Below are 57,671 nucleotides of genomic sequence, written 5' to 3' on the forward strand. Positions count from 1 at the left end.
TTTTGGGCTAGAGGTTATATGGCAGTTAGTGCGGGTAATATTACTGATGAAATGATACAGCAGTATATTGATGAGCAAGAAGGTGAGCCTATTAATGATGATCGATTTCTAATCGATTCCACTTTATCACCTCTCAGCTTATAGCTGAGAGGTGTTTAGTTTTTGGTTCTATTTTCGGTATAGTGGTACACAATAGCCTATTTAATTCATTTCTATAAATCATGATAATAATTTGTCTCTTTTTTACTTTGCTTTTAGCATTAAGTAATCGTTTATCATTGCTTGCTTCCTCCTTTTGCTTTGCTTCTTCAGGATAATTATCAACTAGCCAAGTTGCCATTTCCATAGCAGTAAACTCTTTACTTGGATGGGCTTTAAGGAGTTTAATAATTGCAGTTTTGCGGTCAAAAAAAAGACATATTAGGTAATTATATTATTTTTTAGACATTGCTAAATTAAAGATAGATATTATCATGAGTTAAACAATTCAAAGTATTGTTGCATGGACATTATATCATTCCCGCCTACGCGGGCAGGTGTTGTTGTGTGGAGGGCAAAGCGTCATTGCGAGGAGCAAAGCGATGTGGCAATCCAGAAAATAATTAAAAAATTCGATACATCAGAATTTTTTGCTTCCTTGCTTTGTCAATTACTTCATAATTTTCCTCACAATGACTTTATGCAATAAGATTCAAACGTACTTCTTCGTTTAGTGCTGTTGTAGAAGATAATGCTATATCAAGTTCGACAAATATATGCACTAAGGCTATAGATAAATCATTGATCATTTTATCGGTATGGGCAGGGGTTGGGATGATTCGGAGGCGTTCCGTACCTCTCGGTACGGTTGGAAAATTGATATGTTGAACGTAAATACCATATTCATTAAGGAGCATATTTGAGGCTCTCGCCGCTTTAATCGGATCACCAATAATTATTGGCACTATATGACTTTCATTTTTCAAATAAGGTATATTAAAATTTTCAAAAGATTTTTTAAGTTTTGTAACTACTTCTTGATGTGTTATTCGTTCTTCATTTGATTCTTTAAGATGTCTAATACTATGCGTTGCAGCGGTAGAAATTACCGGCGGTAATGAAGTAGTGAAAATAAATCCTGGAGCGGTTAGTCTTATAGCATCGACTAAATTATGGTTGCTAGTGATATAACCGCCGATAGTGCCGTATGCTTTGGCAAGCGTTCCTTGAATAATATCGATTTGATCGCTACAATTAAGAAGCTCGGCCATACCGCCACCTTGTTTACCGTACAAACCGACCGTATGGACTTCGTCGATAAAGGTTAAAGCATTATATTTTTTGGCTAAGTTGATTATATCTTTGATAGGTGAGAAGAAACCGTCCATAGAGTACGCCGATTCAAAAACAATAATTTTCGGCCTATTAATATCGATTGATTGTAAAAGCTCTTCTAGATGTTTAACGTCTAAATGTCTATATATATATTTCTTGGCTCTTGAATTTGTAATTCCTGCAATTATTGATGCATGATTTAGCTCATCGGAGAAAAATACTATATCCGGCATGATTTTAGCAAGACTTGCAAGCGTTGTATCATTTGCAACAAAACCGGATGTAAAAACTAAAGCTGCTTGCTTTTTGTGTAAATCTGCAAGTTCTTTTTCAAGCTCAAGAATGGCAATATTATTGCCGCCGATATTGCGAGTTCCGCCTGATCCAACACCGTATTTGAGCAAGGTCTCTATGGAAGCTTGTATTACTTGTGCATGTTTACTCATACCTAAATAGTCATTAATGCACCACATCACTATTTGTTTATTAGCATGTTCTGCAAAAGGAAAATTATCGGCTTGTCTTTTTAAGGCTTTAAATTCTCGATACCTTCCTTCACTCTTAATTTTGTCTATATGTTTGCTAAATATAGTATCGTAATAAGACATTAGAACTATTATGTGTTTGAAGTTTTTTATGTGAATTGTAAAACATACTGTGTCATCCCGTGGCTTGACCATGGGATCCATAAAAACAATAAAAAATACTAGTATTTCTACTGGATCCCGCGATCAAGTCGCGGGATGACAACGGATTGCAACCATTCTACATTAAAATTAAAAAAGTTAAAGTTATAATATAGCTTTTTGTACAATATCGTTTAATCTCTTTGAAAATGCACCTGTATCGGCAACCGGTTCACCCTCTAAAATACAGGCTTGATCAAATATTAGATTAACCAATTCTTCATTATTTTTATTATTTGCTTTTAAGTCGTTAAAGATTTTCTCTATGATTTTATTTTTAGGATTGAGCTCTAAATTTTTAGCGGATGCAGCCGCTATTTGTTTCTGCTCAATCAAAAATCTCTCCATACGAATATCCATAGCAGAGTCGCTAACGGCAAGACAAGCAGGGCTTGAAGTAAGTTTTTTAGAGATCTTAACTTCTTTTACTAACTCCCCAAGTGTTTCTTTAAAATAATCTGTTAACAATTTATATTCATCATCGGATTTTTTACTATGTGTATTTTTATCTTCAGATTGTGAAGTAGTTTGCTCTACATCGATATCGCTTCTTGTCGCTGACTTAATAGCATGTCCTTTATACTCGCTATTAACATTTACCCAAAAATCATCCACTGCATCGGTAAAAAGTAATACATCGATATTTTTACTTAATAACCCTTCAATTTGTGGACTTGAAAGTAATTTATCAGGGTTATCACCGCTTAAATAATATATAATATTCTGTTCCTCTTTAAATCCTGCTATATATTCGTCAAGGCTAATCATTTTATTATGTAAGGCACTTCTGAATATGCATACCTCTAATAATTTTTCATGGTCGGTAGTAGCTTCACATAAACCCTCTTTTAAAGCACCACCGAAATTAGCCCAAAACTTATTATATTCTTCAGATGATTTCTCTTTCTTTTTTCTAAGCTCACCAAGCACTCTTTTTGTAATAGCATTTTTGATTTTCTCAAGTACACTATTATGCTGCAATGACTCACGGCTAATATTTAACGGTAAATCTTCTGAATCAACCACGCCTCGTAAAAATCTTAAATATGATGGAATTAAATCAATATTCTCATCAGAAATAAACACTCTTTTGATATATAATTTGACTCGCCTTTTACGATCAGGGTGGAATAAGTCAAATGTTTTACTTGAAGGAATGAAAAGCAGGTTAGTAAATTCTATAGCTCCTTCGTTTTTATTATGCATAGTTATCCAAGGGTCATCAACGGCATAAGATAGGCTTTTGTAGAATTCTTTATATTGTTCTTCCGTAATTTCTGATTTCGGTCTTGTCCATAATGCAGAAGCTGAATTAAGCTGGATTTCATTATTACCGGCTTCATCAAAGAAATATATCGGTACTGCTATGTGATCGGAATAGCTTTTAACGATGTGTTTTAACCTGAAATGATCAAGGAATGTATCTTCTTCTTGTTTGATATGTAAAACAATTTCCGTGCCTCTTATGAATTCTTTATCTGAATCTGAAACAATATACTCGCCAAGCCCGTCTGACTCCCAAACATGTACTTTATCTTCGCATGCTTTTCTTGAGGTTACAGTCACTTTATCGGCTACCATAAAGCTTGAATAAAATCCAACACCAAATTGACCGATTAGCATATTATCCTTTTTAGAATCACCAGAGAGGCTTTTAAGAAAATTTGCCGTACCCGATCTTGCAATAGTACCTAAATTCTCAATTAAATCCTCTTTATTCATGCCGATACCGTTATCACGGATAATAATCTGCCTGTTATCTTTATCGATTTTAACCGTAATTTTAAAATTACTATCGCTAGCTACTAATTCGCTATTACTTTGAGATAAATAACGTAATTTATCGCAAGCATCCGAAGCATTAGAAATTAACTCCCTCATAAAAATCTCTTTATTACTATAAAGAGAGTGAATCATTAAATTTAAAATCCTGCCGACCTCGGCATCAAACTTTTTCTTTTCTTGTGTCATAATTATTCCAGTTAATGAATGATTTTTTAGTCATATGACTGCCGATGTTATTCCCGCGTAGGCGGCCCATTTTATTAATTATAAAATTCTATAATAAGATATTTTTAATGTTCTTTTTGGATTCCCGCCTACGCGGGAATAACATCGGCAGTCTAGCAACAACTGCACCTTATTTAATATAGGAATTAATAATCAAATTTAAATAGTCTTCATTAATATTTTTTATCAATATCGTTTTTACGCTATGAGTATGACCTTTAATAATTGCGATATTACTACGTGATAATTTCCAGTCTTTTGCTAAATAATTTAGGATTTCTTCATTAGCTTTACCTTGTTCCGGTGTTGCTTTTATAGATAATTTTAGATATGGAATATTATTGATAATTACAAAATTACTAATTAGATTTTGTTTAGCATTAGGCTTTACTTTAAGATTAAGTAAAACCTGATGTAAAGAAGAGTTATAATTATAGAATTTATCCATGAATATTTTTTATCATATTTGCTTATTATTTTTAATAAAAAAAGAATACTTGAAAAACTTTGCTTAAACTGATATAAAGTTTACCGTAAATGTTAGCACCCTTAGCTCAGCTGGATAGAGCAACAGATTTCTAATCTGTGGGTCAGAGGTTCGAATCCTTTAGGGTGCGCCATTCTTCATTTTTCGGTATTTCTACAAAAATCTCAAACCGCAGATGCAGCATAAAATCAAACTTTTTACCGTTTAATGAAAGGTTCGATAAAACTAATTTTTATTAATTGTCTTTCACCAAATCTCTAAACTGAGCAGTTTTTCTCTTTCTTCTAAATAGTAAATTTACTACCCCACAAAAAGAAATATTAATAATTTGATTAAGCAACCAGCCGCTTTAATCTCATTCATTTCTAACTGCGGGGCTGGTTCGTTCCAAGCATCAACATTGCGACAAAAGTTAAACCGAGGCAAATACTTGAACGCCGCCACTGAACTACCAAGATGGGTGCATGCTAAAGGCAGCGTTAAGCTGCAAGGCTTAGTGAAACGCCGTAACTTAGAGCGGTCATTGTTCTTAAGTGAAGCAGGTACAGCCTCAATTGCTAATGAGATTGTTGTTACTTAAATGTAGAAACTAATTATTTAAAATAATTAACTAATATATTAAATTATTAATTGTAATTATTACCATTTATTAAAATTTTCTATTATTTCCTCTAATCCTCTATATTCATATATCTCTTCAATCAATTCCAATTTATTTATTTATACTTCTAGTTAAATTTCTATTGCTTTTTTAAAGCTCTTGATTATGATTTTGACTTTAGTTGCAGTAATTTAGGCGATCAAAAAATATCTATTTTAGCTGAAATTTTATAAATTACTACTCTTACTCATATTTACTTTGGTGAAAATGATATAGGGATTATAGGAATTAAAGCAATTATAGAAGCTTCAAAGTTCAACAATAAAGATTTACACAATCACAATATAGATAATGAGGGAGTAAAGTTAATAACTGAATTCTTAACAAATAATAGTACTTTAAAGCATCTTGATATTTTAGGTAATAAAATAACACCTGAAGGAGTAAAAGTAATTATTGAAGCTTGAAGAAAAAATACTACTATTACGCATATAGATTTAGAGCAAGATAATATAGATAATAAAAGCAAAGTTATAATTGAGAAATATCTACAGCGAAATAAAAATTTAATGAATTTTCAAAAGTTAGCTGATGGAATAAACGATAAAGTAGACACTAATATTGCAATAAATGCTAAAGATAAAGCTATAATAAAAGATACTATAGAAGAGATCATACACAACGCTAAAGAACTTAATAATACAACCGATATAGACAAAATAACTGCTAGTATGCAAGAGCTGATAGTTGATAAATCTACAAAATTTAAAATTATGACTATAGCAAACCAGCTTAACGAAATAATTGACAACTAAAATATAAATGATGATATTAGCTTGTTAGGTGGTGATAATACTTTTGTACCTGCTGTCAGTTAATAATAAAATGCAAAAAATATTTATCAATTAAGCAGACATAACTGGAGAAGTGGCAAAAGATTTTGTTGGATAATTTCCACTTTCTTTCTCCAGTTTTTCAAAATGAAATATACCAAATCCAATACTTGTTGGAATCATAATAATTAATACTCCCCAGTTTCCAAAGATTTTTATTAAATGAGGAAAACCAAAAGATCTAATAACATACATACAAGCAGCTGATAAAGCATATGTAAATGTTACGGAAGTAAAGCGTTTAAAGGTTGGAAAATGTCTAAAACAATTTGGTACAGTCGGCATAACATTAAGGGCAAAAGTCATGATAAGTAATTGAATAATGAAATTTGATTTGGATTAGAAGCTTTATTTAATAAATATGGACATAGTAATATTGTAATAGTAAAAATACCTAATAATGCTTTTAGAATTTGTAAATGATATATCTTATAACTTAATGCTGCTACTATTATTATACTTATAAGTTCTATTATAGATAATTTAAAATTTTGTTTTATAACTTGTTCAGGAGTACAGTTAAATTTGGTTACAAGAATATCACCACAATAAATATATGCAAAATAAAAACATACAGGCCATGCACAATCCATTATAAATAGAGCTATTGCTGTCTTTTTATTAATTTTTTCTTTCCAAATAGGATTATTTTCTAATACTTTTATATCCCTATTAGCTTACTATTTTCAAAAGTTTTAAGTAATTTAAGCTTTGCATTAGCAAATTCAGGAGTTCCTCGTAATGCGGTTCTTGCTAATGTTCCTACAACGGCAATAATTGCACCGATACCAAATGCATAACGCCAATTAAAACCATAAGAAGTAACAATAGTAGCAACCCCTAAAGCTGCGAAAGTTCCTACAGTAGCGAAAACCGTAGCTAAGGCTACAATAGGATATTGTATTGGAGGTTTAGTAAACTCAGTTAAATAAACTTCTGTTCCTATTACCTCTCCCATTGAGGACATACCTTGAACAATTCTACATAATATTATTATAATAGAAGCTGTTATACCAATTTCATTGTAAGTAGGAAGTAATGCCATGACTATGCATGAAGTAGCCATCATCATAGTTGTTATAACTACTGTAGTTTTTCGTCCATATGTATCGCCTAAATATCCGAAAATGAGAGCTCCGAGCGGTCTCAAAATAGAAGTAGCACATAAAGCTGCTATAGGCGAAATAGCATAAGCATCGGCTTTTGGAAAAAAAGCTCATTAAGAAGTACCGACATATGGACATAAAGCATAATCAAAATATTCCAATAAGGTTCCTACAGATCACAACCCTACAGCTTGTTTCTGTTCTTTTGTCAAACTTCTTTGTTCTTTTTCGTAGCCTAGCATAATTCTTGTATAAAAAATTAAATTGTAAAAAGAATGATACTGTTTTGTATAAAAGTCAATACAGGTTTTTGTCTTATATGTTTAAAGAGATTAATAATATTTCTTAATGCTTAATTACAAATCAGAGGAATATCTAATATATTAGACCAAACTTTATCCCAACCTTTTGCATGAGCAATATTAGGCACAGTTTGTTTTTTTACACATGGTGAGTTACTTGTTTTTACGTAAAGCTCTGCTATGAAAGGTGGGACTCTTTTGTCATCCATGCCGGATAGATGTAATTGAGGAATATTATTAACCTGTTTTGCATAATTTATCGGGTTTAACGATTTAACTAAGTAACCGTGATAATTATGATATTTATCAAACTTTTTAGTATCTAAATTACCGGCAATCGTTATAATATCTTTAACATTACTATTTTGCGCGGCAATTAATATTGTAAGCCCGCCGCCACCGGAGAAGCCGACTAAACTAAATTTTTGTCCGTTATTGATAATATTTATTACATTGTTAATTGAATCTACGACTTCCTGCCCCATTCTTTTATCTAACCAATAATCGCTAATGCATTTTGGATTCATCTCTAAAGGAGTATATTGACAAGGTCGTGCTATATAAACAACATTCGGTCTTTTGTCGATTGTAGCAAGCTTCAAGAGCATCGGATTAACAGGAGTAGGGTTGTCAGAGTTAACGCCGCCATCCGCAAGATGCCCATCTCCTTCAATATAGAATACAAAAGGCAGGTAACTAGCAGTAATACGCTGATAAGTCGTAAGAGTAAAATCACCGCCGCTTACTAGCCTCATCTGAAAGTTATTTTGAGTTGCTATATCTTGCGAATGCTTTACCCTACTAGCTACAGCATGAATGGTAGAACACCCTGAGAGAAATATTGATGTAAGAAATATTATACAAAGAAGTTTTTTCATAATATTTATAGGTAATATTTGGTAGAAGTTACTTATATGTCTTTAATAATATTCCTGCGTGGACACCAAATCGTCATTGCAAGCGACCGTAGGGAGCGCGGCAATCTAGAAAAAATAATACAAAAATTCTGATTTACAGATTTTTTACTGGATTGCTTAGTCGAATTACTACGTAATTTTTCTCGCAATGACGGTAGAAAATAATTAAAACGGTATTTCATCGTCTAAGTCGCTATGATCAAAGGAATGATTTTTAGTTTCAGTATGCTTATATTCGCTATGCCCTGAATCTTGAGTATGATTATTAGAGTTTTTACTATCTAATAATATTAATTGTGAATTAAAGTTTTGTAACACAACTTCCGTGGTATATTTTTCTTGACCTGAATTATCATTCCACTTACGGGTTTGTAATGAACCTTCAATATATAATTTACTACCTTTTGTGACATAGCGTTCTACAACAGATACTAATCCTTCACTAAATATCACTACTCTATGCCATTCAGTTCGTTCTTTTCGTTCACTGGTAATACGATCTTTCCAAGTTTCGGTTGTTGCTAAGGAAAGATTAATGATTTTTTTCCCTTCGCCCGTAGTTCTAATTTCCGGAGCACGCCCTACATTACCTATTAATATTACTTTATTTAAACTACCTGCCATTACTACCTATTTTAAAATATTATTATTGCAATAATAAAATAAAAGAGCCTATAATACTACAGGTTTTTTAAAAAATATCTCAAAAATTTTATAGTGAAGTGATTATGAACCAAGAATATATTAAGGTGCGTGGTGCTAAAGAGCATAATCTAAAAAATATAAATGTTGATATTCCAAGGAATAAATTTGTTGTTATCACCGGTCTTAGTGGTTCAGGTAAGTCATCTTTAGCTTTTGATACTATTTATGCAGAAGGTCAAAGGCGATATGTTGAAAGTTTATCTTCATATGCAAGGCAATTCTTACATTTACAAAATAAACCTAATGTAGAATCTATTTCCGGATTATCACCGGCAATTGCAATTGACCAGAAAACTACTTCTAAAAATCCACGTTCTACGGTTGGAACTATAACGGAAATTTACGATTATCTTAGGTTATTATATGCAAGGGTAGGTATTCCTTACTCTCCGGCAACCGGTCTTCCGATACATAGCCAAACGGTTTCTGAGATGGTAGATATAATTAACGAACTACCTAAAGGTACGAAAGTATATTTACTCGCTCCTATTGTTAGAGGACATAAAGGGGAATTTAAGCGTGAAATTATGAATCTGAAAAAGCAAGGCTTTCAGAAATTAATAGTTAACGGGGAAGTTTGCGAAATTGATGATTTGCCGAAACTTGATAAAAATAAGAAACATAATATAGAAGTAATCGTTGATAGAATAGTTCTAGACGAAAGTTTAGGTAATAGGCTTGCAGATAGCTTAGAGAGTTCGTTAAATCTTGCAGAAGGTATTACTTATTTGGAAATTGTAGAATTGCCGTCGGCAGTTAAGAGCGAGTTTGAAAAAAATCAGCGTATTACTTTTTCTGAGAAATATTCTTGTCCGGTATCGGGTTTTCAGCTTACGGAAATAGAGCCTCGAATCTTTTCTTTTAATAGCCCTTTTGGAGCATGTTCTAAATGTGAAGGGATAGGTAAAGAGTTTTTCTTTGATAGAGAATTAATTGTTCCGGATCAAAGAATTTCTATTAAAGACGGTGCAATAGTGCCTTGGGGTAGTACATCTTCTAAATTTATCCTAGAGACATTAAAGGCTCTTGCCGATCATTATAAATTTTCTATTGAAGTACCTTTTGTAAGTTTATCACAAAATGTTAAGGATATTTTATTTGAAGGTTCAGGAGAAGAGGCAATAAAGTTTGAATTTCATGACGGTTCTAAAACGCAAATAATAAAACAACCTTTTGCCGGTATAATACCAAGTTTGCAAGAAAAGGACCGTACTATAGAATCGGTTTTAATTAAAGAGGAACTAGCTAAATTTAAGTCAGAACATAAATGTACTGCCTGCTCAGGATTTAGATTAAAAGACGAAGCATTATGCGTTAAAATAGCGAATCTTCATATAGGCGAAGTAGTAGGTATGAGTATTGCAGCCTTGCACAAATGGTTTAGTAACTTAGAAGAAAAATTAAATAAAAAGCAATTATTTATTGCTGAGCGTATACTCAAAGAAATTACTGAGAGATTAAAATTTCTTATGAATGTCGGGCTTGATTATCTAACGTTATCACGAGAAGCAGGTACTTTATCGGGCGGGGAAGGCCAGCGTATTCGTCTTGCATCTCAAATAGGTTCAAGGCTTAGCGGTGTTTTATATGTACTTGATGAGCCGTCTATCGGTCTGCATCAACGAGATAATACAAGATTAATTGAGACGCTAAAAAGGCTTAGAGATCTAGGTAATACCGTTTTGGTAGTCGAGCATGACGCAGAAACAATGTATGAAGCAGATCATATTATTGATATAGGACCGGGAGCCGGTATTCACGGCGGTCGTGTTATTGCGGAAGGAAATGCTGAAGAAATAAAGAATTTTGAAGAAAGTATTACAGGTAGATATCTAAGCGGTCGTCAAACAATTAAAGTACCGTCTGAAATAAGAGTAGGGCATGATAATAGGGCAATTGAATTACTCGGGGCAGTTTCCAACAATTTAGATAATGTTGATATCAAAATTCCGCTTGGTACGTTTACTGCTATAACGGGAGTATCAGGAAGCGGTAAATCAAGCTTGATGATTCATACTCTATATAAGGCAGCTTTAAAGCATTTAGAGCCGACTAGCAAAGTATTGCCAGGCAAATATAGAAAATTAAAAGGACTTGAATATATTGATAAAATTATCGATATTAATCAATCTCCGATAGGTAGAACTCCTCGTTCAAACCCTGCGACTTATACAGGAGCATTTACTCATATTAGGGATTGGTTTGTGGAATTACCTGAATCAAAAGCTAGAGGGTATAAAGTAGGCAGATTTTCGTTTAACGTTAAAGGCGGGAGATGTGAAGCATGCCAAGGTGACGGGCTGATTAAAATAGAAATGCATTTCCTACCTGACGTATATATAAAATGTGATATTTGTAATGGTCATAGATATAATAGAGAAACTCTTGAAATACAATATAAAGGTAAATCTATTGCTGATATTTTGATGATGACAGTAGAAGATGCGATGCAATTTTTTGAGAAAATCCCGTTAATCTATGAAAAACTAATTACCTTAAATGAAGTGGGACTAGGCTATATTAAAATCGGTCAGTCTGCTACTACTCTTTCAGGTGGTGAAGCACAACGCGTTAAGCTTGCTAAAGAATTATCAAGACGTTCAACCGGTAAAACGCTTTATATACTTGATGAACCGACTACGGGACTGCATATCGACGATATTAATAAATTGCTGAAAGTTTTACATAAACTTGTTGATATGGGTAATACCGTTTTAGTTATTGAGCATAATCTAGATGTTATAAAAACAGCAGACTATATTATTGATGTTGGTCCTGAAGGCGGCGACAAAGGCGGTAAGATAGTTGTATGCGGTACTCCTGCAGACATTGCTGCTTGCACGGAAAGCCATACAGGCAGATATTTAAAGCAATATTTGGAATAAGTCTAATGCTTATGGTCGTGGTGGTGGGTATAGAAGCCTAGAGAAGAAAGTGCACTTGAGAATTCAGAGTTAGGAGTTATTTCGTTTGGTATTCCGCTGCAACATATGTGACCATTTAAGCATATCACTTGATCGGAGTTTTTTATTACAGTAAATAAATCATGAGAAATCATAAAAACCGTAATATTTAGCTTTTTACGAATCAGATTAATAAGCTGATGAAATTCCTGCTGGCTTGTTACGTCTAAAGATTGCAGCGGTTCATCTAAAATAATTAAGTCAGGATTATTAACTATTGAACATGCAAGAATTACCTTTTGAAACTGTCCTCCTGAGAGCTTAGAAATTTCTTGCTCTTTTATATGTTCCAAATCAATAAATGAGTTAATCTCTTTAATATTGCTATTAAAATTACTAGGTGCTAACAAATCTAAAAATTTTTTTACTGTAATAGGTAGATCAGGGGTTAATCCGAATTTCTGTGGTACATATCCGATTTTTAATTTGGAATCAATTATAATCTCACCGCTTGTCGGTTTTTCAAGTCCAAGCATTAATCGTACTATGGTGGTTTTACCTGCACCGTTAGGTCCAATTAAAGTAGTAATATTATTTTTTTTGACGGTAAAGCTAACGTTATTTATCGGCAATTTATTACCGAATTTTTTAGATACGTTACAAAACTCGATGATAGGTTTTTCCAAGATAATATTTTGTGTTTAAAGTTTTATATCATTCTTACGTGGATCGGTTGTTTCGTCATTGCGATAAGAAACTGCAAATTTCGACGAAGCAATCCAGTAAAAAATTCTGTAAATCAGAATTTTTTTATTATTTTTCTGGATTGCCACGTCGCTTCGCTCCTCGCAATGACGGTTTAATGCAGCATTCCGCAGGAATGACATTACGTAGAATAAATACCGATTATTTCAGTTTTAGCTAATAAATGTTTTTGCAGTGCTAATACTAAATCTTGCTTGCTAGCATTCTCGTCAAGTTCAAGATAATCATTTAGAGCATATAGTTTAAAAAAATAACGATGAGGTTTGCCTGCAGGTGGACAAGGACCGCCGTATTTTTTTTCTTTCCAGCTATTATTTAAAATTTTAATACTACTATCTATTTGTCCTTCTGAAAGCTCAGTAATAGAAGCAGGAATATTATATATTATCCAATGATCCCATATACCGTGCGGTGGTGCTATTTCTACCGGTGCATCCGGGTCATCCATGATAAGTGCAAAAGATTTAGTATTTGAAGGAGCATTATTCCATTCTAGATGCGGTGAAACATTTGGTCCTTTACAAGTAAATTTATCAGGAATGCGGTCATTATGTTTAAACGCTGTACTTGTTATTATGAAAGTCATAAATGCTCTCCCGTGTTGTTTATGTTATTCCTGCGAAAGCAGGAATCTAGACACTAAAAAGTATAACACACTAAATGTTTAAATTAAAAGCTCAAGATAATTTCGCTTTTTTCTGGATTCCCGCTTTTGTGGAATGACATATGGTACTTTTCGGTATGACACTTTAGTTCACAACTTGCCATTGTCCGTCAGGTTGGCGGCATGCATTACCGTATGTTTTTTGTTGTTTTCCGCCTATTACAACTGTTTGAGTGTACTCACGGCAATACTGACCATTGCTATTTCTATAAGTTTTATTAGGTGTTACGTAACCGTAATTGCCGTTATCCGGATTACGCCATTCTACGTTACTACCGCTAGGGGCTGCTTCTAAAGCTCTTTGTGAGGTGAGCTCTGCAAGTCTTCTATCCTGCTCATCCATACCTGCACCTATTTGTCCACCAAGCACTGCTCCAAGTAATGCACCTACACCTACTCCGACAAGCTGTCCTTTGCCCTTACCGAATTGAGAACCAAGTAATGCACCGCCGGCACCGCCAAGAAGTGTTCCTGTACCTTGTTTATTCATACCGCCCGGACCGTTACAGGCTTGTAACATAGAAGCTGCAAGAGCTATAATCATAATTTTAGATAATAGTTCCATATAATTCTCTCTAAATTAATATATATTTAATAAGTATATGGTTTTTAGAAGTTTGTAAAGTATAAAACTCATTGAATTTTATATTTTCTTTGTTAAACTAACAAAATATAAATTGCAAAGAGTTGTCATGGATACTAATAACCGTAATCGGTTAATAAAATCAGCATCTTATTTATCGGTTGTTACGGCATTAATGATTTTAAGTATAAAATTATACGCTTGGGTTGTTACCGATTCGCAATCAATTCTTGCTTCTTTAATTGATTCAATGCTTGATATAACTTCTTCCTTTATTAACTTAATAGCTTTAAGATTTGTCCTGCAACCGCCCGATCATCATCATCGATTTGGGCATGAAAAAATGCAGGATTTAACAATTTTTTCTCAATCGATATTTTTCTTTGCTTCGGCTTTTTTTGTAGGCTTTGCTTCGGTTAAATCTTTATTTGAAAAAACAAAACCGGAGAATATTAGCGACGGTACTACTGTAATGTATGTATGTATATTTTTGACGGTTATTTTAGTACTTTACCAAACCTATGTAATTAAAAAAACAGGATCAGAGATAGTAAAAGCAGATAAGCTCCATTATTTTACGGACTTGCTTACTAATGTTATAGTAATTATCTCTATAAATTTAAGTGATGACTTTTGGTTTATTGATCCATTATTTGGAGTAATTATTTCGTTATATATATTTCACTCTTCTTATTCTTTATTTAAAAAGGCATTTAAAAATTTAGTTGATCACGAATTACCTGAACAAGATAGACAAAAAATTATCTCGATAGTTAATAACCATTTAGTGGTAAAAGGTATACACGAAATGAAAACTAGATATGCCGGTCAAAAAGCTTTTATTCAGTGCCATTTGGAAATGGATGGCAATATGTCATTGTATAATGCTCATAAAATTAGCGATGAGATTGCTTTTGAAATATTGCAGGAATTTCCGGAAGCTGAAATAATGATCCACCAAGATCCTTTTGGAGTCGAAGAACACGTAAATTATCGTGAATATATTGTTAGATAAAGAAATGAGTTTCAATAACTTCTTCATGGAGCAAGCTTTAAAACAAGCACGGCTCGCTTTTGATAAAAATGAAGTTCCGGTCGGAGCGGTGATTGTAGATAGGTTAAATCAAAAAATCATTGTTAATAGTCATAATAATACCGAAGAAAAAAATAACACTCTTTATCATGCTGAAATTATTGCTATTAATGAAGCGTGTAATCTTATATCTTCTAAAAATTTAAATGATTATGATATTTACATTACTTTAGAGCCTTGTGCCATGTGTGCAGCGGCTATAGCTCATAGCAGGTTAAAACGTTTGTTTTACGGTGCTTCTGATTCCAAGCACGGAGCAGTTGAAAGTAATTTACGATATTTTAACAGTAGTGCTTGTTTTCATAGACCGGAAATATATAGCGGAATTCTTGCCGAAGATTCTGGGCTATTAATGAAAGAGTTTTTTAGGAGGATACGATAATCATGGTAGAGCATTGCTTGCGTGGATTATAAAGTATGCTCGATGTCATACCGTAGCTTGACCATGGTATCCATAAAAATAACTTAAAAATACTAATAAATCTTAGTATTTTTAGTTGGATCCCGCGATCAAGTCGCGGGATGACAAATGAAAAATCTATCCACACACGCAAGCCTTCTGCAAGAATGACATAAAAAAGTAAGAAAATATGCTAAAACTATTAACCCCCTATTATTTTAATAAATTATCAAAGGTTATAATACCTATATTAGCTATATCTACTCTTGTAATGATGATTATAGGTCTTTATTTAGCCCTCATAGTTTCGCCGATAGATTATCAACAAGGTGAGTTTATACGCATTATGTATGTTCACGTACCTGCTTCTTGGATGGCACTTGGTATTTATGTTTTCATGGCAGCATGCAGCTTTAGTTATCTAGTATGGAAAACTACTATCAGCTATTTGTTAGCTGTAGCATCTAGTTATGTTGGGGCTATTTTTACTTTGATTAGCTTAATAACAGGCTCTTTATGGGGAAAGCCTATATGGGGAACATGGTGGGCTTGGGATGCAAGGCTTACTTCTATGCTCATATTATTTTTATTATATCTAAGCTATATTATCATGGTGAATAGTGCGGATAATATAAGAAAAGCACAAAATCCTGCTGCTATTATTGCTCTTATCGGACTGATTAATATACCGATAGTAAAATTCTCGGTAAATATTTGGTATAGCCTACATCAGCCTGCTAGTGTTTTAAGGCTAGGGGGGAGTCCAACTATTCACTCTTCAATGCTAAAGCCTTTAATTATCATGTTTATCAGTTTTATATTATATTTTCTATTAGTATTACTTTTAAGAACTTCTATATTAATCGACAAAATCAAAAACAGATAACAAAATGACTTATGTTGTAACCGATGAATGCGTAAAATGTAAATATACCGATTGTGTTGAAGTATGTCCTGTAGATTGTTTCTACGAGGGTGAATTTATGCTAGTTATCAATCCTGATAAATGTATAGATTGCGGTGTATGTGTTCCTGATTGTCCTATAGATGCTATCAAACCCGAATCACCGGAGTTAATAGAATGGGTAGAACGTGCAAAAGATTTTATAGAAAATAAAGGATGGAAAAATATTACCAAGAACAAGCCTGCCTTGCCTGATGCCGATAAATTTAAAGATGAGAAAAATAAGTTTAATAAATATATAAATAATATGAATTAAATACATGTGTTTATTTTATGTGTTTATTTTGTCACAACACTTTATAAAAGCTTTATTATATGAATCTAATTACCGATTAAATATAGAACTAAAAAATATAACATGTTATATATTATGCATTATGCCATTAATAGGTAATGTTTAATTAGTTAATTTGAGGTGCTAACCATGAAAAAGTTACTTTTAATAGCTGCTACAAGTGCAACAATTTTATCTTCTAGTATATCATTTGCCGATGACATGGGTAATGATTGGTATTTAAGAATAGATGCCGGTGCAGCAATGTTTAATAAAGAAAAAGATAAGGCCACCGGTGTTAAATTAAAATCTAATACGACTGTTCCGGTTGCTTTAGGTATAGGTTATTATATTTCCGAAAATTTTAGAGCTGATTTAACATTAGGTACTATCATAGGTGGAAAGTTAAAGAAATCCGGAGCTGCAACTAATGCACCTTTTACCGGTACTAACGTTTCAGCGAGCCATAAACCTACTATTACACGTTTACTTATTAACGGTTATGTAGATTTAACTAATTTTGATATGTTTGATGTTTTTGCCGGTGCCGGTGTTGGTCCTGCATTAGTTAAAGAGAAAATTACATATAATGGTATAACAGGTCTTTCATCTAACACTAAAAACAGAACTAATATCTCTTACAAGCTAACTTTAGGTACTTCTGCACAAATTGCCGACGGTGTTAAAGCAGAACTAGCTTATAGCTGGATAGATGACGGTAGAACAAAAAGTAAGAATGTAATTTACCAAGGAACAAGTGTACCGACCGGTGGCATGCGTTATCAAAGTCACAACTTAACGGCTGGTATAAGATTTGATATATAATTACAAGAATATATTAATAGTTTTTTAGGTAATAGACCAATGTCATATCGTGGCTTGACCGCGGTATCTAGAAATACAAAAAAAGACTGGACTCCGTGGTCAAGCCAGGGAGGAGGATTAAGCGACAGCTTAGAAATGTTACTCAAAATTATTTTTTATCGAATTTAGATAAAAATTGTAAAGATTATTATCTAATATCGTTTTTACTAACAACTAATAAAATTTCAAGGAAAAATTTAACAATATGAAAAAATTACTTTTAATAGCAGCTGCAAGCACAGCACTTTTAACTTCTGGTCTTTCATTCGCGGATTGTGATATGAATTCTTCTGTAGATTCATCTACTAGTTCATCGATGTCATCATCTATGGAAAATCAATGGTATTTAAAACTTAATGCTGGCAGCGTGGTTTTTGATAAAGTAAAACCTTCAAATAGCAGTGTTAAGTTAAAATCCAATACAGGTTTTACCGGTAATATTGGAGCAGGTTATTATATCATGGATAATTTAAGAACTGATTTTACAATTGGAATGGTAACAAATAACCACATAAAAAAGTCTACAAATGTTTCAACTTCTAACTCTACTGTTACTACTGTACCATCAGTTATTTCAGCAGATGAACAACTTATTATTAACGGTATTGTAATTCCAGGAGGTGTACTTACAAGTGGTCCTGGTGGCACTACCACCCCTGCTACTACAGTATCAGTAAAACATAAACCTACTATTGTAAGTGCATTACTTAACGGTTATGTAGACTTTATTGATGTAAGTATGTTTAAAGTGTTTGCAGGAGCAGGTGTCGGTGCTGCATTAGTAAAGGAAAAAGTAAATATTTCAACTAAGACTGTTGCTAATAATAATGTTATTAGTAGTACTAATTTTTCAGGAACAACTAAAAACAAAACTAACTTTGCTTATCAATTATCTTTAGGCACTTCATTTGAGGTAGCACAAGGTGTGAAGGCAGAACTCATTTATAGTTGGACAGATTACGGTAAATCAAAAACTAATACTAAAAATGTTGCCGGAAATAAGGTTAAATTTGGTGGAACCCGTTATAAAGGTAATAACTTAATGGCAGGATTAAGATTTGATATGTAATTAGATCTCAAATCTTTTTACAAGCTATTAACACAAAAAAGGAGCCTTTAATATTAAAGGCTCCTTTTTTTTTATTTGTGTGCTTTTTGCTTGTATGGATACCAAATCGTCATTGTGAGGAGCGAAGCGACGTAGCAATCCAGCAAAAATAATAAAAAAATTCTGTAAATCAGAATTTTTTACTAGATTGCTTCATCGAATTACTACGTAATTCTTCTCGCAATGACGGCAAAGCAGGTCCACGCAACAATGCCTACGCGGGAATTACATAGAACAAAAACTGTCTGGTACTATAGGTTTGACCATGGGGTCCAGAAATATAACTTAAAATGCTAGTAATTTTAGTATTTTTAAGCTGGATACCGCGATCAAGTCGCAGGTATGACAACTAAAAATCGATCTCATTCAAACAACACCATGCCTTGTAAGAATAGTATAAAGCGTCATCCTATCTTAGATTTTTCTTTGTAAAACGTTACATTCATTTTGTGTATTGCTGCAAAGCCTAAATAAATTTTAATACGTTCCAAAATAATATCTTGATAATAAGGTAGTTCTGCTGCAATGGTATTATCTTCCGCTTGTATAAACAGTGTATTAATCTTTTGTTTTTTATAAGTATAGGTGGTGATTTTTAAAGGTAACGCTTTATTGCTGAAGTTAAACCCGACTATTTTATTCCAGTTAATTATGATTGCAGGAAGTAATGGATGTTGTTTGGAGAATATACGTCTAACTATTTTATCAATATCCTCTTTAATTAGCTTCATTTTAATAAACTCTGTACTGTTAAAGTGATAACGGCTAAAGCAAGCATTATAGATATTACAGGAAAATGTAAAGATGTAACTGATATGATCATTAAAAATATATTACAAACTGCTATAATCGATACTACTTGTTTATGAGACTTACCTTTTTGTACTGCTTTTTGAAAAAAATGCTTTAGATGAGGCTGCCAAATTTTTTCTTTATTGAGTAGTCGAATTAATATGGTGAGTACGGCATCGGTAATGTAATATAAACTAGCAATAACACAAGCTATAAATAAATTAGTATTTGTAAGAGCAAGCAGGATCAAACAAAGACCCATTAAGAATCCAAGGCTAATACTTCCTACGTCGCCTAAAAATATTTTTGCCGGATGCCAATTAAATATTAAAAAACCACAAGAACAACCAAGAATAATAACATTTACACTAGCTATAAAATATGGGTTATCAATAATCGAAAATTGTACAAAACATAATATAAGCATAGTGCTAGATAGATGGATAGATTCCACACAACTCATACCGTCTATACCATCCATAAAATTATATATATTAATAAAACCGCTTAAAGCTATAACTAAAATAGAATATATTAGTATATGTACAGAGTTTAGCTGCGAAAAAAGAAAAATAGCAAAAGCTGCACAAATTAAGTGGACTATTAAACGCATTAGAATAGGTACGGCTTTTAAGTCATCTAAAAAGGAAATCGAGGCAATTATCAATAATAACGGTAATATTTTTATTGAATTAGTAAGGTTATTGCTCATTATATATTCAAACCCGCTCAAAGCAATCATTACGACAATTACAATAGCGAGACCGCCGCCGCGTGGTGTTATCTTATCATGAGAGCGACGACTACTAGGTACATCAACTAAACCGATTGCAGTAAGATATTTAGTTAATATATATGTTAATATAGCGGTGGCTATAAAAGAAAAAATAAATAATGTGCTATAGCTATTTATATTCATAGTAACATATTAGATTTAAAACTATAATATTTGTTATTACTTATAATGACGTGATCATATACCATAATATTTACGGTTGAGCATGTCTCTACTAGCTTATTTGTCATGTGAATGTCGGATTTTGAAGGTTCAGGTCTACCGCTTGGATGATTATGCACAAGTATAAGGCTGCTTGCTTCGTTAAATAAAGCTCGTTTAATTATCGCACGTGGATATACCGCAGCTTGGTCTATAGTTTCTTGACTTAAAACCTCATCGGCAATTAAGATATTTTTCTTATTCAAAAATAATATACGAAATTGCTCGAGTCGCATATTACCCATATTAACTTTTAAATAATCACTCAAAGAACTCCAAGAAGCAATAATATTTTTATTTATTATTTTTTGTTTCAATACTCTATTTATCAGCTCACGTATTAGACAAAATTAATATATAAATTTTCATTGGTGCCTTTAATACTAAGTAGCCTTTCCTTATCAAGGTTAATTAAATCTGTAATATCAAAATGATCAAGTAATTTTTTAGCAAGAGGTTTTACGTCTTTCCGAGGGATAGCCGAAAATAACATTACTGCAAGTAATGCGTAATCGGAAAAATGTTCTGCTCCAGCGGCAACGAAGCGTTCTTTTACTCTTTTACGGTGACCTATATAATGAGGCGTATCTATTACATCATTATACATCTTCCCAAACTTCGATTCTAGAGGTAATTTAGACGTCGAACCGGTACTCGCATCCTCACGTACTAGCGTATACGCTGCGGTGCCGTGTGCTGTGTCTCCTTTAAATTTCTCTCTATAAGCTGGTTTGGAAAGATGTCTATTACCGAATTCTATCAAATTATTTTCTAACATTCTTTATGTTTATTCAAATTATAAATAAGTAAAATGTTGCTGATGTCATCCCCGTGGAGGCAGGAAGTTGTTGCATGGATACCCGAACCGTCATTGCGAGGAGCGAAGCGACATGGCAATCTAGAAAATAATTAAAAAATTCTGTAAATCAGAATTTTTTACTGGATTGCTTCGTCAAATTACTTCGTAATTTTTCTTGCAATGACGAAACGACTAAACCATATAATCAACTTTTACCTTACAATTTAGTATGGAGGATAATCAAGTTTTTTAGGTGATAACGTAAATATTTCAAAGCCATCTTTAGTCACACCTATAGTATGCTCAAATTGAGCCGATAATGATTTATCACGCGTAGTAACCGTCCATCCATCTAGTTTACTTAATATAGTGTCATAATTACCAGCATTTATCATAGGTTCAATGGTGAAAAACATCCCTTCTTCTAACGTTAGACCTGTACCGCTGCGACCGTAATTTAATATTGACGGCTCGTCATGAAAAACTCTTCCGATACCGTGACCCGTATAATCTCTAACCACAGAATAATTATGTTTCTCAGCATATCTTTGAATCGCATGTCCGATATCACCGAGTTTAGCACCGGGTCTAACTACTTCAATCCCTTTTATCATTGCATCATAAGTTACTTGAATAAGACGCTTTGGCTTAATTGCTACGTCACCGACATAATACATACGGCTAGTATCACCGTACCAACCGTCTAAAATTACTGTAACATCAATATTTACTATATCACCGTTTTTTAATGGTTTATCGTTTGGAATGCCGTGACAAACCACATGATTTATAGAAGTACAAATCGATTTCGGAAAGCCTTTATAATTTAACGGTGCAGGAATCGCATTATGAGCAGTAATAAAATTATGACAAAGGTCATTTAAACTATTAGTAGTGACGTTCGGTTTTACGTAACCAGTAATAAAATCAAGCGTCTCTGCAGCTAATTTTCCAGCTAGCCGCATCTTTATGAAATCTTTTTCCGTGTGGATTTTTATGGTCATGTTATATTATAAGTTTTTAAAAGCGTTTTTATAGTATAACATTTTTTTCTAAGGTGTAAATTTTAAAAGTTGACATTATAGATCATATTAAATTAGCTTGTCTAATTTACTTTAAAAATGTATTTTATATTAAAATTTTTCAAAAATCACTTAATGCTATATTACATAAATAAAATTCTTTCAAACAATAAGGTGCAAGCTGTGATCTTAGGGATAATCGGGCTTGGTATTGTGACTGTTCTTACGTCATATAATATAGACGATCCATCTTTTAACTCAGTTACAACAGAATATCCTAGTAATTTAATCGGAATTGCCGGCTCTTATTTATCGGATTTTTTATATCAATTTTTTGGGTTGGCTGCTTTTATTATACCGCTTGCTTGCTTTGTTTGGGGAAGAAATTGTTGGTATGGAAGATATCGCGGCTCATTTATCCGTATGTTTGTCATGTTGCTTGCTCTCGTTAGCAGTAGCACAGTATTATCTAAGATTAAGCTAGAATTCATACCGGCAAATGCAGGCGGAGCTATCGGAATAATAGCTTTTAATTTTTTTGAGCGATTTACAAATCAGCTATACTTATTATTAATATTTTTTACCTTTATTATATTAGTTGTTTTACTTGAAATTAAATTTACTTCTTTAAGTACTTTTATTATTAAGCTAAGTAAATTTTTAACCTATCGGATACAATATTTTTTACATAATGTATTTTCAAGCTTGTCGTTGATAAGATTATTCCCTACTAAAAACAATGATAAGATAAATATAACTTCTTCTTACCAAAAGCCTGTAAGTGAAAAAGTAAAATTCACTGAAGAAGCAAGACCCATACCTGCAAATCCTATAAAATTCTTTAATAAATCCCCTACCGCCCCTAAAATATCTCAAAACGAAATAGCAGAATTGCTGCCTATTTCGTTATTACATGATCCTGAAAACCATCATGTAAAAGGGGTTTCTTCCTCAGAGCTTAAGCAAAAAGCCGAGGAACTATTAACCGTGCTGAATGATTTTGGAGTTAAAGGGCATATAATTAATATCAATCAAGGACCGGTGGTAACTCAATATGAGTTTGAGCCGGCAGCTGGTACTAAAACATCAAGAGTAGTAGGATTATCTGACGATATAGCACGCTCACTATCTGCTTTATCAACAAGGATAGCGGTAATACCCGGCAAAAACGTACTTGGTATTGAGATCCCTAATAAGCAGCGTGAATTCTTTTGTTTGAAAGAGTTGATAGAGACGCCTGAATACCAAGACAAATCAACTTTATTACCGTTAGTCTTAGGTAAAGATTTAGCCGGTAAGCCACTGATTGCCGATCTTGCGAAGATGCCTCACTTGCTTGTTGCAGGAACAACCGGTTCTGGTAAATCAGTTGGGATTAACGCGATGATAGTCTCGCTCTTATACCGCTATATTCCTGAAGAATGCCGCTTTATCATGATTGACCCGAAAATGCTTGAATTATCGGCTTATGACGGAATACCGCATTTGCTAACTCCCGTAGTAACCGAACCTTCTAAGGCGGTAGTTGCTCTTAAATGGGCAGTTAAGGAAATGGAAAACCGCTATAGAATGATGAGCAATATCGGTGTTAAGAATATTGCAGGTTACAATGCAAAAATCTTAGAAGCGGTTAAAGAGAATAAAGTAATTGAGCGTTCGATTCAAACAGGTTTTGACCCTGAAACAGGTAAGCCTATTTATGAAACCGTTACGATGAATATGGAGAAACTACCTTACATTGTGGTTATTGTTGATGAGATGGCTGATTTAATGCTAGTTGCCGGTAAGGATATTGAAATGCTGATTCAAAGGCTTGCTCAAATGGCAAGAGCGGCAGGTATCCATATTATCATGGCAACACAAAGACCTTCTGTAGACGTTATTACCGGTGTCATTAAAGCCAATTTCCCAAGTCGTATTAGCTTTAAAGTTACCTCTAAAATCGATAGCCGAACGATTTTAGGCGAGCAAGGCTCCGAGCAGTTACTAGGTATGGGTGATATGCTATTTATGGGGAATACTTCAAAGATAAGTAGGGTACACGGACCGTTTGTTAATGAAGCCGAAATCGAGAAAATTACGGAATATTTGAAAGAGACCGGTACGCCTGAATACATCTATGCCGTTACCGAGCAGCCTGAAGAAGACGATAGTAGCATTGATATTGGTGACGGCACGTTTGATGCAGTGCTTTACAAAAAAGCCGTTCAGATAGTGCGTGACGAACGTAAATCTTCCATTAGCTATATCCAAAGGTCGCTTAGAATCGGCTATAACAAAGCTGCCAACTTAGTTGAGAAGATGGAGAAAGATGGAATAGTCTCACCACCGAATCATACAGGTAAGAGGGAGATATTACTGCCTGAGAGGTAAATGTTATTCTCGTATTCTTAATGTTATCCCCGTTATCCCCGCGAAAGCGGCGATCTAGTACTTTTAGCTGTTACCCCGTGGCTTGACCACGGGGTCCATAAAACAATAAAAAATACTAATAATTTTAGTATTTTTACTGGATATCGTGGTCAAGCCACGGTATGGTACTCAGTAGATTTCTCGCACCATGCAACAAGGTTCTGCCTCCGCGGGAATGATATTGAGTAGGTTTTACCGATCTATGCAACAAAGCTACCGCCCCTGCAGAATACAAATATCACATATTCATACTAAATTTGTAAAATATTGTATATAATTATTAATTATAATAGACATATTTAAAAAATTGTAATGTAATGACCCCTGGGTTCTTTAATTTTAATTAAGGTTTATATTATGATGCATATTTCTCTAAAATTATTGCGAAAATCAATTCAAAAAAATCTTGCAACATCTTTATTAACCACCTCAACCACAGCGATAATGTTGAGTAGTAGCGGGGCATTGGGTGTCGCTGCTGTGGCGGGTGTTATTTCTGTTGATAATGCAGCATTTAGTGATCTTCCCGCTGCCAATAATTGGGATGAGATAACGGCTGGAGGAATCTCTAATGGTAACCCTGCTCCCGGTCCTCAAGACAATGAGGCATTTACTTACGGTGGTAATCATGCTATCACTGCAGATAAAGCCGATCGTATTATTACGGCTATAAATGTTGCAGGTACTACTCCTGTAGCTCTAAATAGTACTCAAAATACCAGCATCGGTTCTATTGTTACAGGTGGTAACTTGTTACCTGTTACTATCGCTGACGGCAAAAGCTTAACTTTAACCGGTACTGAGGCAGTTGCTGCAAATCATGGTTTTAATGCTGCTGCTGATGATTATACAGGTTTAGGAGCTATTACCCTAGGCGGTGCCACTGCAAGCTTAACTATACAATCTGCAACTCCAACATTAATAACGCTTGCAGGAGCTATAGACGGTGATGATAATGATCATGGTGAAATAACTGTTAATACTCGAACAAGTTTTACCGGAGCGATCGGTGGGACCAAAACTTTGCATGCCATAACGTTTAATCACGGTCATGCAGGCGGAGTAAGTACAGCAGGAGCAATAAGTGCAAAAACAGTAACGATAGGAAAGGATGTAGGTAATGTTGCGTCAATGGTACAAACCGGACTAATAACTGGAGACGTGAATTTTGCAGCTGATGGTGAGTTAATGGCAAATAACGGTATAACCGGAGCAGTAACGACCGGAACTAATAATACTGGTAATCTGATAATCGGAGCAGGGGATGTAACCGGAGCGATAGGAATAAATGGCGGTAATATATTAAAGCAAGTGCTATTTAACGGTGTAAGTAACGTAGCAACCATTGATGCAACGAACGTGACCATTGATAATGGAGCAGCGGATGTAACGGCAACAGGAACAATTACAGCAGCAGTAAATTTTGCAGCTGATGGTGCGTTGATAGCAAAGCACGGTATAACCGGAGCAGTAACTGCAGCAGGAGGTAACGGTACATTAACAACAGCTGGAGTAGGGGTTACCGGAGCGGTAGGTACAAATGCAGCATCTCTAAAAGTTCTGAATGCTAAAGTTGATAATGGTGCTGCGGACCTTGTTTTTACAAGTGATATTTATGCACAAACCGTAAATTTTGATGATATTGCCGGCGGTGGAGCAGTCGGTACGATACAAGTCGGTGGTCATTTGATAGCTACAAATGTAAATTTCGGTGGTAATGCTCAGGGTGGTACTTTAGAATTCAACGGTCCTGTCGTTAAGCGTTATATATTAAACGGAACTATAGCAAACGGTAATAATGCTACAATTAATATTAATACTCGCGGTTTGGTTACTGCATATAATGCTAGTATCGGTACGGTTGCACAAATTAACATTCAAGATAATAAGATGTTTGCAATAAATGTTGCGAACACTGATGTTGAGATATTAAACGCTCAAGCTATTAATTTTAAAGGTGCAAACTCAAAGCTTGTTTTAATTAACAGTAGTGCTACAGATGATAGAGTTGTAACTATTAAAAATGATTTACCGGCGTTTGCAACCGGTGGCGGTGTGTTAATTCTTCTTAGCACAGCAAACTTTATAACCTTACAAGGTGATGGTGCAGCTAAAGCAATAGGTACGGCAGGAAATCAACTAGCATCATTACATGTTGTAGGGAAGGTAGCCTTGAATAATATAGATACTACAAATGTTCTTGCATTGAATATCATAAATACTACGCAGTTTGTTGATGTAGGCGGTATTACTAACCAAATTAATGTAATAAATATAGGTGCAGCAGATGCGATTCTTAGACGTCCTGCCGCTGCCGGTTCTTATACGATAGATGCAAATGGCGGTAATGTAGGAATTTTAGCAAACGGTCAGACTATCAATTTTGCCCATGAAGATGCAGAGTTAGTATTACAAAATAGTGCAGCCGGTAATGGTACAATAACATTAAATGCCGCACTTGATCCTGGAGCTCCAAATAAAGGTAAACTTGCTGTAGATTCAGGAGCTGCGGGCGGGAAAGTAATTCTTGCAAGTGTCGGAAATGCTACTTACGGTACTGCAATAAATAAATTAAAAGCATTAGAATTTAGAGGAAACGGCACATGCCAAATAGATACTGATATATTTGCTAACGATTTAGAATTATCAATGCCGGCAATGACCTATAATAAGGATATCAACTCTAATTTATCATTCAGTGCTGCTACTGCTTTAACTCAAAACGGTAATATTAACGGTAATGTAGATTTCAATAATCAAGCAGCAGTTATAACACTTGGTGCAAATAAAAATATCACCGTTAGTGTTACAAGCAGTAACGGAGTTAACGGTACAATCATCGCAACCGGTGCAAGTACTATTAATGGACCCATTACTAATATTGCTATGTTAAAAGTAGGTGCCGGGGCTGTAAGCATAACCCAAGGCGGTAATACTAGCATCACTGAAATCCAAGGTAACGGTACTGCACTCTTAACATTACCTGCAAACTTTAACTTAACAGGCAGCATAAATAAAACCGGCGGTCAGGCTCTGAAGTTAAACTTCACGAATGGCGGCAGTGTTAGCGGTGTTGTAGGGACTACGGCTAATTCGGTTGGTGATATCACAACGGCAGGCACAACAAAATTTGCAAGCAGTGTTAATGCAAAAGGTGCGGCGACGCTCTGCGATACTACAAGTTTTGCCGATACATTTACTAACACCGGTGCAGTGACTTTAGCTAAAGCTTCTATCACTAATTTTGCTAAAAATGTAACGGCTACCAGCTTTGCAGCTAACAATGCTACTATTAATTTCGGTAATAGCCTAGCCTTTAATAGTAATATAACAGGTAGCGGTACTACACTTACTTTAGGTGCAAGCCAAGTAACATATACCGGTACCGGTAGCTTTACCGATACACTAACCTTAAATACTACTTTTGATGGAGCAGCTAAGTCAGACGGTAATATCTTAATTAAATCAGGGAGTACTCTTGATTTATCAGGAGTTTCAACTTTAGCACTTGTTGTTACTGCTACTAATTTCGACATTAATAATATAAGCCCGGATACAAAATATACGGTAATATCTGCAGAAACAGCAGGCGGATTAAAGCCTACTCCCGCAGGTAATGTTAAAGTAACCGTTAATAATGACAACCGCTTTGTCAACTTTATTTTTGATGAATCGACTTTAACGTTATTTGCAGAGGATATAGCGGAAGAAGTGATAGAAGAAGATTTTAAACCGGGTGGGCTGCTTGCAAATATCCCAAATACTGCAAATGTAAAGAAATCGCTTGAGTTAATGGAGCAAGCACCAATCGGTTCAGATGCATGTTTAGCTTTCGATAATTGGGGTAAACTGCATCCAATCCAAGCAGCAGATGCTGTAACTCACCTCATGCAAGACGTTGTAAAGCCTAGCGATACTATAGCTGCTATTAATAATCAAGTGATGCTCAGTAATCTCTCAAGTAGCTTAATTAATCTAAATGCTAGAATGGATGCAATACAGCCGGCTGCCGTAGCTGCCGGTGATGAGGATAGAGATGCTAAGTTTGGTACGTGGATAAGACCATTTGTCGGTAATGCAACGCAGAAGATGCGTAACAATATAAGCGGTTATAAGTCTGATACAATCGGTGGCACTATAGGTTTTGATGGTTTAGTTAACGATGATTTAGCACTTGGACTTGCATATACAAGAGCCGATACTGATATCAAACTGAAAAATAATAAGACAGGTGATAAGAATAAGGTAGAGAGTAATATTTACTCTTTATACGGTTTATATAATGTACCTTATGAAAATCTTTGCGTTAAAGCTATAGCATCTTACTCGGATAATAAGATAAGAAGCAAATCAAGACGTGTTATTGCAACGGCACTAGAGACTGTCGGCTATCAAACCGCAAGCGGTAAGTATAAATCCGAAAGCTATACAGGTCAGTTAATAGCTGGTTATACCTATATGATGCCTGAGAACATTAGCTTAACACCGCTAGCTGGGCTTAGATATTCGGCTATCAAATATAAGGGTTATAAAGAAACCGGTACTACTAACCAAAACCTTACAGTTAAAGGCAAGAACTATAACACTTTCGATGGTTTACTCGGTGCTAAAGTATCAAGTAATATAAATGTAGGTGAAGTAATGTTAACTCCTGAGCTTTACGCAATGGTTGATTATGCATTCAAGAAGAAAGTTACGGCGATTGATGCAAGATTACAAGGTATGACTGCTCCTTTCCCAACCAACCGCTTTAAGCAAAGCAAAACAAGCTTTGATATCGGTGTTGGTATTACTGCTAAGCATCAAATGATGGAATACGGTATTCACTACGATACCAATATCGGCAGTAAGTATTTCGCTCAGCAAGGTAGTGTAAAAGTTCGTGTAAACTGGTAATATGCTCTAGGTCGTCATTGCGAGCAAGCCATAGGCTGCGTGGCAAGCTCATGAAATAATAACAAACTCCTGAGATTGCTGCGTCAATTACTTTGTAATTTCCTCGCAATGACAGAAAAACTGAACCATACAGAAATGACATCGAACATCTACAAAAATAATAAAAAAGCCTATATAGTTTGACTATATAGGCTTTTTTGCTTTATAATCTAGTCTTGAGAAGCTACTTAAATATCATTCCGGAATGGCGAGAAGGCATTGCCAGCGGGAATGACATATTCTCACTTAAAAACTTAGACAAAAAATTATGTTAGATAATATTAGAAAAACTGCCGATAGTTTTATAATGCGGGTTTTATTCGCAATGATAGCTTTTGCTTTTGTCGGATTTGGTATTAAAGATGTATTAAACGGAAGAAGAAGCGGCGATATTGTTACTTTTTCTCATGTGCAAAATATCTCCCAAGAAGATTTTTTGCGAGCAAAATCTTTAGCAATTAATGCTATAAGTAAGCAAACGGGAACAAGTTTAACAGATGAAGAAATAGCACAGTTAAATATTGATAACCAAATCCTTAAAAGACTTGTTTACGAGAATGTCTTAGATTATTTAGTTAGCTATTACGACTTAGATCTAAGTGATGATACAGTTAAAATTTTAGTTAAAGAATCACCGGTTTTTCAAAATGAGCAAGGTGTTTTTGATATAAAAATTTTTAAAACTTATTTTAGAAATTCTTATATGGATGAAGAAAAATATTTATTAAACTTTAAAGAAAAAGCTTTAAAAAACATTCTTGTCGGTAGTTTTGTAGAAAGTTTCTATGTTCCTAAAGCTATGACTGACAATATAGTAGATTATATGGCTGAAAAAAGAGAAGTAGAATTAATACAAATAGATTTACAAAATAAACCAAAAGATTTACAAATTTCTACCCCTACCGACCAGCAATTAAAGGTTTTTTACCAAGATAATAAAACCGCGTTTGAGGTACCTGAGAAACGCAGCTTTTCTTATATTAAGGCTAATATTAAGGATTTAAAAGTCTCAGTTACTCAAGATGAGTTGTTAGAATTTTATAATGAAAATAAAGATGAATTCGGTGATCAAAGCTTTGAATTGGTACAAAAACAATTGCATGATTTATTAAAGGCACAAAAAATCGACATCCTTAATATGGAGTTTGCTAAAAAGCTGGAAGATGAGACGGCGGCAGGGTCAAGCTTAGTTGAAATTGCCGAAAAATATAAGCTACCGATACAAAACGTTAACTATATAAGTTATGCAGAGCTTATTGAAGATAAAATAATTGCCGAAAATGCTTATAGTATTTTTGAGCTTTCGGAAGGAGAATTATCTTATCCTATAGAAGCAGAAGATAAAAGCTATCTTATATTGGTAGAATTAAAATCTATTCAGCCGACAAAAATACCTGAATTTGATGCTATTAAAGAGCAGGTAAATAAAGTTTGGACAAAGCAGAATATCGCTGATGTAAACTTAAAAATTATCAAGGATTTAGCAAATGAATATAATTCAGATCAAGAGAACATAAAAGATCTTAAAGCTACTGGAATAAAAATAAGCAAAAAAAGCTATATTAGATCCGAAATGGAAAATGATCTAACATTAACTCCTGAGATATTATTATCAATTTTTAATACTAAAATAGGCAGTAATACACCTATATTCCAAGTAGGTGATGAAGTATATTTTGCACATATTAAATCTAGAAGTATAGATGAATTAACAGCTAAAAATATTCATGTCAATTCAGAAAAAAATATAATATATAATATTAAAAATTCTGTAATTGACGAGCTAATTAACTACACAATTATTCAGAATGATATGCAGGTAAAAGCTAATTTTAGTAAGTAGGGAAATCGTCATTGCGAGGAAATTACGAAGTAATTGACGCAGCAATCCAGTTAAAAATGCTAATGTTTAGCATTTGTTTAATTATTTTTACTGGATTGCCACGTCGCTTCGCTCCTCGCAATGACGATTTGGGTATCCATGCAACAACGCCAACGCCATGCGGAAATGACATAATAAAGAGACCAATATAAAACAACAAAATAGAACTATGAGCTTTAAAGATTTACCGGAGTTTTTAAAATTTTTAGAAAAAAATGGTGAGTTAAAGCGTATTTCTCTTGAGGTTAAAACTGACCTAGAAATTACCGAGATTAGCAGAAGAGCATTAGCACAAGGCGGACCTGCATTACTTTTTGAAAATGTTATAAAAGCTGATGGAAGTAAATCCACTATACCAGTCCTAACTAATCTTTATGCTAGTATCTACCGCATTTGCATGGGGTTTAACCTTAAGTCACCCAAAGAATTAAGAGAACTTGGCGTTTTACTAGCATTACTTAAGCAGCCACAACCTCCCGCATCTTTTAAAGAAACATTATCAATGTTACCTCTTGCTAAGCGTATCTTTGCTATGTCTCCTAACACAATATCAAAAGCAGCTTGTCATGAAGTCGTCATTGACAAACCGAATATCAATATATTACCGATTCAAAAATGTTGGCCTGAGGACATTTCGCCTTTAATTACTTGGGGTATAGTAGTTACTAAAGGTCCAACAAAAGATAAGGTGGATAATTATAACCTTGGTATATATAGGATGCAAACAATAGCTCCTAATAAGCTATTGATGCGTTGGTTAAAGTTACGAGGCGGAGCAGAGCATCATAAACGTTGGAAAGAAGCAAAAAAAGAGCCGTTTCCTGCTGCCATCGTGATTGGGGCAAATCCAGCGGTCACTTTGGCAGCGGTGACGCCAATACCTGAGAATATTTCAGAATATAATTTTGCAGGTTTATTCGGTAATGAAAAAATCGAGCTGGTACAATGTAAAACTATTGACTTAAAAGTACCGGCACATAGCGAAATAGTGCTAGAAGGCTATGTAAGTTTAGAGGAGTATTTGCCTGAAGGCCCTTTTGGGGATCATACCGGATATTATAATGATATTGAAGAATTTCCTGTATTTACCGTAACTGCAATAACAATGAAGAAAAACCCTATGTATTTAAGTACTTATACGGGAAAACCGCCTGATGAGCCGTCAATCTTAGGTGAAGCATTAAATGAAATTTTTATTCCTATCTTGCAACAACAATTTCCGGAAATAGTAGATTTTTGGCTTCCACCTGAAGGTTGTTCATATAGAGTTGCAGTAGTATCGATTAAAAAATCCTATCCCGGTCATGCTAAAAGAATAATGCTTGGTATTTGGTCTTACTTACGGCAATTTATGTATAGTAAGTTTATTATCGTTGTAGATGATGATATTGATGTTCGTAATTGGCAAGAAGTGATTTGGGCAATAGCGACAAGAAGCGATCCAAAACGTGATACGAGCTTTATAGATAATGCCCCGATAGATTATTTGGACTTTGCATCACCCAAGCCAGGTCTTGGTAGTAAAATGGGAATAGATGCAACAGATAAAATGTACCCTGAGACAAATAGAAAATGGGGTAAAAAAATAGAAATGAGTCAGGAAGTTATCGACAAGGTTGATAGTATGTGGGATGGTTTAAAGATATAGGTTGCTCTATGTCATTCCCGCGGAGGCGGGAATCCAGAAAAATAACTTTAAATATCAGTATAAAAGTTATTTACTTAAAAAATAGACTAAAGTAATAAAAAATCTTTAATATCAAGATTTTTTAGTCTGGATTCCCGCCTCCGCGGGAATGACATATAGAGCCATACAATCATATAATATTATCAGAACTAAACATGTATAACATCCTGCACGAGACGATAATTAATAATTTCAAAGAAATTGCTGATAAATATCAAGAGCTTATTTTGTATTTCATGCAAGGCAAAGGGAGTATGATCCCTAGGAGCCTAATTGACAGTGATAAAAACAGGATTATAGCTTCTTTAATGGTAGAACAATTTTGGGCAAATACTGAAAAATTTTGTCAGCTTAATATTGAATATATTGATAAGTTAAGAGAGCTGACAACGCATAGCTTTGCAAAATTTGTCGGTAGTCCAGCAAAAGCTGTATTTTCTCCGGATAATCGAGATAAAAGATTTAAAGATTCTTCATAGGAGGATAATGCTTATTTTGACTTTGTTAAACAATATTATTTACTATCTAGTGAGTGGCTTAAGAAGAATATAGAACAATATGAGCTATCAAATGATCTCAAGCAACATTTAGAGTTTGTAACTAAACATTTTATTGATGCTTTTTCACCTGTAAATTTTGTTTTTTGTAATCCAAAAGTTTTACGTAAGACGTTAGAAAGCGGCGGTCAAAATCTAGTACAGGGATTAGAAAATTTCTTAAGAGATATAAAAAGTTCAGGTGATATATTAAATATTAAAACTACCGATAAATCCGCCTTTAAACTCGGTCAAAATATTGCGGCAACAAAAGGAAAAGTTATATTCCAAAATGATTTGATGCAGCTAATATGCTATGAGCCGAAAAAGAAAACTCATAAGATTCCGATATTTATTATTCCGCCATGTATAAATAAATATTATATACTCGATTTATCTCCGTATAATTCTCTAGTATCTTTTTTGGTAGAAAATAATTTTCAAGTTTTTCTTATTTCATTGGTTAACCCTGATATCTCTCTATCGGAAAAAGGCTTTGAGGATTACTTAAAAGATGGCATTTTAGCTCCTTTTGAGTATGTTAGAAATCTTGGTTTTGAGAAAATTGATTTTGTCGGCTATTGCATGGGCGGTACGTTCCTTGCTATAATTATCGCCTACTTTAAAGTAAAAAAATAGATTCTGTTCACAGTAGCACTTTCTTTACTACTTTGCTTGATTATACTCACCCGGGCGAGCTTGGAATATTTTTGAATGAAGCTACGATTAATTACATTAAAGAAGATATAAAGCTAAAGGGCTATTTTGATGGACAATATTTATCAAATAGTTTTAGTTTGCTAAGGGCAAATGATCTAATTTGGACGTTTTTTGTCAATAATTATTTGCTTGGTAAAAAACCTATGCCTTTTGATTTGCTATATTGGAATGTGGATTCTACTAACTTGCCGGCAAAAATTTATGAGGAATATTTACACAATACATATTGTAATAACTTGCTAAAAGAGTCTAATAATTTAGAGGTACTCGGGACAACAATAGATCTTGAAAAAGTTTGATTGCAACACTTTTTTCGTAGCCGCAAAAGAAGATCATATAGCTCCATGGCGTTCAATATATGATGGAGTAAAATTATTAAACTGACATAAGATTTTTTGTCTCACGGATTCAGGGCATGTAGCAGGTGTAGTTAATCCTCCTGCGATTGCTAAATATAATTATCGGCTTAACGATGACTTAAGTTCAAGTAGTCATGAGTGGCTTATAAAGGCTACGGAATATGAAGACTCATGGTGGAATTATTGGCTTGATTGGCTTATAAAAAATAATGATAATAAGCTAGTAGATTCTTTAGATTATCAGAATCTAAAGGCTATTGAAGAAGCACCGGGCAGTTATGTAAGGAAGTAGGTGTTGTTACTTCTATGTTATTCCCGCCTACGCGGGAATGACAATGGGTGTTTCTTGATCCATAGACACAACGCCTAAAATATAAATAAGTCATGAAGAGAAAAAATAATAAATTTATAGAAATATCTATTCCCTTTATCTTGGGAGTTGCTTTAGGTATTTATGGACAGAATACGGATTATTTTACTAATCTAATAAATCAAAAATCATTCGCTTTATCTGCTCCACAAATAAAGCATTACAATATTTCAGAGCTTTCAAGAAGTAAAGTTAGTACGTGTTTTACTCCACCTGCCGGTTGTACTAAGTTTATAGCCAATCAGATAGATAAAGCTGAAGAATCTATTTATATGCAGGCATACGGCATGAGCGATGCGTTAATTACTACTGCACTTATTAATGCACAGATGCGAGGAGTAAAAGTTAGAATATTGCTTGATCGTAGTAATTTAAAGCAGAAATTTTCTAAATTACACGAATTACAACGCGCAAAAATTGATGTAGGTATAGATAAAGTACCGGGCATTGCGCATAATAAAATTATAATTATTGATAAAAAGAAAGTAATAACCGGTTCGTTTAATTTCACGGCTGCTGCCGATAAACGTAATGCTGAAAATGTGATTGTTATAGAAGATCAGGAGCTAGCAGAGTCTTATTTACAAAATTGGTTAAACAGAAAGGCAAGTAATTGAGGGAAAGTGTTGCTGTATGGCTCTTACGTCATTCCTGTAAAAGCAGGAATTAAAAAAAAGTATAAATGCAGCAAATTTTTGAAATTAAAAGCTTGATTTATCTCGCTTTATTATGGATTCCTGCTTCCGCAGGAATGACATAAAAAAATAGTTAAAAATTACGCAGATTTCTTATACAAGTTTTTTGTACTTGTTCTGCCATATTCTGCATATTATTAGAAGCATGATGAACATTTTCAGCAATATGCTTATTTACGGCTTCAAATATTTTGTGTGAAGACTCATAAGCAATACCTGCTAATTCCTTAGCGTTATCCATAGATGTTGCATAAATAGATTTTAACATTTTTGATGACATTCACTAGCTTGTTTGAAATCTTTAGAATTTGCTGCTTCTTTAGTAGTATTCAAAATAGTATTAACATTATTTTGTGTAAGCTCAGAATTTTTCTTAAGCAAAGATTGCATGCTTTCTGTAGCAATTTTGTTAGTGGTTAAAAGAATATTCATAGCTCGTTGCATTGTATTTGTGATAGATGAAAGATTGACACTAGGGATATTTTTCATAGAACTCATATAAAATTCTGGATTCATATAGGATTTCATTAAATCTAAAAATAGTGTATTATTTAACATTATTTATTCTCCTAAAATAAATTAAATTTTTTATTTAAAAAATTTTTTGTGTTTTATAGGTTACGTATATGTAAACATCAACCCTCAATTCATGCTAACATGTTATAAAATTATGAGTCAATAATTGTTAGTATTAAGAATAATATTTAAAATAGTTAAGTTTTTATAAATGTTAGATATATCAATTCAAGAATTAATAGATAAGTGGCAAAAATACCTTGTTTTGCAAAGAAATTACTCTAATTATACAGTAATTTCTTATAATAATGACCTTAAGAATTTCTTTGAGTTTATGAATTATTATAATTCAGAGCTTGTAACGATAAATCATATTAAAAACGCAGATATAAGATTAATCCGAAGTTGGCTTGCAAAACGTAACTGTAATAATTTTACCACTTCTTCAATTTCACGTGGTTTATCTGCAGTAAAAAATTTTTATAGATTTTTAGAGAAAACAACACAATTAAATAGCCATATAATTTTTTCTATAAAATCTCCTAAAAAAACTAAATTATTACCAAAAGCTTTATCGGAGAATGATGTAGCAATATCCCTTGAACATATTGAAGAATACGGGAATGTTAAGTGGGTAGAACTTAGAAATAAATCCCTACTTGTTCTTATATATGCTTCAGGTCTACGTATATCGGAAGCATTATCAATTACGAAACTTCATCTACAAAATCTAGAATTTATAAGAATAATAGGTAAAGGTAGTAAAGAAAGAATAATTCCGTGGTTACCGATTGCTAAAAATTTAATTACCCAATATTTAGAAATATTGCCGTATAAGCTAGGGGATAATGAACCGATATTTAGAGGAAAGCAGGGTAAGAAATTGCAGCCACAGGTATTTAATCGTGAATTAATTAAATTAAAGCATTTTTATGGTTTACCGCAGCATTTAACTGCTCATTCATTTAGACATAGTTTTGCTTCACATTTGCTTGAGCATGGTGCAGATTTACGCTCTATTCAAGAGCTATTAGGTCATAAAAGTCTATCTACTACACAAAACTATACTAAAACAAGTATAAAGCATTTAGAGGCTGTATATACTACCGCATATCCAATTAAAAAATAAAATTAATATTCATAATCTTCTTGCGTTAATTTTAAGTTATATATTATATTATTTTAAAAACCTTATAAACTATATATACTAAAGCTAATATTGAGATATTAATATGTTAGAAACACCTAAATTACCTATGGGATATAAACCTTCTAAAGATGAAGAATATATGTGTCCTAATCACCTAGAATATTTTAGACAAAAACTTTTAAGATGGAAAGAGGATTTATTAAAGGAATCTCAAGAGACTTTAAATCATTTAAAGGAAGAAAATTTAAAAGAATCCGATCTTAACGATTGTGCTACTCATGAAACAGAAAGAGCTTTTGAGCTTCGTAGTAGAAATAGATATTGTAAATTAATGAGTAAAATAGAAGAGGCATTATCACGTATTCACAATGGGGAATACGGTTACTGTGAAGAAACAGGCGACCCAATAGGTATAAAAAGATTAGAAGCACGACCTATTGCTGCATTATGTATTGAAGCTCAAGAGCGTCATGAAAATTATGAGAGAAGTCATTTGGATAAGCCTGGGAATTAAAATTGTAATTGATGTGTATGGTTCAAAAAACCTACTCAATGTCATCCCCGGGTAGGCGGGAAGGCATTGTTGCGTAGACCGGCTTTTCGTCATTGTGAGAAGAATTACGTAGTACTTCGACGAAGCAATCCAGTAAAAAATTCTGATTTACAGAATTTTTTAATTATTTTTCTGGATTGCCGCGTCGCTTCGCTCCTTGCAATGATGGCTAAGGTATCCACGCAACAATGCCATGCGGGGATTACATAAACGATCCATGTAACAAGATCAACCTTTACAGAGGCAACACTACAATATTAATACATCTTAAAACCTAAAGAAGTTAGAGCATTTACCGTTTCAAATAAAGGTAATCCCATAACATTTGAATATGAGCCGGAAATAAATGAGATAAAAGCTTCTGCATAACCAGAAATTTTGCACCCGCCGGCTTTATCTCTCCCTTCATCTAAAGAACAATAAAAATTAATCTCTTCATCACTTAATTTTTTGAACTTAACAATAGTCTGAACTATTTTTTGTCTAACTGTAAGCTGATCATTCTCTTTTTTGATAATACATAAACCGGTATAAACACGATGACGACGCCCGGATACCATCTTAATACAATTCTTGACCTCTTCATAAGTAGTAGCTTTCGGCAATATTCTTCTACCTACTGCCGCTACCGTATCGGCAGCTATAATTATAGCTGATTCCTCTATTTGAGATGCAACTTTAATAGCTTTTTCGTAAGCAAGTCTTATGGCTAAGGGAGCGGGTAATTCACGCAAATTAGGTGTTTCATCTATATCTGCCGGAATAATTTGCGCAGGGATAATTTTGATTCTGTTTAGTAACTCAATTCTTGCAGGAGAGCTTGATGCTAATATAATCGGTAGGTTTTCTCTGTTCTGCTTCATACTTATAAAGACTAGTGACGATGAATCACACGCCCCTTAGTTAAATCATAAGGAGTCATTTCTACCGTAACTTTATCTCCTAGTAATATTCTGATACGATTTTTACGCATCCTACCGGAAGTATGAGCAATAATTTCATGATCATTCTCAAGCTTTACTCTGAAAGTAGCGTTAGGTAAAAGTTCAAGTATTGTACCTGTAAACTGAATGAGGTTGTCCTTTGACATTATAATTTATGTTTTTATGGTCGGGGCGGAGAGATTCGAACTCCCGACCCTCTGGTCCCAAACCAGATGCGCTACCAGGCTGCGCTACGCCCCGAGAATTAATTATGTCTATACTATATACTCTATTATTCGTAGCAAATCAATTTGTTTATGCAAAAATTTATAGATTTTGCTCAATAAAGCAAGATATCGTTATTGCGAGCAGGCATTGCCCGCGTGGACCGGTAAAATCCACTGTGTCACCTCGTGGCTTGCTAACTAGGTCCATAAAAATAATAAAAAATACTAATAATTTTAGTATTTTAACTGGATTGCTTTGTCAAAACTTACAGTTTTTTCTCGCAATGACGGTTTTGGTATTCCTTTCTATACAAAAATTAATAAAGTTTTGCGGTTTTCATTAAGAAGCTAAAATAGATAGGTTTTACTCTTGTATTCCTTAAGTTTTATATACGATTTACCTAATTGCTATAAAAATATATAAAGTTTAATTTATTTTAAACAAGAAAAAATAACCTACAATTACTTTTTATAAGTAGAGAATACTTTATGTTATAAGTATTCTTATAGATATTTTAGTATTTAATTAATGTTTTTCAATTAAAAGTAATGTGTTGTTTATATAACAAAATCATAAGTTAGAAAAATTTTTGTTCTTTCAATAATTATTAATTACTTCTTCTTACCCTCTTTTATTATTTTTTTTAATTAAAGCCCTGAATAAAAATTTAATTTTATTATTAACTTTTTTTAAAAGTGCAATGTAGGTTCTGTGAACATTTCTAATTGATTTACTATTTTGAGGTATTTGTTTTGCTGCAAATTATCAGATTTTTTTGAAATATGAATAACTATTCTGCCAAAAATCTTATTAATTCTTGCTAAAAAATACCTCGAAATAGTAAATCAATTAGAAATGTTCACAGAACCTAGCGACAATATTAAGAATTTTTATCTTAATCTCATTTACCAAAGATTTTTCAAAATCTTCCAAAATACAGAAAATTTATATTTGTTTAATGAATACTAGTCTCGAATTTATAATTTAGAAAATTAAGTCCAAATTTAGGAGATGTGATGTCAAGTCAACGAAAAAATACTCTAAAAAATTTAATTAAAAAAGGAACGTTTGCATCAACTGCGGCAATGATATTTGCTAGCACGAGTGCACTCGGGGTTCGAACCGTCATAGGTCCAAATGCCGTGTTATCCATGGGCTTTAACCTTGATGATGGAACGCCTTTTGCCTCAGGAGATGATTTAATACTTGGATGATTGTTTAATTTCACTACTGATGTTTCAATTGGCTCTTTAAATATAGGTGCCAATAATAACGTAGTTATGACTGTACCGGCCAATACAGCAATAAATCTTGGTAATGTTACATCTAGTGGTGCCGGCAGTGGACTAAAGATCAATGTTCCTAATAACGGGGCGAGTCTAACTTTAACAGGTAACAATTATTACATTAATCATATGAATTTTAACGGTACTGTTAGTACTTTGAGTGTTGCTTCTACTGTTCTTGCTCCTGCTAATTCTACTATTTTCTTTACTGAAGACACTATTATAACCGGTGTTCAGGGGCAAAACAATCTTACAATAGTTGTTGATACTGAATTTGTTGTTAAAGATCCGGCTTCGACTAAGGCAAATGCTATTAATATCGGTAATCTTGTAACCGATACTTCAGATTTAGGACTTTATCCTGGTGGACCTCCTGAAGTTGTCAACGCACAACCTATAGCAAATATCAATTGGACTGGTCCAATTTCCAATTACGTGGTAACTAATGAATTAAAAAATCAAGCAAAATTTATAGCTACCGTACCACTAGTTCCAGTGCAGGATTTATGGGGGCAATTAGGAGTACACGTGGCTGCTGGTGGCCAAGAAATTGCACTTAATGCAGCGGTAACGGAACAGGGGGGGAACAAAAAGGCTTAACATATTTATGACCGATGGGATAGCTAATGAGGCAGGACAATCTCTAAATGAAAATCCGGTTACAGTTATAGGAACTATCTTTACTCAAACTATTCAGATAGGGAATCAATATGAGCCTCTTGATCCGGGAGATCAGGATTATGGTGTAGATTGGGCAACGGCAATTGATACCGGCGTTGGAGGGGTAGTAAAATTTACGCACAACTCGTTAACACGATTGCAACAAAACGTAATTTCTGAAATAGATTTTAACGGTAAAGCTGCACAAGTAACAATAGGTGATGGTGCAAATGTCATTAACGGTCCTACTTGGCGGGAATATAGATAATAGAGCGATTGGAGGTGGAGGTGCCGGCATATTAAATGTTCTAGGTAGTTCAACAGTTTCTAAAAATATAGGAGCTACAAATACGATTGATACATTGAATGTTCAAGGTGATAATACTAAGGTTGTTGATTTGCAAGGTAATGTTACAGTTAATAATTTTACTAGTGATGGGATAGCTGCAGTAGTAGGAACATTAACTGCAAAAACAGGAGTGCAATATAATAATCTTGGGGCAACGCTAGCGTTTTCTAATCCGATAGGTGCTTATATTTTTTCAAGTCCTATTTTAGCAGGCAATGGTAGTGTAATAGTAGATACTAATCTTACCGCTACCGATGCTAGTATTGCTACGGCTAAAACTATTCAAATAGGAGTAAATTTCCCCACAGCGGCTCTTACTTTAGCAGTCGATAACCCGAATTTAAATCTTTTAGCGGGAGGAAATCAAATTAATTTTAAAAGTGCCGATGCTGTTTTAGTTTTAGCTGCACCTGTTGTGCAAGCCGTAACATTTGGTGATAATTTAGACGGTTTTGCAGGCGGCGGTAATATAACCTTAAACGGGACTAATGCTTTAACCATTCAAGGTAGGGCATTTGGTGCTGTTAATAAACTAGCTTCGGTTAGACTATAGAAACTGTTACAGCTGGTGGAGGAATTAACCTTAGCGGTATTACAACTCTTAATGTTACAGGAAATAGTAACTTTACCGATCAAACTGCTACCTAGGCAAGTGCTACTAAATATAAATATCGGTGATAATAGTGGAGTCGGGATGTATATTTTAATGCCTAATGCGGATTTTAATATTAGTACTGCTAATATGAAATTCAAAAATGCCAGTTCAATATTAAATATCCAAAGTAACGGAAATGTAACGGTTACAATGAACGGGGATTTAAATCCCAGTGCAGTGGCAAGTGGTATAGTTCAGTTAAGCTCAATCGGCGGCAACACTTTAATATTAGATGGAGCAGGTTTTAATTTAAGTATAGTAGGAGTAGGCGGTAATCTTTTAAATAGTGTGACTTTTTCAGGAGCAGGGAATATTACTGTAGTCCCGACGATTAATACGAAAAATGCTATTCTCACCGGTATAACAGGTAATCTAATACTTAATAACGTTAATGCACCGATTAATTTTACAACCACCACCAATCTTACGGTAAGTGATGTTATAGGAGCTATAAATTTTGCAAATAATGCCGGAACATTACGTTACTAACGGCTCAACAATTACCGGTGATATAGATAGTACTATAGATTCTAATGGTACGATAAATTTTGGTGCAGGTACGGAGGTTACGGGTGCAGTTGGGGCTAATAATGCTAATTACGCTCGTGAATTTTAATGCAGGCGGTAATGTTACTTTAGATTCTCTTCTAAGGCTACAAATTTCAGTATCAGTAATGGTACTAATGTGATTGCCGGTGATTCAATGACGGGTGCTGTAAATTTTGCTGCCAGTGCAGGTACGTTAGTACTACAAAACGGTCTTAATGGAGCAATTACTACAGATACTGTAAATACTGAAACGGTAACTATTAATGGCGGTAATGTTACCAGTACTATCACGGCAGTTGCTTTAGTAAACATAGGTCCTAACCCTGTTACTTTCGGTGCTAACGTAAGCTCAACTAACGTGGCTCTTACTAATAATGCCTCTTCTTTAACTGTTGGCATCAATGTTGTTTTAACAAGTGCAGTTACAACTGCTAACCCAAATAATGGTGTATTAAATTGAGCTCCGAATAGTAGTGTTGTCGGTAATATAGGTACTAATGCCGCTGCTATTGCTGCAGTGAACATAGGTGCAGGTCCTGCAAGCCTTACCGGGAATGTTTATGCGGGTGCAGTTGCTTTAACTAATGCTTTATCTTCTTGAACTCTTAATAATGGTACTAACGTTAATGGTGCTATCAAAAATACTTCAGGTAATAACGGTATACTTATATTTAACGGCGGTAGCATAATAGGTGCTACAGGGGCTCTGGGAGCAGCATTAAATACAGTAACTTTTAATGCGAACGGTGATTTACCCGTAGCCTCATATGCTCAGACTTTTAATGTTAATAATGCAGCAATTGTTAATGCACCTAATGGAGTAACGGGAAGTGTTATGGTAAATTCTTGAACGTTTACCGGTAATAATATTACCGGTAACGCACATTTGGCGGTGTCGGAACTATTAACATAACAACTATTATTGGACAGACTAATTTTGCCGGTAATGCAGGTACGGTTAATGTTAATTATACAGGAATTTTACAAGCCGTTATTAGTAGCACAGCAGCAGGTAATTTAGTATTTTTAGGAGGCGGTAACGTTACCGGAGTCATAAATAATATTGTGGCAATTACTGTTAATGCAGTGGGCAATAAAACGATTATCTTTCAAAAAAGTGTGTCCGCTGCTTCTTTAACACTTGGTAACAATGCTGTGGCGAATTTACAAGACTCGCTTACAACAAGCGGTAACGTGATTTTACCAATGGCGGTATTTTAGAGTTTTCAGGTACAAATTCTGCAGGTTATTTACTTAACAGCCAAATTACAAATGGGAACACAGGAACATTAAACGTTTATACTACCGGCACTACTTTAACGGCTACTGATTCAAGTATAGGTACGGTAAACACAATTAATATCGGGCAGGGAAATGCAGCCGCAGCATTTACTGTAGACGTATCTAACAAGGCTTTAACTCTAGGCAGTGCTATTAATTTAAATAATACTAAATTCGTATTTGGTTTAACTACTAGCAAAAATCAACAAGTTACCTTTACGAATAGTGTCAATGGTGGCAATGCGGGCGGTACTGTTAATTTAAGTAGTATTTCTAGTACTCCGCCAAATAAGAATGTATTAACTTTGCAGGGTAATGTTGGTAATGAAACTCTTGGTACAAAGGCAAATACTCTTGCTGTTATAAATGTGAGTGGTAATGTCGGAGTTGTTGGTACTAATGCTAAGTTAGGTACAAATGGACTTGATGTGAGGAATACTGCGGTGCTTAATATTGCTGCTAGTGGGGTTTTTGTCGATGCATCACTGACCTCGGCAAGAATTGGTGAACTGAACATCGGTGATGCTAATGCTGGACCGGCCGTTTATGCACTTGATGCAATAAATGCTGATTTTGACTTAGATGCACCGGGTGTTGCATTTAAAAACGATTCATCTATTTTAAAATTAATGACTACTTCGGCAGATGTCAATACCCCAAGTACAATATATCTAACCGGTAATATAGAGCCTCTTACAGCACATACGGTTATAGTTGAATTAAATGCACAAAATGCTGGAGTTACATTAATAATAGACGGTGATAAAAATAAAGGAATGAATCCTGATACCCGTTCTCTTGGTACTGTTGATTATCCGCTAAAACAAATAACTTTTTTAGGAGACGGAGACATAGGAATAACGGCTTTTGCTATGGATACTATTAATATATCCATTCCAGTACTAGGGATTGAGACAGTTAACACTAATGTATTCTTTGCTCCTCCTACCGGAACTGGTGGACCTACTCAATTCAGTACTACAATAGTTAAGGGGAGTATGGATTTTCAAAATGTTACCGGTACAGCAATTTTTAAAACCGCAAATAATACAGTCCTAAGTATCACAGGTAATATCACTAGTACCAGCTGTCAACCAAAGGTACTATAGGTACGGTTGACGGTAACGGAAACTCAACGCACACAATTATGAACCTCAAAATGTTAAAAACAGGAACTGACAAAAGCACCGTCACAATTAATGCCGGCGGTAATATGTCAATTGCTGAGATTCAAGGAGTCGGTACGGGTACTATAGAATTTACGCAACCAACTAGTTTAGCTGGTACTATTACGGGGAATGGCGTTAATTTAATGTTTACCGGTCCAAGTAGCGTTAGTGTGGCTATAGGTAGCAGCACTTCAAAAGTTGGTGATATAACCGTTAGCACTGATTTGCTGAATTGTACTAGAGATGTTAATGCAGGAAATATAATTTTAATTGATGGTGGTGATATAAAATTTAATGGACATTAAGATTATCAGAAGAAATAAATGGGCTTATTATATTATGTTTATTGACTTGAAAGAAATTTATAATAATTTTACCCATAGTTAAAATATTCTCCTTTACTTGATGAGATAAAACTTGTAATAAAATTGGCTTCTGTGTTTCTGATTTTGCGGTTTTATATATTATTTCTTCTATTGTAGCCCATTACTTTGGTTTGAGTCCTTGACTTAAGTCCTTAATATTCAGCGTATCTGAAAAAGGTTTTACACATAGGGACATCAATTTTTTTACTTGTGCAATAATAAACGGTTCATATAAGTTTTTTTACTCAAAATATCTTGTAGCTCAAATTTCAATACAATAGTCATGATATTTTTCTGTTCCTCGGTAGTTATAGTAGCATTTGTATTGGAAGCAGAATTAGGCAGAACATATCCTGTGCCTTTGGAAGTGGCAAGTACATCCAAATGAAAATGTTTCTGCCCATCTATTACAGTAATATTAGTATTTTTGCTTCTTCATTCTTACTCTGAGAAATAGCATAGATATAAGAAAAGATTTTTTCTCGCTCTACTTGTATTTTATCATTTGCGATTGTTCTAATTAATAATGAAATGGCATCTATAACAATAAAAAAATCTTTGGTATCAAGTGTTTCTAGAAAAGATTTAGTATCACCGCTAGTTTTTTAAATAAATTTACAGATTTTCCTAGCTCTTCAATTATAAATTTTTGTCCTTCATCTAGATTTTGACGCTTTGCGTCCTTACGGAGTTTACTCCCTTCTACTTTAATTTTAGCTTTTTTCTTCTTTTAGTTTTATAATCAGCAACAGAAATTATATAAGATACAGCATCTTTTAATTGTGCTTTAATTTCCGGAGTGAACTGACCATTACTATCTCTAAAAATATTAGTGAATTGTTGATATGTAGAGTCAACAACATCATTTGCACTATTATCTCTAATTACGACTGAACATCTAACTTTTTCGGCTAATTCTAATATTTGCCGGTAAATATATAAATTAAGAATTGTTTGCATAGAATTTATAAGTTGATTATGAATCCCCGGACATTCTATAATATTAATGCCACCTTTATCATTAGATATAAAGAAATTATTAACAAGCTTATATCCATTATTCGCTTGATGATGTATTTTTTCATTATATTTCGGTTCTTTCGCATATAAAGATCGGTCTTCATCTTCTTCTAATTTTTGTCCGCTTAAAAAACAACTAATAGTAGTTACACCTACTCCGTTCATCCCTACCATTACAATTAGTTTATTTATACTATTTCCTGTTTTAGTCATTTCATTATGTCTTTCTGCAATTAATCTTAAAAGCTTATTACCGTTCTTTATGAACGGTCTTTCCAACTTATAGTAATTTTTAAGAGGTTGTAAATTTTTATTTTCGATTTCAGAATCGAGGTTTCGCGCTTTTGTTTTCTTTAAATATGCATTTACAGAATTTTCATTTAAAATATCTACTTCGGAAACGAGCTGAAATTCTGAATTATCATTAAAATTAGGAGAGATTTTTAATTCTGCTAACTTATGCTGATTATTATGTTTTATCTCTAATAAAGTTTTTATTCCGATATTAGTGATTGTTTTATTACTTACTAAAGAAAGTTTAGTTATTGTTTTGTTAAGCCTAAATATTTCGGCTAAAATTTTTGTTTGCTTATCATTTATACCGCAATTGTCCAAAAATACTCGCTCGATAGTCTTATTATTTCTTAAATAATTTGCTATATATTGTATATCTTCCATTATAAAGGGGTAGTTACTAAAATCCAAAGCAATTACCTGGATAAACTCTGCAAGCCCGCTATTTGGGTTTACTAATATTTCATTAAATATAGACCGAGTGTTGTTAGAAAGCCAAGCTATAATATCTTTATTCATACTTAGATATGAAGCTTGTGTTTGGAGTTAATATCTCTTTAATATTACGTAATTTCATTAATATATTACATTCTTCAAGAATAGTTAAGTTTGGAGTGTTTTGTTGTTCCAAAATATTATTCAATACTCCGTCAAAAAATCATATATATTTTTTAAACCTCGTTCCTGTTTGAGGCTCCCCACCAACTAAACATATATATTTACCTAAAATAATTTATATTACTCCAAATACAAACATTTTTGCCCCGTAAGTTGAATAAATAAATATTAATACTACTTAAAAAAATTTTTGAGTAAGTAAATTTACAACCAGAATTTAAAGGTGAATTGGTGAAATTCTGAGGATAAGAAAATTCTATTTTTTATATTGTAAAAAATTATCACTTCTATTTTTAAATTGAATTAATAGAGGATATTGTATATATATTTTGAAAGGTAAAATTTGAGATTATTTTTCTTTTGTAATTTTATCATATTTTTTTAGTTTGATAAGTATGGACTCTAGATTATCTAACTTAATCATACATGGACCATCACTTGGAGCGTTATCGGGATCTTGATGTACTTCCATATACATACCGGCGATACCTACAGCAGTTGCTGCCTTTGCAAGTAGCTCTACATATTTTCTGTCCCCTCCGGTACTATCTCCTAGTCCTCCAGGCTGCTGAACGGAATGTGTCGCATCAAAAACTATAGGTACATTTAATTCTGCCATTATTGCAAGACTACGCATATCAGATACCAAATTATTATAACCAAAACATGCTCCCCGCTCTGTAAATAATATATCCTTTACTCCAAAAGCTTTTAGTTTTGTTTGTACATTTTTCATATCCCATGGAGCTAGAAACTGTCCTTTTTTTACTTTTACTATTTTACCTGTTTTTGCTGCAGCTTGGAGCAAATCAGTTTGTCTACATAAAAATGCCGGAATTTGTAAAATATCTGCTACTTCGGCTGTTTCAGTACATTGACTCTCTGAATGAATATCAGTAACAATAGGGCAATCGAATTCAGATTTTACTTTTGATAAAATTTCTAAACCTTTCTCAATACCAAGTCCTCTAATCCCATTGACGGAAGTTCTATTAGCTTTATCAAAAGAAGATTTATAAATAAATGAAATCTCCAGCTTGCTAGTTAATTTAACAAGTTTTTCTGCCATAAACAACGCATGATCTTTTCCTTCAATCTGACAAGGCCCTGCAATGAGAACAAATGGTAAATCATTTCCTATTTTGATATTGTTAAGTTTTACTATTTTTTGCATAATTCTTAGAGTTAATTATTGAGTGATGCACGGATTAGTGTTTCTATGTTATATCAGGTACTGATTCATTTTCTATTAAGTCATTGTTAATTATCAGTGTATAATATTTTTCTTTTATTGTTGTTAAATCGTAATTACCATGATAATAACCTTCTAGGTTAATAATGTTCTTTAAATAAAAATTTATCTGCTCTGTTTCTAACGGCTCATCTATATTTTTTATAATAGACGACTTAATATTAATTAAATATGCTTTTATTTTTTTTAATTCTTTAATAATTATAAAAATATCATGCGGTTTTGTTACCAATATTCCTACAAACAAAATTAATAATATTTGTGTTAAAGACATATTTATATTAACTTCTTATGTTTATATTTTGGATTTAAAATACTTTCCCCATTAGTACTTAACATATATTCATGGTAATCTTGATAATTTCCTTCAAACCATGTAGCATTATTATCTTTATCATATGATATAATATGAGTGGCTATTCTATCTAAAAACCACCTGTCATGACTAATTACTAATACACAACCTGCAAAATCTAAAATAGCATCTTCAAGTGCTCTTAACGTATCAATATCTAAATCATTAGACGGCTCATCTAATAATATAACATTTGCTCCTTCTTTTAGTAATTTTGCCAAATGTACTCTGTTACGTTCTCCACCTGAAAGTTGTCCAACTTTTTTTTGTTGATCACCGCCTCTAAAATTAAAAGCTGCACAATAAGCTCTACTTTTAATTATTCTATTACCAAGTTGTAATTCATCTAAACCTTCTGAAATTTCTTCCCATATAGTCTTATTATCATCTAAATGATCCCTTGATTGATCAACATACCCTAATTTTACCGTTTGACCAATTTTAATAGCACCACTATCTGGCGTTATTTTACCTGTAATAATATTAAACAAAGTAGATTTACCTGCTCCATTCGGTCCAATAATTCCTACAATAGCTCCACGTGGAACTTTAAAACTAAAATCTGATAATAATATTTTACTATCAAATTTTTTAGCTATATGTTCTGCTTCAATAACAAGATCGCCTAAACGAGGTCCATTAGGTATAATTATTTGAGTAGGATCGATTTTTTGTTTCTGTTGTTTATTTAATAACTCTTGATATGCTGTAATACGTGCTTTATTTTTTGATTGTCTAGCTTTGGGAGTTTGACGAATCCATTCAAGTTCACGATTCAATTGTTTTTTTCTATCATCGTCTTCTTTACTTTCTAAAGCTAATTTTTTTTGCTTCTGTTCAAGCCAAGAACTATAATTTGATTCCCACGGTATACAATTTCCACGATCTATTTCTAATATCCATTCTGTAACATTATCTAAAAAATAACGATCATGGGTAATTACTATCACAGTACCTTCATAATGCTTTAAATAACCCTCAAGCCAAGAAACTGATTCTGCATCTAAATGATTTGTAGGTTCATCAAGTAACAACATATCAGGTTTCTCTAAAAGCAATTTACATAAAGCCACTCTTCTTTTTTCTCCACCGGAAATTTTTGTAATATCTGCTTCTTTTGGTGGGCAACGTAAAGCAAGCATTGCGATCTCTATTTCACGTTCTAGATTCCATCCATCACAATTGTCTATTTTTTCTTGCAATTCTGCTTGTTTATCAAAAAGCTTTTGCATTTCTTCATCAGTGATTTCAGCAGCAAATTTGTTATTTATATCGTTAAATTCGTCAACAAGTTTTTTCTTGTCATAAAGGCCTTCTATGATATTATCAAACACATTTTTACTAGCATCAAGATATGGTTCTTGAGGTAAATATCCTACTTTTATACCAATTTTAGCTGTTGCTTTACCTTCAAACTCTTTATCAATACCTGCCATTATTTTTAATAAAGTTGATTTACCTGCTCCATTTGGACCTATTATACCAATTTTAGCTTTTGGTAAAAATGATAAATTTATTTCTTTTAAAATTCGTTTACTATTTATAATTTTGCTTAAACCAACCATTGCATAAACATATTGATATGACATAAATTACTTATTTCCTTATATTATTATTTTACACTGATACATATATTTACTACTGCATTATATGAATTTATTGCTCTATGATCATATAATTCAAAATTAGACATTGTAATTTCTATCATTATTTTTCTAGTTTGGGTATTTATCTTAAAAAATAAAATACTGTATATATACTTTAATCTTAACAGTTTTTTTAATTTAATTTTAATAATATCAAGTCTAATGCTTCCAAATCTTTATAATGAAATATTAATTTTCCGCCTAATGGATAATTCTCTATTGTTATTTTTATGCCAAATTTTTCTGACAAAGCTTTTACTAATAATTCTAGATCATTATCGGTAGCGTTGTCCTTTAAAAAACGCTTTCCTACTTTGTTATTATTGTTAGGAGATTTTGTATACTCATTTTTATACCATTGTCTTACTAGTTCTTCTGTTTGACGTACATTTAAATTATTATTTATAATATGATCGGCTATTACTTCTGCATGTTCATGATTTATTAAACATCGAGCTTGTCCCATGCTTAATATATTCTCATTTACTTTATCTTGAATAGATTGTGGCAAATTATTAAGCCTCAACAAATTAGCTATATGACTACGACTTTTGCCAAGCCTTTCAGCTAATTTTTCTGTCGTATAATTAAAATTTTCTACTAAATATTTAAAGCCACGAGCTTCTTCCATAACTGTTAAATCAGTTCTTTGTATATTCTCAATTAACGCTATTTCCATACTCTCTCTAGCATCTAAATTTTTTATAATTACTGGTATCTCTAAAACTTTTGCTAATTTACACGCACGCCAGCGTCGCTCTCCTGCTATAATTTGGAAATTATTATCAACAATAATAGGCTGTAATAAACCATTATTCAATATCGAATCTGCTAATTCTTTTATTTTATCATATTCAAAGTTTTTTCTAGGCTGATTCTCATTTGGTCTTATTTTATCAATATTTATTATTTGTATTATTTCTGATTCTATAGAAATAACTTCTTCTCCAAGTAATGAAGATAACCCTCTGCCTAGTCCTTTATTTTTCGTCATATCTTTCTAAGATTTCTTTTGTAAGTTCTATATATGCAACTGCTCCCGAACATTTATAATCATATATAATAGCCGGTTTTCCGTATGAAGGAGCTTCAGATAATTTAATATTTCTTGGAATAACGGTTTTAAATACTAATTCTCCTAAGCATTTTCTAACATCATCTTCTACTTGCTCAGTTAAACGATTACGCTTATCATACATTGTAAATAATATACCTGCAATCTTTATCTTAGGATTTAATTTTTTCTCTACAATTTCAATTGTTTTTAGCAAGTGACTTAATCCTTCTAAAGAATAAAAATCACATTGCATTGGAATCAGCACTTCATCACTTGCAACTAAAGCATTTACCGTTAATAAACTTAATGAAGGAGGGCAATCAATAATTATATAATCATATAATATTTTTATTTCTTCCAATAGCTTCATTAAAATATATTCTCGGTCCTTTAATTTTGTTAAATCTAATTCAGCCGCAGATAGATTAGTGTTTGAAGTAATGATTGCTAAATTTGGTATATCTGTAGAAATTATTGCATCTTTCAATTCTATTAAATTTGTTAATACTTGGTATATAGTATTTTTGCGTTGTTGCTGACTAATTCCAAAACCAGTACTACTATTTCCTTGAGGATCAAGATCTATAACTAAAATTTTTTTATTTACCGCAGCAAAAGCTGTAGCTAAATTTACAGTAGTTGTAGTTTTAGCCACTCCTCCTTTTTGATTAACAATAGCAATTACTTTCATATAATTTCTGTTAAATTACTAACTTCTAGAATTTTCCCTTCTTCACAAGTAACACTTTGATGTATTAAATAATCAAATAACCACATCTCTTTAGCTTCTACTATTTCTGTTAAATAATTTTTGCCTTTTAATAATAAAAATTTTTCTTGTACTGAAATATTTTTTATACAATTAAATATTGTATTTAATTTAGAGAAAGCTCTACAAGTCAATATACTACAATCTATTTCTACTTTTTCTATTCTTTGATTTATTATTTGTATGTTATTATTTGATATCTTTGATGCTTGCTCTAAAAATATACATTTGCGTAAATCAGCTTCTATTAAACTTATTTTTGCTACCCCTGCTATAGATAATACTATACCGGGAAAACCGGCCCCACTTCCTATATCAACCAAGTGTATTTCTTTATTATCAATATATTGCATTAATTGTAATGAGTCTAATATATGACGTTGCCAAAAATTATGTATAGTATTATCTGATACAAGATTGATTGATTGATTCCATTTTTTAACTAACTTTTGAAAAATTTCTAATTTTTCAATTATTTCACGTGGAACTTCCATCACTATATTTAGTTTTTAAATAAATTATAATAGCCGTAATTGCTGCAGGTGTAATCCCTGGAATTCGACGTGCTAAACCAATAGTAGTAGGTTTATGGTAAGAAAGTTTTTCCTGTATCTCTAATGATATACTTGGTATTTTAAAATAGTCAATATTTTTAGGTATTAACTGTGCCTCTTCACTTTGAAATAAATTAATATCTGCGTGTTGTCTAGTTAAATATGAAGCATATTTTGCTTCAATATAGAGTAATTGCAAAATATTATTATTTTGCGTTTCTTTAAGCATAGGAAAAATTTTAATAGCTTGTTCAACATTAAAACTAGGTATTTTAAATAAGTCTAATACTGTTTTATATGTACCATCTTGTGCAACCTGTATATCCATTTTAGCAAGTTTACTAGTAGTTAAAGATAAGGTATTTAATAATGATTTTGTTTTTTCTATATCTTCATATTTTTGTGTAAATATTTTTTTACGTTTTTCTGATACAACACCAATGTTTATCCCTAATTCCGTTAAACGTAAATCAGCGTTATCTGCTCTTAAAGATAATCTATATTCTGAGCGAGAAGTAAATATACGATAAGGTTCTATAGTACCAAATGTTGTTAAATCGTCAATCATTACTCCAATATAACTGTTTGCTCTTGTTAACATAAACGGTGCTTGATCTTTTACTGCTAAAGCAGCATTTATACCGGCTATTATACCTTGCCCTGCGGCTTCTTCATATCCTGTAGTACCGTTAATTTGCCCAGCAAAATACAATCCAGCTATTTTTTTTGTCTCTAGCGTAACACTTATTTCACGTGGATCAACATAATCATATTCTATAGCATAACCTAGACGTAAAACCTTTACATTTTCTAATCCTGGTATTGTTTTGATTAATTTATGTTGTACATCTTCAGGCAAAGAAGTAGAAATACCGTTTGGATAAATCGTATAATCATCTAACCCCTCAGGTTCTAAAAATATACGATGTGCTGATTTTGTACTAAATCTGACTATTTTATCTTCAATAGAAGGACAATATCGCGGTCCTATTCCTTCTATCTGCCCTGAATACATTGCGGATTTATTAAGGTTCTCACGTATAATATCATGAGTTTCTGAGGTTGTTTTTGTAATAAAACAATTTATCTGAGGAATATTGACAACATTTGTTAATTCAGAAAAAGGACGAGGAGTTTTATCGCCGGGCTGTAAAGCTGTTTTACTATAATCAATAGTACGCCCGTCAATTCTTGGTGGTGTACCTGTTTTTAAACGGGCAACTTTAAATCCTACTTTTTTTAATGTATTTGATAACCCATACGAAGGCTCTTCATCTACTCTACCGGCAGGAATTTTTTTTTGTCCAATATGAATAAGACCTGATAGAAAAGTACCCGTAGTTAATATAATTTTTTGACAAGGAATTTTGCTATCGTTATTTAAAACAACCGCTTCAACTTTAGAAGATTTAATTTCTATATCTTCCACTTTCCCATATAGTATATCTAGATTAGGGTAATTTGTTAATATTTGATACATCGCTTTTTTATAAAGCTTTCGATCAGCTTGAGTTCTAGGTCCCCAAACTGCCGGTCCTCTAGTCTCATTCAGCATTTTATAATGTATACCTGCTTGATCTATAACATAACCCATTAATCCATCAAGGGCATCGATTTCTTTAACTAATGTACCTTTTGCAATTCCACCAATTGCTGGATTGCAAGACATTTCGCCTAAATTTCCCGGTTTTAACGTAATTAAGAGAGTAGAAGCTCCAAGACGTGCAGAAGCGGCTGCTGCCTCTACGCCTGCATGTCCACCGCCTATAACTATTACGTCATATTTTAACATTAATTATTCTATAATTTCAGATTTGTTAAAGAAAAATTCGATTTCTCTTTTCGCACTGTTTTCACTATCTGAACCATGAATACTATTAGCCTCAATTGATTCGCCTAAATCTTTTCTAATAGTTCCTGCTTCAGCTTCAGCAGGATTAGTTGCACCCATAATGGTACGGTTTAAAATTATAGCATCTTCCCCCTTAAGAACTTGAAGTACTACCGCTCCTGAAGTAATATATTCAACTAAGCTATTAAAAAACGGTCTTGCTCTATGTTCATCGTAAAAACACTCAGCTTCATATTTAGTTAAAAATTTCATTTTCTGAGCTACTATCTTTAAGCCTGCATTTTCTAAATAAGTATTAATTTGTCCTATTTTATTCCTCTTGATAACATCAGGCTTAATCATTGAAAAAGTATATTGTATTGTCATTTTGTAACCTTTATATAATGATTAAATTTATTTTTTAGCTGAACGATTCCATGTTAAAGCAAATAACCCTCCTCCTAAAAGAGCAGAAATACTGAAAAATATAAATACCCCATTCCAACCATAATTATCGCTAATCCATCCTACACCGATTCCTGCAATAGCCGCTCCTAAATAACCAAATAACCCTGATAATCCATTAGCCGTACCGACAGCTTGACGAGTACTGAAATCAGCAGCTGCTATACCTACAAGGAGCTGAGGTCCTGAAACAAAAAAGCCTATTAAAGACAGAATTATTATACTTAATAATTCACTTTGAATAGGAATTGTCCAAAACAAGACTAACAATAAGCTAAGCAATACCATACATATCACTCCAATGGGACCACGACGTCCTTGAAATAATTTATCCGATAAAAAGCCAGCTATCAACGCCCCAGGAATTCCTATCATTTCATATAAACCAATTTGTAAGCCTGCATTTGCAAGGCTTATATTACGTAAATCTTTTAAAAATGTTGGAGCCCAATAAATTACTCCGGAACGTATTATATAAACAAACATATTTGCTAAACAAACATACCATATTAGCCTATTGCAAAAGACCATTTTAAGTAATTGTGGAGTTAATAGCTTCTCATAATCTCCTATAGATTCAGGCGGATATTCTTTATATTCCTCTACGGTAGATAAACCTACTTCTTTTGGAGAATTACAAAGCCTATTATATAAAAAAAGCGATACTACACAAGCAACTGCACCGGGAACGAAAAAAGCAGCTCTCCAATCAAATTTATCGATTAAATAACCGCAGCTTATCATAGCAAGGGCACCACCTATTTGATTAGAGGTTGTACCCATAGCCCATTTAGTTCCAAGTTCTTTTGAAGCAAACCAGTGAGTAAGCATTTTTGTTGCAGGAGGCCACCCCATCGATTGAAACCAGTTACTGGCTATCCATAAAATTCCTATAAGCCATAAAGAATCTGAAAAACCTATTAGAATAGTAATGATTCCGACAACTAAAAGACCCAAAACCATAAATATCCGAGCATTAACTTTATCGCTAATAAACCCGTTACAAGCTTTACTAACTCCATACATAATAGATGAAGCAGTTAATATCCAACCAATTTGTGTTTTAGTAACCCCAAAATATTCTCTTATAGCAGGAGTTGCTATATTAAAATTCTGACGACAAAAATAAAAAGTCGCATAACCTATAATAATAGAATATAAAATCCTTACTCGCCAACTATTATATTTTTTTACATATGGCGATCTTGGAGTTTTAATTTTGGGTTTTGTATCTGTCATATTATAAACGCTCTGACTATAAAAAAAAAGCAAGTTTCAGAGTCGAGCAGCCTACTTTTGTTATAATATTAAATTTTAACACATTCTATTTTTCAGTTTTATTTACCAAAACTTGATACTCTTTATTTAAACCTTTAACAGCATATATCCATAATATTACTATTACAAAGAATATAGAAGCAAAATAAGGAGTTGCCTCTACAAAACCAAATGCAGGAAATAAAATAAAGAATGTAGATTGAATAATAGCACCGCCTGATTTACCGAATCTTCCTCCAATAACTTCAACAGCAGCTTGCCCTTTTACTCGTAAATCCTTATCAAGCGGAATATACGCCATGTTTTTAGTGGCATCAAATAAAGAATATTTTACACCTTTACTTAAAACATTTTGAATCATACCGATCATAACAGCAAGTGCTAAAGGACCTGAAGCAAGAATACCTGTTAAATGCATAGCAATAACACTATCAAAAAAGATAAATGCAAAAAATGCTGCACCGGTAATTAACATCATTAATGGAGTTATCATAGCTGCAGTTAGCCATGATACTTTTCTTAAAATATTACTACCTATAAGCATGAAAGCAATTGCAACCCAACCCTGATAAAATTGGAACTTACCCATATATATAGTATACACCTCTTTCGTCGGATACAATTCTTTTACTTTGGATTTCCAAACACCTTCAACTAAATTTACTGAAACACCGTAAGCAATAAGTAACAATGCAATATAACCTACATACTTAGAGGTAAAGATCATTTTAAAACTTTCTATTAATGACATTTTAGCTTTAGCTTTCTTTTCTTTTATTAATGCCGGATCATAAAGTCTAGGATCGGTTAGAACATTTTTATTCATCCATCTATATGTTAATATTACCAGAAAGCTACTTGTCATCATTATAACAAATAAAGGCACAAATTTTAGATGTTCTGCAACTATTTGAGTCTTTTCATGCAAGAAATATCCAATAATCACCGATGTTACAGGCAATGCTAAATTAGCAAGTAAACCAAACATTGAGTAAAAACGTTT

The 57,671-nt window shown here is 33.2% G+C and carries 61 protein-coding genes, 2 tRNA genes and 5 pseudogenes (1 of these 68 running past the window's edge); 29 read left to right on the forward strand and 39 right to left on the reverse strand.

The genetic code is table 11. The features are described from left to right. Positions 1–133: 133 nt before the first annotated feature. The 4 genes from ACKTSD_RS01285 to ACKTSD_RS01300 all read right to left on the reverse strand — a co-directional run bounded on the left by ACKTSD_RS01285 (position 134) and on the right by ACKTSD_RS01300 (position 4,458). Complete coding sequence (locus ACKTSD_RS01285; protein WP_412707709.1) at positions 134–340, reverse strand: hypothetical protein; 207 nt, start codon at positions 338–340, stop codon at positions 134–136. Positions 341–677: 337 nt separating this feature from the next. After that, positions 678–1,922, reverse strand: a complete 1,245-nt coding sequence (hemA, locus tag ACKTSD_RS01290; protein ID WP_412707647.1) for a 5-aminolevulinate synthase — start codon at positions 1,920–1,922, stop codon at positions 678–680. 183 nt (positions 1,923–2,105) lie between these two features. After that, positions 2,106–3,971, reverse strand: a complete 1,866-nt coding sequence (gene htpG / locus ACKTSD_RS01295) for a molecular chaperone HtpG (RefSeq protein WP_412707648.1) — start codon at positions 3,969–3,971, stop codon at positions 2,106–2,108. Between the two features lie 169 nt (positions 3,972–4,140). Beyond that, a complete protein-coding gene (locus tag ACKTSD_RS01300; RefSeq protein WP_412707649.1) occupies positions 4,141–4,458 on the reverse strand; it encodes an A1G_07140 family DUF167 domain protein in 318 nt (105 codons plus the stop codon). Positions 4,459–4,553: 95 nt separating this feature from the next. Here ACKTSD_RS01300 and ACKTSD_RS01305 point away from each other — a divergent pair. The 4 genes from ACKTSD_RS01305 to ACKTSD_RS01320 all read left to right on the forward strand — a co-directional run bounded on the left by ACKTSD_RS01305 (position 4,554) and on the right by ACKTSD_RS01320 (position 5,913). Then, a tRNA-Arg gene (locus ACKTSD_RS01305) sits at positions 4,554–4,630 on the forward strand. A gap of 195 nt (positions 4,631–4,825) precedes the next feature. Next, complete coding sequence (locus ACKTSD_RS01310; protein ID WP_412707650.1) at positions 4,826–5,077, forward strand: lysozyme; 252 nt, start codon at positions 4,826–4,828, stop codon at positions 5,075–5,077. A gap of 389 nt (positions 5,078–5,466) precedes the next feature. Beyond that, positions 5,467–5,565: a hypothetical protein gene (locus tag ACKTSD_RS01315; protein WP_412707705.1), complete on the forward strand. Its 99-nt coding sequence runs from the start codon at positions 5,467–5,469 to the stop codon at positions 5,563–5,565. A gap of 102 nt (positions 5,566–5,667) precedes the next feature. After that, complete coding sequence (locus ACKTSD_RS01320; protein ID WP_412707651.1) at positions 5,668–5,913, forward strand: hypothetical protein; 246 nt, start codon at positions 5,668–5,670, stop codon at positions 5,911–5,913. Between the two features lie 90 nt (positions 5,914–6,003). Here ACKTSD_RS01320 and ACKTSD_RS01325 read toward each other — a convergent pair whose 3' ends face one another. The 5 genes from ACKTSD_RS01325 to ACKTSD_RS01345 all read right to left on the reverse strand — a co-directional run bounded on the left by ACKTSD_RS01325 (position 6,004) and on the right by ACKTSD_RS01345 (position 8,940). Then, positions 6,004–6,297, reverse strand: coding sequence for a hypothetical protein (locus tag ACKTSD_RS01325; RefSeq protein WP_412707652.1), 294 nt, complete (start codon positions 6,295–6,297; stop codon positions 6,004–6,006). Beyond that, positions 6,294–6,584: a hypothetical protein gene (locus ACKTSD_RS01330; RefSeq protein ID WP_412707653.1), complete on the reverse strand. Its 291-nt coding sequence runs from the start codon at positions 6,582–6,584 to the stop codon at positions 6,294–6,296. Before ACKTSD_RS01330 ends, ACKTSD_RS01325 begins: the two co-directional genes overlap by 4 nt. Before the next feature lie 68 nt (positions 6,585–6,652). Next, a complete protein-coding gene (locus tag ACKTSD_RS01335; protein WP_412707654.1) occupies positions 6,653–7,141 on the reverse strand; it encodes an MFS transporter in 489 nt (162 codons plus the stop codon). Positions 7,142–7,449: 308 nt separating this feature from the next. Then, positions 7,450–8,277: an alpha/beta hydrolase family protein gene (locus tag ACKTSD_RS01340; protein WP_412707655.1), complete on the reverse strand. Its 828-nt coding sequence runs from the start codon at positions 8,275–8,277 to the stop codon at positions 7,450–7,452. A 204-nt stretch (positions 8,278–8,481) separates the two neighbouring features. Further along, positions 8,482–8,940, reverse strand: a complete 459-nt coding sequence (locus ACKTSD_RS01345) for a single-stranded DNA-binding protein (RefSeq protein ID WP_412707656.1) — start codon at positions 8,938–8,940, stop codon at positions 8,482–8,484. A gap of 104 nt (positions 8,941–9,044) precedes the next feature. Here ACKTSD_RS01345 and uvrA point away from each other — a divergent pair, with 104 nt between their 5' ends. Beyond that, positions 9,045–11,906, forward strand: a complete 2,862-nt coding sequence (uvrA, locus tag ACKTSD_RS01350) for an excinuclease ABC subunit UvrA (protein ID WP_412707657.1) — start codon at positions 9,045–9,047, stop codon at positions 11,904–11,906. Between the two features lie 2 nt (positions 11,907–11,908). On the opposite strand, the gene ACKTSD_RS01355 is transcribed toward uvrA, so the two are convergent. From ACKTSD_RS01355 to ACKTSD_RS01365, 3 genes are all read right to left on the reverse strand, one after another. Beyond that, complete coding sequence (locus tag ACKTSD_RS01355) at positions 11,909–12,610, reverse strand: ATP-binding cassette domain-containing protein (protein ID WP_412707658.1); 702 nt, start codon at positions 12,608–12,610, stop codon at positions 11,909–11,911. 200 nt (positions 12,611–12,810) lie between these two features. Then, entirely contained in the window at positions 12,811–13,275 is a 465-nt protein-coding gene (locus tag ACKTSD_RS01360) for a YbhB/YbcL family Raf kinase inhibitor-like protein (protein ID WP_412707659.1), read from the reverse strand. A 163-nt stretch (positions 13,276–13,438) separates the two neighbouring features. After that, positions 13,439–13,918: an RT0821/Lpp0805 family surface protein gene (locus tag ACKTSD_RS01365; RefSeq protein ID WP_412707660.1), complete on the reverse strand. Its 480-nt coding sequence runs from the start codon at positions 13,916–13,918 to the stop codon at positions 13,439–13,441. 127 nt (positions 13,919–14,045) lie between these two features. On the opposite strand from ACKTSD_RS01365, the gene ACKTSD_RS01370 reads away from it, so the two are divergent. The 6 genes from ACKTSD_RS01370 (at position 14,046) to ACKTSD_RS01395 (ending at position 18,600) form a co-directional block, all read left to right on the forward strand. Continuing rightward, entirely contained in the window at positions 14,046–14,951 is a 906-nt protein-coding gene (locus ACKTSD_RS01370) for a cation diffusion facilitator family transporter (RefSeq protein WP_412707661.1), read from the forward strand. Beyond that, complete coding sequence (locus ACKTSD_RS01375) at positions 14,932–15,411, forward strand: nucleoside deaminase (protein WP_412707662.1); 480 nt, start codon at positions 14,932–14,934, stop codon at positions 15,409–15,411. Before ACKTSD_RS01370 ends, ACKTSD_RS01375 begins: the two co-directional genes overlap by 20 nt. Positions 15,412–15,619: 208 nt before the next feature. Further along, on the forward strand, positions 15,620–16,315 hold the full coding sequence (locus tag ACKTSD_RS01380) for a heme ABC transporter permease (protein WP_412707663.1): 696 nt from the start codon (positions 15,620–15,622) through the stop codon (positions 16,313–16,315). Between the two features lie 4 nt (positions 16,316–16,319). Further along, positions 16,320–16,649 (forward strand): ferredoxin FdxA, encoded by a 330-nt coding sequence (gene fdxA, locus ACKTSD_RS01385; protein WP_412707664.1) that lies wholly within the window; start codon positions 16,320–16,322, stop codon positions 16,647–16,649. Between the two features lie 168 nt (positions 16,650–16,817). Then, a complete protein-coding gene (gene adr, locus ACKTSD_RS01390; RefSeq protein WP_412707665.1) occupies positions 16,818–17,492 on the forward strand; it encodes an adhesin Adr in 675 nt (224 codons plus the stop codon). Between the two features lie 244 nt (positions 17,493–17,736). Then, entirely contained in the window at positions 17,737–18,600 is an 864-nt protein-coding gene (locus ACKTSD_RS01395) for an outer membrane protein (protein WP_412707666.1), read from the forward strand. A gap of 443 nt (positions 18,601–19,043) precedes the next feature. On the opposite strand, the gene ACKTSD_RS01400 is transcribed toward ACKTSD_RS01395, so the two are convergent. The 6 genes and pseudogenes from ACKTSD_RS01400 to map all read right to left on the reverse strand — a co-directional run bounded on the left by ACKTSD_RS01400 (position 19,044) and on the right by map (position 22,231). After that, on the reverse strand, positions 19,044–19,370 hold the full coding sequence (locus tag ACKTSD_RS01400) for a DciA family protein (RefSeq protein ID WP_412707667.1): 327 nt from the start codon (positions 19,368–19,370) through the stop codon (positions 19,044–19,046). Next, the gene (locus tag ACKTSD_RS01405; protein ID WP_412707668.1) at positions 19,367–20,350 is read right to left on the reverse strand and encodes an MraY family glycosyltransferase; all 984 of its coding nucleotides are present in this window, start codon (positions 20,348–20,350) and stop codon (positions 19,367–19,369) included. The genes ACKTSD_RS01400 and ACKTSD_RS01405 overlap by 4 nt, the downstream gene beginning before the upstream one ends. Then, positions 20,337–20,745 (reverse strand): annotated as a pseudogene (locus ACKTSD_RS01410) (JAB domain-containing protein). The gene ACKTSD_RS01405 and the pseudogene ACKTSD_RS01410 overlap by 14 nt, the downstream one beginning before the upstream one ends. A gap of 6 nt (positions 20,746–20,751) precedes the next feature. Further along, positions 20,752–21,035: pseudogene (locus tag ACKTSD_RS01415) on the reverse strand (UPF0758 domain-containing protein); the annotation flags it as partial. Continuing rightward, positions 21,015–21,173 (reverse strand): annotated as a pseudogene (locus ACKTSD_RS01420) (palindromic element RPE1 domain-containing protein); the annotation flags it as partial. The pseudogenes ACKTSD_RS01415 and ACKTSD_RS01420, both read right to left, overlap by 21 nt. A 278-nt stretch (positions 21,174–21,451) precedes the next feature. Continuing rightward, positions 21,452–22,231, reverse strand: a complete 780-nt coding sequence (gene map, locus ACKTSD_RS01425; RefSeq protein ID WP_412707669.1) for a type I methionyl aminopeptidase — start codon at positions 22,229–22,231, stop codon at positions 21,452–21,454. Positions 22,232–22,384: 153 nt separating this feature from the next. Between map and ACKTSD_RS01430 the strand changes: the two genes are divergently transcribed. The 8 genes and pseudogenes from ACKTSD_RS01430 (at position 22,385) to pld (ending at position 35,767) form a co-directional block, all read left to right on the forward strand. Further along, positions 22,385–24,622, forward strand: coding sequence for a DNA translocase FtsK (locus ACKTSD_RS01430; RefSeq protein WP_412707707.1), 2,238 nt, complete (start codon positions 22,385–22,387; stop codon positions 24,620–24,622). 396 nt (positions 24,623–25,018) lie between these two features. After that, a complete protein-coding gene (locus tag ACKTSD_RS01440) occupies positions 25,019–29,557 on the forward strand; it encodes an autotransporter outer membrane beta-barrel domain-containing protein (RefSeq protein WP_412707671.1) in 4,539 nt (1,512 codons plus the stop codon). A 307-nt stretch (positions 29,558–29,864) separates the two neighbouring features. Next, positions 29,865–31,439, forward strand: coding sequence for a SurA N-terminal domain-containing protein (locus tag ACKTSD_RS01445; protein ID WP_412707672.1), 1,575 nt, complete (start codon positions 29,865–29,867; stop codon positions 31,437–31,439). A gap of 208 nt (positions 31,440–31,647) precedes the next feature. Next, complete coding sequence (locus tag ACKTSD_RS01450; protein ID WP_412707673.1) at positions 31,648–33,126, forward strand: UbiD family decarboxylase; 1,479 nt, start codon at positions 31,648–31,650, stop codon at positions 33,124–33,126. Positions 33,127–33,320: 194 nt separating this feature from the next. Then, positions 33,321–33,644 (forward strand): hypothetical protein, encoded by a 324-nt coding sequence (locus tag ACKTSD_RS01455; protein WP_412707674.1) that lies wholly within the window; start codon positions 33,321–33,323, stop codon positions 33,642–33,644. Positions 33,645–33,659: 15 nt separating this feature from the next. Then, positions 33,660–34,340: pseudogene (locus ACKTSD_RS01460) on the forward strand (PHA/PHB synthase family protein); the annotation flags it as partial. Between the two features lie 32 nt (positions 34,341–34,372). Beyond that, positions 34,373–34,720 (forward strand): hypothetical protein, encoded by a 348-nt coding sequence (locus ACKTSD_RS01465; RefSeq protein WP_412707675.1) that lies wholly within the window; start codon positions 34,373–34,375, stop codon positions 34,718–34,720. 444 nt (positions 34,721–35,164) lie between these two features. Then, positions 35,165–35,767 (forward strand): phospholipase D, encoded by a 603-nt coding sequence (pld, locus tag ACKTSD_RS01470; protein WP_412707676.1) that lies wholly within the window; start codon positions 35,165–35,167, stop codon positions 35,765–35,767. Between the two features lie 151 nt (positions 35,768–35,918). On the opposite strand, the pseudogene ACKTSD_RS01475 reads toward pld, so the two are convergent. After that, positions 35,919–36,403 (reverse strand): annotated as a pseudogene (locus tag ACKTSD_RS01475) (phasin family protein). Between the two features lie 169 nt (positions 36,404–36,572). Between ACKTSD_RS01475 and ACKTSD_RS01480 the strand changes: the two are divergent. Together ACKTSD_RS01480 and dksA are read left to right on the forward strand one after the other, a co-directional pair. Beyond that, the gene (locus tag ACKTSD_RS01480; RefSeq protein ID WP_412707677.1) at positions 36,573–37,490 is read left to right on the forward strand and encodes a tyrosine recombinase XerC; all 918 of its coding nucleotides are present in this window, start codon (positions 36,573–36,575) and stop codon (positions 37,488–37,490) included. A gap of 103 nt (positions 37,491–37,593) precedes the next feature. Beyond that, complete coding sequence (gene dksA / locus ACKTSD_RS01485) at positions 37,594–38,025, forward strand: RNA polymerase-binding protein DksA (protein WP_412707678.1); 432 nt, start codon at positions 37,594–37,596, stop codon at positions 38,023–38,025. 296 nt (positions 38,026–38,321) lie between these two features. On the opposite strand, the gene ACKTSD_RS01490 is transcribed toward dksA, so the two are convergent. From ACKTSD_RS01490 to ACKTSD_RS01500, 3 genes are all read right to left on the reverse strand, one after another. Continuing rightward, positions 38,322–38,927: a Maf family protein gene (locus ACKTSD_RS01490; protein WP_412707679.1), complete on the reverse strand. Its 606-nt coding sequence runs from the start codon at positions 38,925–38,927 to the stop codon at positions 38,322–38,324. 11 nt (positions 38,928–38,938) lie between these two features. Further along, positions 38,939–39,154, reverse strand: coding sequence for a translation initiation factor IF-1 (gene infA, locus ACKTSD_RS01495; RefSeq protein ID WP_412707680.1), 216 nt, complete (start codon positions 39,152–39,154; stop codon positions 38,939–38,941). A 17-nt stretch (positions 39,155–39,171) separates the two neighbouring features. Next, a tRNA-Pro gene (locus ACKTSD_RS01500) sits at positions 39,172–39,248 on the reverse strand. A 983-nt stretch (positions 39,249–40,231) separates the two neighbouring features. Between ACKTSD_RS01500 and ACKTSD_RS01505 the strand changes: the two genes are divergently transcribed. The 6 genes from ACKTSD_RS01505 to ACKTSD_RS01530 are packed head-to-tail and all read left to right on the forward strand — an operon-like array spanning position 40,232 to position 42,781. Further along, on the forward strand, positions 40,232–40,429 hold the full coding sequence (locus ACKTSD_RS01505; protein WP_412707681.1) for a hypothetical protein: 198 nt from the start codon (positions 40,232–40,234) through the stop codon (positions 40,427–40,429). After that, a complete protein-coding gene (locus ACKTSD_RS01510; protein ID WP_412707682.1) occupies positions 40,430–41,101 on the forward strand; it encodes a hypothetical protein in 672 nt (223 codons plus the stop codon). Between the two features lie 7 nt (positions 41,102–41,108). Then, positions 41,109–41,429, forward strand: coding sequence for a hypothetical protein (locus ACKTSD_RS01515; protein WP_412707683.1), 321 nt, complete (start codon positions 41,109–41,111; stop codon positions 41,427–41,429). After that, positions 41,392–42,063 carry a hypothetical protein gene (locus tag ACKTSD_RS01520; protein WP_412707684.1) on the forward strand — a complete coding sequence of 224 codons (672 nt, stop codon included), beginning with the start codon at positions 41,392–41,394 and terminating at the stop codon, positions 42,061–42,063. Before ACKTSD_RS01515 ends, ACKTSD_RS01520 begins: the two co-directional genes overlap by 38 nt. Positions 42,064–42,114: 51 nt before the next feature. After that, positions 42,115–42,654 (forward strand): hypothetical protein, encoded by a 540-nt coding sequence (locus ACKTSD_RS01525; RefSeq protein WP_412707685.1) that lies wholly within the window; start codon positions 42,115–42,117, stop codon positions 42,652–42,654. Next, positions 42,632–42,781, forward strand: coding sequence for a hypothetical protein (locus ACKTSD_RS01530; RefSeq protein ID WP_412707686.1), 150 nt, complete (start codon positions 42,632–42,634; stop codon positions 42,779–42,781). Before ACKTSD_RS01525 ends, ACKTSD_RS01530 begins: the two co-directional genes overlap by 23 nt. Before the next feature lie 14 nt (positions 42,782–42,795). On the opposite strand, the gene ACKTSD_RS01535 is transcribed toward ACKTSD_RS01530, so the two are convergent. The 4 genes from ACKTSD_RS01535 to ACKTSD_RS01550 form a co-directional block, all read right to left on the reverse strand. Beyond that, positions 42,796–43,239: a hypothetical protein gene (locus ACKTSD_RS01535; protein ID WP_412707687.1), complete on the reverse strand. Its 444-nt coding sequence runs from the start codon at positions 43,237–43,239 to the stop codon at positions 42,796–42,798. Between the two features lie 33 nt (positions 43,240–43,272). Continuing rightward, positions 43,273–43,401 (reverse strand): hypothetical protein, encoded by a 129-nt coding sequence (locus tag ACKTSD_RS01540; RefSeq protein ID WP_412707688.1) that lies wholly within the window; start codon positions 43,399–43,401, stop codon positions 43,273–43,275. A gap of 281 nt (positions 43,402–43,682) precedes the next feature. Beyond that, positions 43,683–43,808, reverse strand: coding sequence for a hypothetical protein (locus tag ACKTSD_RS01545; protein ID WP_412707689.1), 126 nt, complete (start codon positions 43,806–43,808; stop codon positions 43,683–43,685). Between the two features lie 203 nt (positions 43,809–44,011). Then, on the reverse strand, positions 44,012–44,194 hold the full coding sequence (locus ACKTSD_RS01550) for a hypothetical protein (protein WP_412707690.1): 183 nt from the start codon (positions 44,192–44,194) through the stop codon (positions 44,012–44,014). 106 nt (positions 44,195–44,300) lie between these two features. Here ACKTSD_RS01550 and ACKTSD_RS01555 point away from each other — a divergent pair, with 106 nt between their 5' ends. Beyond that, a complete protein-coding gene (locus tag ACKTSD_RS01555; RefSeq protein ID WP_412707691.1) occupies positions 44,301–45,104 on the forward strand; it encodes a hypothetical protein in 804 nt (267 codons plus the stop codon). A 50-nt stretch (positions 45,105–45,154) separates the two neighbouring features. Then, entirely contained in the window at positions 45,155–45,469 is a 315-nt protein-coding gene (locus tag ACKTSD_RS01560; protein WP_412707692.1) for a hypothetical protein, read from the forward strand. 264 nt (positions 45,470–45,733) lie between these two features. On the opposite strand, the gene ACKTSD_RS01565 is transcribed toward ACKTSD_RS01560, so the two are convergent. From ACKTSD_RS01565 to tlc1, 13 genes are all read right to left on the reverse strand, one after another. Then, the gene (locus ACKTSD_RS01565) at positions 45,734–45,913 is read right to left on the reverse strand and encodes a hypothetical protein (protein WP_412707693.1); all 180 of its coding nucleotides are present in this window, start codon (positions 45,911–45,913) and stop codon (positions 45,734–45,736) included. Between the two features lie 318 nt (positions 45,914–46,231). Continuing rightward, positions 46,232–47,362: a leucine-rich repeat domain-containing protein gene (locus tag ACKTSD_RS01570; RefSeq protein ID WP_412707694.1), complete on the reverse strand. Its 1,131-nt coding sequence runs from the start codon at positions 47,360–47,362 to the stop codon at positions 46,232–46,234. Next, complete coding sequence (locus ACKTSD_RS01575) at positions 47,355–47,486, reverse strand: hypothetical protein (RefSeq protein ID WP_412707695.1); 132 nt, start codon at positions 47,484–47,486, stop codon at positions 47,355–47,357. The genes ACKTSD_RS01570 and ACKTSD_RS01575 overlap by 8 nt, the downstream gene beginning before the upstream one ends. Positions 47,487–47,810: 324 nt before the next feature. After that, positions 47,811–48,635 (reverse strand): 3-deoxy-8-phosphooctulonate synthase, encoded by an 825-nt coding sequence (gene kdsA, locus ACKTSD_RS01580; RefSeq protein WP_412707696.1) that lies wholly within the window; start codon positions 48,633–48,635, stop codon positions 47,811–47,813. A gap of 43 nt (positions 48,636–48,678) precedes the next feature. Continuing rightward, entirely contained in the window at positions 48,679–48,987 is a 309-nt protein-coding gene (locus ACKTSD_RS01585; protein ID WP_412707697.1) for a DUF2672 domain-containing protein, read from the reverse strand. Positions 48,988–48,989: 2 nt separating this feature from the next. Continuing rightward, a complete protein-coding gene (ettA, locus tag ACKTSD_RS01590; protein ID WP_412707698.1) occupies positions 48,990–50,657 on the reverse strand; it encodes an energy-dependent translational throttle protein EttA in 1,668 nt (555 codons plus the stop codon). Between the two features lie 190 nt (positions 50,658–50,847). Beyond that, complete coding sequence (locus tag ACKTSD_RS01595) at positions 50,848–51,708, reverse strand: ParB/RepB/Spo0J family partition protein (RefSeq protein WP_412707699.1); 861 nt, start codon at positions 51,706–51,708, stop codon at positions 50,848–50,850. Further along, positions 51,695–52,462, reverse strand: a complete 768-nt coding sequence (locus ACKTSD_RS01600) for a ParA family protein (protein WP_412707700.1) — start codon at positions 52,460–52,462, stop codon at positions 51,695–51,697. Before ACKTSD_RS01600 ends, ACKTSD_RS01595 begins: the two co-directional genes overlap by 14 nt. After that, a complete protein-coding gene (gene rsmG / locus ACKTSD_RS01605) occupies positions 52,459–53,034 on the reverse strand; it encodes a 16S rRNA (guanine(527)-N(7))-methyltransferase RsmG (RefSeq protein WP_412707708.1) in 576 nt (191 codons plus the stop codon). The genes ACKTSD_RS01600 and rsmG overlap by 4 nt, the downstream gene beginning before the upstream one ends. Continuing rightward, a complete protein-coding gene (mnmG, locus tag ACKTSD_RS01610) occupies positions 53,018–54,886 on the reverse strand; it encodes a tRNA uridine-5-carboxymethylaminomethyl(34) synthesis enzyme MnmG (RefSeq protein ID WP_412707701.1) in 1,869 nt (622 codons plus the stop codon). The genes rsmG and mnmG overlap by 17 nt, the downstream gene beginning before the upstream one ends. A gap of 3 nt (positions 54,887–54,889) precedes the next feature. After that, entirely contained in the window at positions 54,890–55,312 is a 423-nt protein-coding gene (gene ndk, locus ACKTSD_RS01615) for a nucleoside-diphosphate kinase (protein WP_412707702.1), read from the reverse strand. 27 nt (positions 55,313–55,339) lie between these two features. Beyond that, positions 55,340–56,629, reverse strand: coding sequence for an MFS transporter (locus ACKTSD_RS01620; RefSeq protein ID WP_412707703.1), 1,290 nt, complete (start codon positions 56,627–56,629; stop codon positions 55,340–55,342). Between the two features lie 85 nt (positions 56,630–56,714). After that, positions 56,715–57,671: the 3' portion of an ATP/ADP exchange transporter Tlc1 gene (gene tlc1, locus ACKTSD_RS01625; RefSeq protein ID WP_412707704.1), read on the reverse strand. Its footprint extends 540 nt past the window's final position; 957 of the gene's 1,497 nt are visible here — the last part of the coding sequence; the start codon falls outside the window, past its right edge — the gene reads right to left on this strand; the stop codon is at positions 56,715–56,717.

The sequence above is a fragment of the Candidatus Rickettsia kedanie genome, assembly GCF_045865205.1.
GTDB lineage: Bacteria > Pseudomonadota > Alphaproteobacteria > Rickettsiales > Rickettsiaceae > Rickettsia > Rickettsia australis.

Bases quoted from the DNA above. Each gene is read 5' to 3' on its own strand.
- ACKTSD_RS01450 (WP_412707673.1), top strand. From the start codon at position 31,648: ATGAGCTTTAAAGATTTACCGGAGTTTTTAAAATTTTTAGAAAAAAAT.
- ACKTSD_RS01600 (WP_412707700.1), bottom strand. From the start codon at position 52,462: ATGAAAGTAATTGCTATTGTTAATCAAAAAGGAGGAGTGGCTAAAACT.
- ACKTSD_RS01445 (WP_412707672.1), top strand. From the start codon at position 29,865: ATGTTAGATAATATTAGAAAAACTGCCGATAGTTTTATAATGCGGGTT.
- ACKTSD_RS01585 (WP_412707697.1), bottom strand. From the start codon at position 48,987: ATGTCTTTAACACAAATATTATTAATTTTGTTTGTAGGAATATTGGTA.
- adr (WP_412707665.1), top strand. From the start codon at position 16,818: ATGAAAAAGTTACTTTTAATAGCTGCTACAAGTGCAACAATTTTATCT.
- ACKTSD_RS01480 (WP_412707677.1), top strand. From the start codon at position 36,573: ATGTTAGATATATCAATTCAAGAATTAATAGATAAGTGGCAAAAATAC.
- map (WP_412707669.1), bottom strand. From the start codon at position 22,231: ATGACCATAAAAATCCACACGGAAAAAGATTTCATAAAGATGCGGCTA.
- ACKTSD_RS01595 (WP_412707699.1), bottom strand. From the start codon at position 51,708: ATGACGAAAAATAAAGGACTAGGCAGAGGGTTATCTTCATTACTTGGA.
- ACKTSD_RS01620 (WP_412707703.1), bottom strand. From the start codon at position 56,629: ATGACAGATACAAAACCCAAAATTAAAACTCCAAGATCGCCATATGTA.
- pld (WP_412707676.1), top strand. From the start codon at position 35,165: ATGAAGAGAAAAAATAATAAATTTATAGAAATATCTATTCCCTTTATC.
- ACKTSD_RS01345 (WP_412707656.1), bottom strand. From the start codon at position 8,940: ATGGCAGGTAGTTTAAATAAAGTAATATTAATAGGTAATGTAGGGCGT.
- ACKTSD_RS01370 (WP_412707661.1), top strand. From the start codon at position 14,046: ATGGATACTAATAACCGTAATCGGTTAATAAAATCAGCATCTTATTTA.
- ACKTSD_RS01400 (WP_412707667.1), bottom strand. From the start codon at position 19,370: ATGAAGCTAATTAAAGAGGATATTGATAAAATAGTTAGACGTATATTC.
- ACKTSD_RS01525 (WP_412707685.1), top strand. From the start codon at position 42,115: ATGTTACAGGAAATAGTAACTTTACCGATCAAACTGCTACCTAGGCAA.
- ACKTSD_RS01490 (WP_412707679.1), bottom strand. From the start codon at position 38,927: ATGAAGCAGAACAGAGAAAACCTACCGATTATATTAGCATCAAGCTCT.
- ACKTSD_RS01330 (WP_412707653.1), bottom strand. From the start codon at position 6,584: ATGGATTGTGCATGGCCTGTATGTTTTTATTTTGCATATATTTATTGT.
- ettA (WP_412707698.1), bottom strand. From the start codon at position 50,657: ATGTCATATCAATATGTTTATGCAATGGTTGGTTTAAGCAAAATTATA.
- ACKTSD_RS01340 (WP_412707655.1), bottom strand. From the start codon at position 8,277: ATGAAAAAACTTCTTTGTATAATATTTCTTACATCAATATTTCTCTCA.
- dksA (WP_412707678.1), top strand. From the start codon at position 37,594: ATGTTAGAAACACCTAAATTACCTATGGGATATAAACCTTCTAAAGAT.
- ACKTSD_RS01300 (WP_412707649.1), bottom strand. From the start codon at position 4,458: ATGGATAAATTCTATAATTATAACTCTTCTTTACATCAGGTTTTACTT.
- ACKTSD_RS01440 (WP_412707671.1), top strand. From the start codon at position 25,019: ATGATGCATATTTCTCTAAAATTATTGCGAAAATCAATTCAAAAAAAT.
- ACKTSD_RS01365 (WP_412707660.1), bottom strand. From the start codon at position 13,918: ATGGAACTATTATCTAAAATTATGATTATAGCTCTTGCAGCTTCTATG.
- infA (WP_412707680.1), bottom strand. From the start codon at position 39,154: ATGTCAAAGGACAACCTCATTCAGTTTACAGGTACAATACTTGAACTT.
- ACKTSD_RS01520 (WP_412707684.1), top strand. From the start codon at position 41,392: ATGTCATTAACGGTCCTACTTGGCGGGAATATAGATAATAGAGCGATT.
- ACKTSD_RS01560 (WP_412707692.1), top strand. From the start codon at position 45,155: ATGTTAAAAACAGGAACTGACAAAAGCACCGTCACAATTAATGCCGGC.
- fdxA (WP_412707664.1), top strand. From the start codon at position 16,320: ATGACTTATGTTGTAACCGATGAATGCGTAAAATGTAAATATACCGAT.
- uvrA (WP_412707657.1), top strand. From the start codon at position 9,045: ATGAACCAAGAATATATTAAGGTGCGTGGTGCTAAAGAGCATAATCTA.
- ACKTSD_RS01360 (WP_412707659.1), bottom strand. From the start codon at position 13,275: ATGACTTTCATAATAACAAGTACAGCGTTTAAACATAATGACCGCATT.
- ACKTSD_RS01455 (WP_412707674.1), top strand. From the start codon at position 33,321: ATGTATAACATCCTGCACGAGACGATAATTAATAATTTCAAAGAAATT.
- hemA (WP_412707647.1), bottom strand. From the start codon at position 1,922: ATGTCTTATTACGATACTATATTTAGCAAACATATAGACAAAATTAAG.
- mnmG (WP_412707701.1), bottom strand. From the start codon at position 54,886: ATGTTAAAATATGACGTAATAGTTATAGGCGGTGGACATGCAGGCGTA.
- ACKTSD_RS01405 (WP_412707668.1), bottom strand. From the start codon at position 20,350: ATGAATATAAATAGCTATAGCACATTATTTATTTTTTCTTTTATAGCC.
- htpG (WP_412707648.1), bottom strand. From the start codon at position 3,971: ATGACACAAGAAAAGAAAAAGTTTGATGCCGAGGTCGGCAGGATTTTA.
- kdsA (WP_412707696.1), bottom strand. From the start codon at position 48,635: ATGCAAAAAATAGTAAAACTTAACAATATCAAAATAGGAAATGATTTA.
- ACKTSD_RS01285 (WP_412707709.1), bottom strand. From the start codon at position 340: ATGGCAACTTGGCTAGTTGATAATTATCCTGAAGAAGCAAAGCAAAAG.
- ACKTSD_RS01430 (WP_412707707.1), top strand. From the start codon at position 22,385: ATGCTATATTACATAAATAAAATTCTTTCAAACAATAAGGTGCAAGCT.
- ACKTSD_RS01505 (WP_412707681.1), top strand. From the start codon at position 40,232: ATGTCAAGTCAACGAAAAAATACTCTAAAAAATTTAATTAAAAAAGGA.
- ACKTSD_RS01515 (WP_412707683.1), top strand. From the start codon at position 41,109: ATGACCGATGGGATAGCTAATGAGGCAGGACAATCTCTAAATGAAAAT.
- ACKTSD_RS01570 (WP_412707694.1), bottom strand. From the start codon at position 47,362: ATGAATAAAGATATTATAGCTTGGCTTTCTAACAACACTCGGTCTATA.
- ACKTSD_RS01320 (WP_412707651.1), top strand. From the start codon at position 5,668: ATGAATTTTCAAAAGTTAGCTGATGGAATAAACGATAAAGTAGACACT.
- ACKTSD_RS01535 (WP_412707687.1), bottom strand. From the start codon at position 43,239: ATGTTCACTGCAGCAATAGCAGCGGCATTAGTACCTATATTACCGACA.
- ACKTSD_RS01530 (WP_412707686.1), top strand. From the start codon at position 42,632: ATGCCGGAACATTACGTTACTAACGGCTCAACAATTACCGGTGATATA.
- ACKTSD_RS01540 (WP_412707688.1), bottom strand. From the start codon at position 43,401: ATGCTACCGCCGTTAAATATAAGTATACCGTTATTACCTGAAGTATTT.
- ACKTSD_RS01380 (WP_412707663.1), top strand. From the start codon at position 15,620: ATGCTAAAACTATTAACCCCCTATTATTTTAATAAATTATCAAAGGTT.
- ndk (WP_412707702.1), bottom strand. From the start codon at position 55,312: ATGACAATACAATATACTTTTTCAATGATTAAGCCTGATGTTATCAAG.
- rsmG (WP_412707708.1), bottom strand. From the start codon at position 53,034: ATGGAAGTTCCACGTGAAATAATTGAAAAATTAGAAATTTTTCAAAAG.
- ACKTSD_RS01395 (WP_412707666.1), top strand. From the start codon at position 17,737: ATGAAAAAATTACTTTTAATAGCAGCTGCAAGCACAGCACTTTTAACT.
- ACKTSD_RS01325 (WP_412707652.1), bottom strand. From the start codon at position 6,297: ATGACTTTTGCCCTTAATGTTATGCCGACTGTACCAAATTGTTTTAGA.